The following is a 52,406-nucleotide window of genomic DNA, read 5'->3' on the forward strand; positions in this document are numbered from 1 at the left end:
CGGGCGCCTGTCGTGCCACGTACGGGCTGACCGCGAGACCACGTTCGTGGCCGCCGGGCCCGGCCCGGCGGCGGGCCTCCCGGATCCGAGCCTGCGCCGCCCCGGCGAGGCGGGGCAGAGGCTGCGGGCATCGCGGTGGGGGACCAACGGCCCTGTCGCCGCCCACCGGCGGGCGGCGATGCTGACCTCGACGCCCGCCGGATGCCACGGCACGACGGGACCGGCCCGGACATCGGACGGTGGCCGCAGAGCCACGAGACCCACCGTCGCCAAGACGGGACCGGCCGGGACCCGGGGCCGTGACACCGGCGGGCGCCGAACCGCCGAGTGACGACACGGCTCTGGAGGTCACCATGAAGGCGCACGTCGGCGACCGTCTGGTCCTGAAGGGAATCCACCTCGGCGACGCCCGCCGCGTCGGCGTCATCACCGGCCTGCGCCACGAGGACGGCACCCCGCCGTACGAGGTGCGCTGGCTGGACGACGGGCACGTGGCACTGGTCTTCCCCGGCCCGGAGGCGCACGTCGAACCGGCCACGGCGCCCGGGCGCGTGCAGCCGTGACGACCGCCCGCACCGCCCCGAGCCGGCCGGCCGGCCTGAGCTCGGCGGAGGCGGCGCGCCTGCTGCGGGAGCACGGGCCCAACGCCGTCGCGCCGCCGCGGCCCCGGCGGCTGCCCGCCCGCGTCCTGCACCAGCTCACCGACCCGCTCGTGGCGCTGCTGCTGGCCGCCGCCGTGGTGACCACCGTGCTGGGCGACCTGACCGACACCGCGGTCATCGCCCTCGTGGTCACCGTGAACACCGTCATCGGCGTGGTGCAGGAGGTCCGCGCCGACCGGGCCATCGCCGCCCTCGACCGGCTGGCCGCGCCGACGGCGCGGGTGGTGCGCGACGGCGCCGACCTCGTGCTGCCCGCCGCCGGGCTGGTGCCCGGCGACCTGGTGCGGGTGGAGGCCGGCGACGTCGTGCCGGCGGACCTGATCCTGTCCGACGCGTTCCGCGCCCGGTTCGACGAGGCCGCCCTGACCGGCGAGTCCGTGCCGGTGGACCACACCGCCGGCGACGAGGCCCGCGCCGGCACCGTGGTCGTGGTCGGGCGCGCCTCGGGCGTGGTGGTGCGCACGGGCGCGGCCAGCGCACTCGGCCGGATCGCCGCCCTGGTGGCCGGCACCCGGCCGGGCCCCACACCGTTGCAGCGCCGCCTGAGCGCGCTGGGCCGTGGCCTCGGCGTGACCGCCGTCGCCCTGTCGGCGCTGGTGTTCGCCGTCGGCCTGGCGGCCGGGCGCGGCATCGTGGAGATGGCCGTGACGGCCGTCAGCCTGGTGGTGGCGGCGGTGCCGGAGTCGCTGCCCGCGGTGGTCACGCTGGCGCTGGCCCTGGGGGCGCGCCGGATGGCCCAGGCGCGGGCCATTCCGCGCCGGCTGCACGCGGTCGAGACGCTCGGCTCGGTCACCGTCATCGCGTCCGACAAGACGGGCACCCTCACCGAGGGACGCATGTCGGTCCAGCGGGCGGTGACGGCCGACGGCACCCGTTACGACCTCGGCGGCGCCGGCTACGCGCCGGACGGCGAGGTGCGCCGCGACGGGCGGCCTGTGCCGGCCCCGGACGCGCTGCGCGAGCTGGCCCTCGCCGGGCTGCTGTGCAACGACGCCACCCTCACGCCGCCCGGCGAGGACCGCCCGGAGTGGACGCCGGTCGGCGACCCGCTGGAGGCGGCGCTGGTGGCGTTCGCCGGCCGCTGCGGGCTGTCCGCCGCCGCCGGCCGCGCGGCGCACCCCCGCCTCGCCGAGCACCCGTTCGACCAGGCGCACCGCCGCATGACCACGGTGCACGCCCACCCGGACGGCCACCTGGTGGTGTGCAAGGGCGCCCCGGAGAGCGTCCTCACCCCGGCCGTGACCGGGGACGACCCGGCGGCGCGGCGGCTGCGCGCGGCGGCCGCCGACCTCGCCGGGCAGGGCCTGCGCGTACTCGCGGTGGCCGCCGAAGTCGTCGCCGACCGGCCGGACCCGGCCGCGCCGGGCGGGCTGCGGCCCCTCGGGCTGGTCGGCATCGGCGACCCGCTGCGCGCCGGCGCCACGGACACGGCCGCGGGGTTCGCCGACGCCGGCATCCGGCTGCTGCTCATCACCGGCGACCACCCCGCCACGGCCGCCGCCATCGGCGACCGGCTCGGCATCCTCGGCCCGGACGGCGAGGTGGTCACCGGCGCCGGGGCCGCCGGCGAGCACGCCCGCGTCTTCGCCCGCATCCAGCCGGAGCAGAAGCTCGACATCGTCGCGGCCCTGCAGGCCCGCGGCCACGTCGTCGCCATGACCGGCGACGGCGTCAACGACGCGCCCGCGCTGCGCCGCGCCGACATCGGGGTCGCCATGGGCGGCGGGACCGAGGTCGCGCGGCAGGCCGCCGACCTGGTGCTGGTCGACGACAACCTGGCCACCGTCGGGCACGCCGTCCACGAGGGACGCCGGATCTACGACAACATCCGCCGGTTCCTGCGGTACGGGCTGTCAGGCGGCGCGGCCGAGATCCTCGTCATGCTGGCCGGGCCGTTCCTCGGGCTCACCGTGCCGCTGCTGCCCGCGCAGATCCTCTGGGTCAACCTGCTCACGCACGGGCTGCCGGGGGTCGCGCTGGGCGCCGAGCCGGCCGAGCCGGGCGTCATGCGCCGCCCGCCGCGCTCGCCGCAGGAGTCGGTGCTCGGCGACGGCCTGCTCCGGGCGGTCCTGACCGGCGGGCTGGTCATCGCGGCGACGGTGCTCGGCGCGGGCGTGCTGGCCGACCGGTTCGGCTGGCCCTGGCAGTCGGTGGTGTTCGTCGTCCTGGGCCTGGCGCAGCTCGGGGTGGCGCTGGCGGTGCGGGCCCGCCGCGCCCCGGGCACGCGCGGCAACCGCGCCCTGCTCGGCGCCGTCGCCCTGTCGGCGGTGCTGCAGGTCGCCGGGGTGCTGCTGCCGCCGCTGCGCGACCTGCTCGGCACCGACCCGCTGACCGCCGGTCAGCTGGCGGCCTGCGCCGCCGTCTCCGTCCTGCCGGGAGCCGGGCTCCTGCTGTCCCGCCGGTGGGCCGAGCGGCCCGGCCGGCCGCCCGCGCACGATCGTGGAGGTGTGTCATGACGACGACGAAGGGCCTGCCGATCCTGGTCGGCGCCGACGGATCCGAGTGCAGCCTGGAGGCGGTCCGGACGGCGGCCGCGGAGGCGGCGCTGTGGCGCCGCCCGCTGCGCATCGTGCACGCCTTCATCTGGCCGACGGTGCGGGTGGCCGTGCCGCCCGGCGCGATCCGGCCGTCCGTCACGGAGCTGCGGCACGCCGCCGAGTCGGTGCTCGCGGAGGCCGCGGACGAGGCGCACAAGGCGGCGCCGGAGGTGCCCGTCGAGACGGCGGTCGTCGACGGGTCCGCGGTGCCCGTGCTGCTGCACGACAGCTGGGACGCGGACCTGCTCGTGCTGGGCGATCGCGGGCTCGGCGGCTTCGGCAGCCTCGTCCTCGGCTCGGTCGCCGTGCACTGCGTGGCGCACGCGGCCTGCCCGGTGCTCGTCGTGCGCGGCGAGCGGCGCACCGAAGGCCCGGTGGTCGTGGGCGTCGACGGGTCCCCCGCGTCGGCGGCCGCGCTCGAGTGCGCCGCCGCCGAGGCGGAGCGCCGGGGCGCCGAGCTGGTGGTGCTGCACGCCTGGCTGCACCCCGTCTCCGCCGGCCCGGGCGACCCGCTCCCCCTGGTCTACGACCCCTCGATCATCGAGGACGCGGGGCGCGGCATCCTGGTCGAGGCGCTGGCCGGGCTGGCGGAGCGCCGCCCCCGCCTCGATGCCCGCCCGGAGCTCGCCCACGGCGCGCCCGGCCGCCTGCTGGTGGACCGCAGCCGCGCGGCGCAGCTGGTGGTGGTCGGCGCGCACGGCCGGGGCGCGTTCGCCGGGCTGCTCCTCGGCTCGGTCAGCCAGTACGTCATCCACCATGCCGCCTGCCCGGTGATGGTGGCCCGCGGCCCGGCCGGCGGGCGGTGAGCGGCATGGTCACCCCGGCGATCGACAGGGGAACGCGGCACCCGGTCACCCGCTCGGCGGCGCCGCATCCGACCGCTCCCAACGCGACGGCCGCCGCGGTGCTGCGGGCACTCCGCAACCGCGGCGACCGGCGCCTCGCGGCGTATCTCGCCGTCGACGGCGACCCGGACGACGCGCTGACAGGGCGGCCACGGCAGGGCGGGCTGATCGTGGTCGGCGCGCATCTTCCGCCCGGTGCGGACGGCGGCGCCGACCACGAGACGTGCCCGGTGCTCGTCTACGGCCCCGGCCGGCCGGACGGCCCGGGCACCGGGCCGGTGCTGCTCGCCCTGGACGACGACGCCAACGCCGCCGCACTGACGTGGTACGCCTCGGCGGAGGCCGCGCGGCGCGGGAGCGTGCTGCGGGTCGTGCACGTCTGGGCCGAAACCGGCTCCCCGCAGGGGCGCAGGCTGGGCCGGCACGACCGGATCTCCGACGCCGACCGGCTGCTCGCCGGCGTCCTGCACGAGAGCGGGCGCCCGGCCGGCCCGCCGCCGGAGCGGCAGATCGTCCACGACCGCCTGCCGGCGCACGCCCTGGACGAGCTGAGCCGCACGGCGGCCCTGCTGGTCGTCGGCGCGCGCAGCCGGTCGGCGGACCGCCACGGCGACCTCGGCGAGACGGCCGGCGCCCTGCTCGGCCGCACCCGATGCCCCCTGGCGATCCTGCCGGCGCGGGACGACCCCGGCTGACGGGCCCCCGGGTCTTTGTGCCCCCTGACGGGGGCCCGGTGTGCCCTGCCGCCCCGGCGCGATCCGGCGGAGGCTGAAGTCGGACACGAGTACGGGAGGCACCGATGACCACCAATGAGATCGTCGTCGCCACCGACGGCTCCGAGCCGGGCACCGCTGCCGTGGCCTGGGCCGCGCGGGAGGCGCACCGCACGAGCAGCGTGCTGCACGTCGTGCACGCCTACGAGTGGGACTGGCCCGGCGCCCGCTTCGACGGCGCCCGGGAGTTCCAGTCCATGGCCGACGCCGCGGCCGAGCAGGTCCTCGCCGACGCCCTGCTGACCGCCCACGCGGTCGACCCGGGCCTGCCCGTGCGCCACACGGCCGACATCGGCGCCCCGGTGCGGGTGATCCTCGACGCGTCCGCGCGGGCCCGCCTGCTCGTGGTGGGCAGCCGGGGCCGGGGCGGCTTCGCCAGTCTCCTGCTGGGCTCCGTCGGGCACCGCATCGCCGTCCACGCCACCTGCCCGGTCGTGGTCGTCCGCGGCCGCGCCGCGGACGAGGACGGCCCGGTCGTCGTCGGCGCCGACGGCTCGCAGGCCGGAGCCGACGCGGTGGAGCTGGCCTTCGCCGCGGCCGCCTCCCGCGGCGCCGAGCTCGTCGCCGTCCGCGCGTACACGCCGCCGGTCCCGCCCTGGGGCCCCGACATGCCGCCGCTGGTCTACGACCCGGCCGAGCGGGAGGCGGAGGAGCGGGCCGCGCTGGAGGACCAGCTCCGGCCGTGGCGTGGCAAGTACCCGCAGGTGCCCGTCGAGGCGCTGGTCACGAAGCACGACGCGGCGCGCGTGCTGGTCGGCGTCTCGCACACCGCCCGGCTCGTGGTCGTCGGGGACCGCGGTTTCGGCGTCGTCACCGGCACCGTGCTCGGGTCGGTGACCTCTCAGGTCCTGCACCACGCCGACTGCCCGGTGCTCGTCGCCCGCGGCTGACCACCGTGCGCGGGGCGCGCCCCCGCGGACGTGAGGAGGACACCATGACGATCACCGCCCGACGGACGATCGCCGGCTGCCGGGCGCCCGAGCCGGCGGAGGGGGCGGCAGCGCCATGACCGGCTACGACCCGAACCAGCTGCACCAGGCCGCGGCGGCGGGGATCCGCGCGCCGTCCCTGCACAACAGCCAGCCGTGGCTGTTCCGGCTGCACGCCGGGGCGATCGAGGTGCTGCTCGACCCGGCCCGGACCCTGCGGGCGACGGACCCGGACGGCTGGGCGGCACACATCGCCTGCGGCGCCGCCGTCCTCAACGCCCGGCTCGCGCTCGCGGCCGCCGGCGTCCCCGCGGAGACGACCCTGCGCCCGGACCGCACGGAGCCCGGCCTGATGGCCCGGCTGCGGCCCGGCCCGCCACGCCCGGCGACCTACGCCGAGGAGAGCCTCTACGCGGCCGTGCCCCGCCGGCACAGCAACCGGCGCCCGTTCTGGCCCACCCCGGTCCCGGCGGATGCCCGCGCCGCCCTGGCGGCGGCCGCCCGGGCCGAGGGCGCATGGGTGGAGCTGCTCGTCGGCATGACCGCGCTCAGCGGCGTGGTGCAGATCGTCGACGCCGCCGATCGGGTGCTCCGGCGCGACGCCCGCTACCAGGCCGAGCTGTCGGAGTGGGCCCGGACGGACGACGCGCCGGACGGCGTGCCGGTGCGAGCGGCGGGACCCGTCGCCGAACCGCACGACCTGCTCCCCCAGCGCGGATACGGCGGCCGGGTACGCGCGCCGGGCCGCGACTACGAGCCCGAACCCCTGGTGGCGGTCCTCGGCACGGCTGGCGACTCACCGGTCGATCGCCTGGTGGCGGGCCAGGCGCTGCAGCGGTTGCTGCTGACCGCCACCGCGAGCGGCCTGGCCACCTCGATGATCTCGCAGCCGATCGAGGTGCCGGCCACCCGCGAGAAGCTGCGCCTGGCGCTGCGCACCTACGGCGCCCCCCAGATGCTCGTGCGCATCGGCTACGGCCAGCCCGGCAGTCCGACGCCCCGCCGGCCCGTCGACGATGCGCTCGCCGCCCCACCCCGTCCGGAAGGAGAACAGTCATGACCACCAGCTACCTCGTCGTCGTCGGCATCGACGGATCCGACGGCGGCCGCCGCGCTCTCGAGTGGGCGGTGCGCGAGGCCGCCGCCCGTGACGGCGCCGTTCAGGCCGTCATCGCGTGGCACTGGGACGGCGTCGAGATCGGCCCCGTCCTCGCCGTCAGCGCCGCCGACGCCGAGGAGCACGCCCGCCGGGTGGCGCAGAACGACGTGGACGCGCTGCTCCGGCGCTCGGAGGGACTGCCGCCGGTGGCCGTCGAGGCGATCCGGGGCCGCCCGGCCGACGTCCTCAGCCGCGCCGCGCAGTCGGCGAGCCTGCTCGTGCTCGGCAGCCACGGGCACAGCCACCTGCGGCACACCGTGCTGGGCTCGGTCAGCGAGGAGTGCGTCCGCCGCGCCACCTGCCCGGTCGTCGTCATCCCGGTGCCGGCCCCGCAGCCCGTCGACCTGACGACGGAGGCACTGGCGCAGCGGTGACGGCGCGGAGGGGCCGGACCGGACGGGCCCGGCCCCCACGCCGGACGACAGGGAGGCCGTCGTGAACCATGACGAACCCGTGGACACCCGCACGACGGACGGGGCGGCCATCCGGCTGCGTCCGGCGGTCCCGGCGGACCTGCCCGCCGTCCGGCACCTGTACGACCGCGCCTCCACGGCGAACCTGCGGTCCCGTTTCCCGTCCCTGCCGAGCCGTCCCGAGATCGAGGCCGACGCCCGCCGGATCTGCCGCGCCCGTGCCCCCGGGCGGCACACGGTGGTGGCGGACCTGGCCGGCGAGCTGGTCGGTGTCGGGTCCTACGAGCGGTGCGGGTGGCGGCGCGCCGACTTCTCGGTGTTCGTGGACGAGCGCCACCACGGCCGCGGCATCGGGGCCCTGCTGCTCGAGCAGCTCGCCGCCGCCGCGCGCCGTGACGGCGTCGTCGAGCTGACCGGCGACGTGCTCGGCGGCAACAGCGCCATGCTGTCGATGGCCGGCCACCTGCCCCCGGGCGCCCGGACCTCGATCGAGTCGGGGATCGTGACGGTGGAGGTTCCCACCTCGGCGCCGGGGCGGCCGGAACCGTCGGCCGCTCCACCGGCCCGCGCCGTGCCGCGCCGGCGCGGCTGGGTCTCAGGCCGCTGACGACGCCGCTGACGATGCCGACGACGCCGTCGGCGCCGTCGACGCCGCGCCGGGGCGGGCGGGCGCCGGGTCACCCACCAGCAGCACCGGGCAGGCGGCCCGGACCACCAGCGCCTGCCCGAGGCTGCCGGCCCAGTGGTCCCGCTCCGCCCGCACGACGACCAGACCGGCGGTGTGGGTGGCCGCGGACACGACGACCGCGGCGTCGACCGACCGCCGCACCACCAGCTCCACCGGGACGGCCGGGTACCGCTCCGCCCAGCGCTCGACGAGCCGGCGCGGTTCGCCGTCCGGCCCGGCCCCGGCGGGCCCGGCGAACAGCGCCAGCAGCGGCTGATGCCGCCGCTCGGCGGCGCGGAACGCCGCCCGCACGGCGGGTTCGTGATCCCCCGCCCCGGCCAGCGCGACGATCACCCGCGCCGGCGCCGGCGCGGCGGCCGCGCGGCCGACCAGCACGGGCCCCGGGACGTGCGCCACCAGGTCGGCCACGATCCGGTGCGGCGCCCGGCGGCGGGTGTCCTGGCCGAGTACCACCAGGCCGGCGTCGGCGGCCCCGCGACGCAGAGCGGAGGCGGGGCCCAGGACGACACCGGCCTCGACCGGGCCCCCGGGGTGGCGGGCGGCGGCGCGCCGCAGCACGGTCGCCAGCCGCCGCCGGGCGCGCGCGGCCCTCGCCGGATCGGCGCAGCGGTGCACGATCCGGAGGCCGGCCCGGGCCCGGGACGCCTCCTCGATGGCCAGGTCGAGCTGCGGGCACCAGGCCGGTCGCTCGATCGCCACCAGCACGGGGGCAGGGCGCTGACTCATCCGGCACCTCCTCAGGCGCGCGTGGACGCCGCCGCGCCGTCAGGAGCGCGGCGAGGTCCGGGTGTGTCACGTCGTGGCGACGGTCTCCAGGTGGACGGCGCAGACGCCCGGCACCGTGCGTGCCAGCACCGCGATGACCCCGCGTTCCGTCTCGTCCAGGTAGCGGCCGGACACGGTCACGACCCCGGCGTCGACCGCGGCCGCCCAGCGGCGGGCGCCGTCGGCGTAGGCGTCGAGCCGGTGCTGCACCTCGTGGGTGAGCGTCTCGTCGTCGCGCACCATGGCCCGCAGGATGTCGCGCCGGCTGACGATGCCGATGACGTTGCGGTCCTGGATCACCGGGACGCTGCGGACGTCGTTCTCCAGCATGATCTCGGCCACCTCGGCGACGTCGGCCTCCGGCGTGGTCGTCAGGGGGTACGGCGACATCACGTCGGACACCATGCCGGGGCGGTCGCCGCCGTCGGCGTCGGGATGCCGGCGCATGTGGATCGTGGGGTCGGCCGGCACGCGATGCCACAACAGGTCGCTCTCGCCGACCATGCCGACGAGCAGGCCGTCGGCGTCGACCACCGGCAGGGCGGTCACCCGGTGCGCGGTGAGCAGCTCGGCGGCGCTCTCCACCGGGGCGTCCTGCCAGATGACGTGGACCGGACTGCTCATGATGTCCTTCGCCCGCATGACGCACCTCCGTTGCCGCTCGACTGTCTCCTATGGTCGGCGCGCACGGAGGCGCCGGGCAGGGCCGTTGGTCCCGCGTCGGCGGTCCCGCCGGCCCCCGGGGGCCGTCCGGCTCCGGCCCGGCCCCCGTTCGGCCCGGTCCCGCGTGACCGTCGGCCCTACAGCCGCCGGCCCGGCCGCTGGTACCCCGGAGTCAGAAGCGATTCCGCGACCTGGGAGGCCGGCCATGGGCAGGTACGTCTACGACTTCATCGAGGGCAACAAGGACCTCAAGGACCTGCTCGGCGGCAAGGGCGCCAACCTCGCCGAGATGACCCGGATCGGCCTGCCCGTACCGCCCGGCTTCACCATCACCACGGATGCGTGCCGCGCGTACCTGCGCACCGGGTCGGTCCCGGACGGCCTGTTCGCCGAGGTCGAGGAGCACCTGCAGATGGTCGAGGCCCGGATGGGCAAGCGGCTCGGCGACCGGCACGACCCCCTGCTGCTGTCGGTGCGCTCGGGCGGCAAGTACTCCATGCCCGGGATGATGGAGACGATCCTCGACATCGGCCTGACCGACGCGAGCGTCGCGGGGCTCGCCGCGCAGAGCGGCGACGACCGGTTCGCGTGGGACTCGTACCGGCGGCTGATCCAGATGTTCGGCCGCACCGTGTGCGACGTGCCCCCGCGTGACTTCGAGGCCGAGCTGGACGCCGCCAAGGCCGCGGCCGGGGTCATTGCCGACACCGGGCTGGCCGCGGAGCAGCTGCGCCACCTCGTCGAGGCCTACAAGAAGGTCTTCCATGCCCACACGGGCCGCGACTTCCCCCAGTCCCCGCACGAGCAGCTGTTCCTGGCGATCGCCGCGGTGTTCCGGTCGTGGAACTCCGAGCGGGCCCGCGTCTACCGCACCCAGGAGCGCATCCCGCACGAGCTGGGCACCGCCGTCAACGTGATGGCGATGGTGTTCGGCAACCGCGGCGCCGACTCGGGCACCGGGGTGGCGTTCACCCGCGACCCGGCGACGGGGCGGCGCGGGGTGTACGGCGACTACCTGCCCGACGCCCAGGGCGAGGACGTGGTGGCGGGCATCCGCGACACGATGGGCCTCGCCGAGCTGGCCACGCTCAACCGGCCCGCCTACACCCAGCTCATGGCGCACATGGAGAAGCTGGAACAGCACTACCGGGACCTGTGCGACATCGAGTTCACCATCGAGCGCGGCAAGCTGTGGATGCTGCAGACCCGCGTCGGCAAGCGCACCCCGGGCGCCGCGTTCGTCATCGCCGCCCAGCTCGCCGACGAGGGCGTGATCACCCTGGACGAGGCGCTGCGCCGGGTCTCCGGCGACCAGCTGGCGCACCTGATGTTCCCCGCGTTCGACACCGCCGCGGCGCCGCCGCCGCTGGCGTCGGGGCTCGCCGCGTCGCCGGGCGCCGCGGTGGGGCGCATCGTGCTCGACTCCGCCGCCGCGGCCGCCGCGACGGGACCGGTGATCCTGGTCCGCCGGGAGACGAACCCCGACGACCTGCCCGGCATGATCGCCGCCCGCGGGGTGCTGACCAGCCGGGGCGGCAAGACGTCGCACGCCGCCGTCGTCGCCCGCGGCATGGGCAAGCCGTGCGTCTGCGGCGCGTCCGACGTCGTCGTCGGCGAGGACCGGATCACCGTGGGCGACACCGTCCTGCGCGCCGGCGACGTGCTCTCCATCGACGGCACCACCGGCCGGATCTACCCCGGTGAGGTGCCGGTGCGCCCGTCCGAGGTGGTCCGGTACCTGGAGGGTGAGATCGGCGCGGACGACACCCCGGTCGTGGCCGCCGTGCACCGGCTGCTCGCTCACGCCGACGCGGCCCGGCGGCTCGGTGTGCACGCCAACGCGGACACCGGCGCCGACGCCGCCCGGGCCCGCCGGTTCGGCGCCACGGGCATCGGGCTGTGCCGCACCGAGCACATGTTCCTGGGCGACCGGCGCGCCCTGGTCGAGCGGCTGATCCTGGCCGACGGCGACGCCGAGCGCGACGCCGCCCTGGCCGCGCTGCAACCGCTGCAGCGGGCCGACTTCGAGGAGATCCTGGCCGCGATGGACGGTCTGCCGGTGACGATCCGGCTGATCGACCCGCCGCTGCACGAGTTCCTGCCCGCCCTGGAGGAGCTGACCGCCCGGGTGGCGACGGCCGAGGCGCGCGGCGACCAACCCGGCCGCGACGGTGTGCTGCTGGCCGCGGTGCGCCGCCTGCACGAGCAGAACCCGATGCTGGGCCTGCGCGGCGTCCGGCTGGGCCTGGTCGTGCCCGGGCTGTTCGCGATGCAGGTGCGGGCGATCGCCGAGGCGGCCGCCGCGCGGGTGCGCGCCGGCGGCGACCCGCGACCGGAGGTGATGGTGCCGCTGGTCGGCGCCGACGTGGAGCTGCGGACCGTCCGGACCGAGGCGGAGGCGGTGCTCGCCGGGGTCGAGGGCGCTCCCCCGATCCGGATCGGCACCATGATCGAGGTGCCGCGGGCGGCGCTGACGGCCGGCGAGATCGCCCGGGACGCGGAGTTCTTCTCGTTCGGCACCAACGACCTCACGCAGATGACGTGGGGATTCTCCCGCGACGACGTGGAGGCCGCGTTCTTCTCCCGGTACCTGGAGCTGGGCGTCTTCGCCCGGTCGCCGTTCGAGACGCTCGACGTGGACGGGGTCGGGCGCCTGGTGGCGCTGGCCGTCGAGGAGGGCCGGGCGGCCCGGCCGGGGCTGACCGTCGGCGTCTGCGGCGAGCACGGCGGCGACCCGGACTCGATCGGGTTCTTCCACGCCGCCGGGCTGGACTACGTGTCCTGCTCGCCGTTCCGGGTGCCGGTGGCCCGGCTCGAGGCCGGCCGGGCCGCCCTCGACGAGGGGGACGGCTCGGGCGACAGCCGCTGAACGTCCCGATCATCGCTGACCTGCGCCTCTGCCGGGCGGTGCCCGTCCGGCAGAGGCTGGGGCGGAGGACATCGAGGAAGGAGAGAGCCATGCGAGCAGCCGTGGTGCTGAGCTTCGGCCAGCCGCTCGAGATGCGGGAGGTGCACACGCCCCGGCCGCAGCCGGGCGAGGTGCTCGTGCGGATCGAGGCCAGCGGGCTGTGCCACACCGACATCCACGCCGCCCGCGGCGACTGGCCGGTCAAGCCGGTCCCGCCGTTCATCCCCGGCCACGAGGGCGTCGGCATCGTGGAGCAGGTCGGCGGGGGCGTCACCGAACACGCCGTCGGCGACCGGGTCGCCATCCCGTGGCTGGGCCACGCGTGCGGCACCTGCGAGTACTGCATCACCGGGTGGGAGACGCTGTGCGAGGCGCAGCGCAACACCGGCTACAGCGTCGACGGCGGCCACGCCGAGTTCGCCGTCGCCGACGCCCGGTACGTGGTGCGCGTGCCGGCCGGCATCGAACCCGGCGAGGCGGCGCCGCTGACCTGCGCGGGCGTCACCACGTACAAGGCCGTGAAGGTCGCGGGCGTCACGCCCGGCGACCGGGTCGCGATCTTCGGCATCGGCGGCCTGGGGCACCTGGCCCTGCAGTACGCGCAGATCTTCGGCGGCGAGACCGTCGCCGTGGACGTGACCAGGGACAAGCTCGCCCTGGCCGTCGAGCTGGGCGCCGCGCACGTCGTCAACGCGGCCGAGACCGACCCGGTCGCGGCGATCGAGGCGCTCGGCGGCGCGGACGTCGCCGTCGTGCTCGCCGCCGACCCGCGGGTGATCGAGCAGGCCCACGCGAGCCTGCGCCGCGGCGGCCGGCTGGTGCTCGTGTCCCTGCCCCGGGACAACGCGATGGCGCTGCCGATCTTCCAGACGGTGCTCAAGGGCATCTCGGTGATCGGGTCCATCGTGGGCACCCGCGCCGACCTGGCCGAGGTGTTCCGGCTGCACGCCGCCGGGCGCACCACCGTGCTCTACGAGGACCGCAAGCTCGACGACATCAACGACGCGATCGAGGACGTGCTGGCGAGCCGGGTCCCGGCCCGCCTGGTGCTGCGGCCCTGAGGAGGTCACCATGGGCACCCCGTACACCGTCGTCGCCGGAGTGGACGGCTCGGCGGGCGGCCGGCGCGCGCTGCGCTGGGCCGCCGCCGAGGCCCGCGCCCGCGGCGGCGTCGTCCGCGCCGTCATCGCCTGGCAGGCGGGCGGCTACGAGGACGGCAGCCTGCCGCCCACCCCGGCGCAGGCGAAGCGGGCGGCGATCGCCGCGCTCACCAGGGAGATCCGGAACCTGCGCGCCCGGATCGGACCCGCCCAGCCCATCACCGCGGAAGCCGTGCGCGGCCCGGCCGCCGAGGTGCTCACGATGAGCGCGTTCGAGGCGGACGAACTCGTCCTCGGCAGCCACGGCAACGGCGCGCTGCGGCACCCCCTGGCCGGCTCCACCGCCGCGGCGTGCATCCGCAGGGCGCGCTGCCCGGTGGTCGTGATCCCGGCCCGGGAGCTGGCGGCCGCCGGGTGATCGAGGTCCCGGCCGGTCGGGTCTTTGGACCCTGACCGGGCGGGCCGCCGCCCGGAAGGCTGGGGGTGGAACGATCGAGGAGGAGTCATGGCGCAGCACCACACCAGCACCGCCGTCCGGCCCGACCCGTGGCGGGGGTTCCGCGGCGGCGGCTGGCGCGACAGGATCGACGTCGCCGCCTTCGTGCACGACAACGTCCAGCCGTACGCGGGCGACGCCGCCTTCCTCACCGGCCCGACGACGCGCACGATGGACCTGTGGGCGCGGCTGCGCGGCATGTTCGCCGAGGAGCGCCGGCGCGGCGTGTACGACGTCGACGCGCGCACCCCGTCGACCATCACCGCGCACGCGCCGGGGTACATCGACCGGGACCGCGAGCTGATCGTCGGCCTGCAGACCGACGCGCCGCTGCGCCGGGCGATCATGCCCAACGGCGGGCTGCGCATGGTCGAGGCGGGCCTGACGGCGTACGGCTACGCGATGGACCCCGAGGTGCGGCGCATCTTCACGCTGTACCGCAAGACCCACAACGCCGGGGTGTTCGACGCCTATCCCGCCGACGTGCTCGCCGCCCGCCGCTCGCACGTCATCACCGGCCTGCCCGACGCCTACGGCCGCGGCCGCATCATCGGCGACTACCGCCGCGTCGCCCTGTACGGCGTGGACCGGCTGATCGCCGAGCGGCTGGCGATCAAGGCGGGCCTGGACGACGAGCCGTGCACCGACGACGTCATCCGCGACCGGGAGGAGCTGGCCGAGCAGATCCGCGCCCTCGGCGAGCTCAAGGAGATGGCCGCCGCGTACGGCCACGACATCTCCGGCCCGGCCGCCACCGGCCGCGAGGCGGTGCAGTGGCTGTACTTCGCCTACCTCGGCGCCACGAAGGAGCAGAACGGCGCCGCGATGTCGCTGGGCCGCACCTCCACCTTCCTCGACGTGTACCTGCAGCGCGACCTGGCCGAGGGCCGGCTCACCGAGATGGCCGCCCAGGAGCTGATCGACGACCTGGTCATCAAGCTGCGGATCATCCGGTTCCTGCGCACCCCGGAGTACGACGAGCTGTTCTCCGGCGACCCCACCTGGGTCACCGAGGCCATCGGCGGGATGGGCGCCGACGGCCGGCCGCTGGTCACCCGCACCAGCTTCCGGTACCTGCAGACCCTGTACAACCTGGGCCCGGCGCCCGAGCCGAACCTGACCGTGCTCTGGTCGCCGGCGCTGCCCGACGGGTTCAAGCGGTTCTGCGCGCAGGTGTCGCTGGACACCAGCGCCATCCAGTACGAGAACGACGACCTGATCCGCCCCGCCTACTCCGACGACACCGCCATCGCCTGCTGCGTGTCGGCCATGCGCGTCGGCAAGGACATGCAGTACTTCGGCGCCCGCGCCAACCTCGCCAAGGCGCTGCTGTACGCGATCAACGGCGGCCGCGACGAGGTCACCGGCGAGCAGGTCGCCCCGCCGACGGCGCCGATCACCGACGACGTGCTCGACTACGACACCGTCCGCGCCGCGTTCGGCACCACCCTCGACTGGCTGGCCCGCACGTACGTCCGGGCGCTCAACGTCATCCACTACATGCACGACAGGTACGCCTACGAGCGGCTGGAGATGGCGCTGCACGACCACCCGGTGCACCGCTTCCTGGCCACCGGGATCGCCGGGCTCTCGGTGGCCGTCGACAGCCTGTCCGCGATGAAGCACGCCCAGGTCAAGGTGCTGCGCGACGCCACCGGCCTGGCGGTCGACTACACCGTCGACGGCGACTACCCCGCCTTCGGCAACAACGACGACCGGGCCGACGCGATCGCCGTCGAGCTGGTGCGCGACTTCATGGACAGGGTGCGGACGCAGCCGACCTACCGCGGCGCCGAGCCCAGCCTGTCGGTCCTCACGATCACGTCGAACGTGGTCTACGGCAAGCACACCGGCAACACCCCCGACGGGCGGCGCGCCGGCGAGCCGTTCGCCCCGGGCGCCAACCCGATGAACGGCCGCGACACCCACGGACTCGTCGCCGCGGCGCTGTCGGTGGCGAAGCTGCCGTACGACAGCGCCCGCGACGGCATCTCGCTCACCACCACCGTCACCCCCGACGGCCTCGGCCACACCCGCGCCGAGCAGATCGCCGACCTGGCCGGAGTGCTCGACGGCTACACCGACGCCGGCGGCTTCCACCTCAACGTCAACGTGCTCGACCGGGCCACCCTCGAGGACGCCATGGCGCACCCCGAGAAGTACCCGCAGCTGACGATCCGGGTGTCCGGCTACGCGGTGAACTTCGTCCGGCTGACCCGCGAGCAGCAGCGCGACGTCATCAACCGCACCTTCCACGGGACGCTGTGATGGTCGCCGGCGCGGTGCACTCCTGGGACCTGTCCACCGGCGTGGACGGTCCCGGGACCCGGTTCGTGGCGTTCCTCGCCGGGTGCCCGCTGCGCTGCCGGTACTGCCACAGCCCCGACACCTGGTACCAGCGCAACGGCACGCCGACCACCGACGACGAGCTGCTGCTCCAGATCCGCCGGTACGAGCGCTTCATCAAGGTCGCCGGCGGCGGCGTCACCGTCAGCGGCGGCGAGCCGCTGCAGCAGCCCGCGTTCACCGCGGCGGTGCTGCGCGGCGCCAAGGACCTCGGCCTGCACACCGCCCTGGACACCAGCGGCTTCCTCGGCGACCGGGCCACCCCCGAACTGCTCGACGCCACCGACCTGGTGCTGCTCGACCTCAAGAGCTGGGACCCGGCCACGTACCGCCGGGTCACCCGCACCGGCGAGCTCGCCCCGACGCTGCGTTTCGCCCGCCGGCTGGCCGAGCGCGGCATGCCGATGTGGATCCGGTTCGTGCTGGTGCCCGGCCTGACCGACGACCCCGCCGAGGTGGACGGCATGGCGGATTTCCTCGCCGCGCTGCCCACGGTGCAGCGGGTGGAGGTGCTGCCGTTCCACCGCCTCGGCGCCCACAAGTACCGCGAGCTCGGCGTGCCGTTCCTGTGCGCCGACACCGATCCGCCGTCGGCGGACCTGCTGGCGCGGGTGCGGGGCCAGTTCGCCGGCCGGGGCCTCGTCACGACGTGACCGTGGGTCCGGTGGCCCGGGGCGGCGCAGGCCGGCCCCCGCGACAGGGCCGTCGGACCCGGCCCGGCGGCGGCGACATCGGGTCCGGCGGCCCTGCCGGCTGCCGCGCGGCGGCGGCAGGCTGGCAGGAGAGGAGCCCGCCATGTCCAGCACCCAGCGCCTCAGCCTCCGGCCGGCGGCACCGGACACCACCGTCCGGGCCCTGCTCGCCTGCGGCATCGTGTCGTCACTGCTGTACGCGGTGGCCAACGACGCGCTGGCCGTCGCCCGGTACCCGGGCTACGACCCCGTCTCGCAGGTGGTCAGCGAGCTGACCACGACCGGGACCCCGACCCGCGCGCCGCTGCTCGTCGTCGGCCTGGTCTGGGCCGTGCTGCTCGGCGCCTTCGGCGCCGGCGTGTGGCGCGCGGCCCGCGGCCGGCGCGGACTGCGCGTGACCGCCGGGCTCCTCATGGGCTACGCCGCCGTGCAGCCGCTGTGGATCCCGTTCCCCATGAGCCCCCGCGGCGAGATCCCCACCGCGGCCGGGCCGGCCGGCGCCGTGCACGTCGCCCTGGCCGCCGCGACCGTCGCGATCATGTTCACCGCCATGGGGTTCGGCGCCGCGGCGCTCGGCCGCCGGTTCCGGCGCTTCACGGCCGGCGCCGCCGTCGCCGCCCTGGTGTCCGGGGCGTACACCTTCGCGACCGTCCCGAGGTTCCAGGCCGGCGACCCGACGCCGTGGGCCGGCCTCGCCGAGCGGGTCACCATCGCCGCGTGGCTGCTGTGGATCGCCGTGCTCGGCGCCACGCTGCTGCGCGAGCGCACGACCGAGAGGGAGGAGACGGGCTCATGAGCGTGCGTGTGGACGTTCCGCCCGGCATGGTCCACGGTGACGTGGACGAGGGTTACGGGCCGGTGGCCGACGCGTTCCGCCGCAACTTCGCCGAGCGGGACGAGGTGGGCGCCGCCTGCGCGGTGTACCGGCACGGGCGCAAGGTCGTCGACCTGTGGGGCGGCTACCGCGACGGCGGGCGCGGCCTGCCGTGGGAGGCCGACACCGTGGTCGTCATGTACTCCACCACCAAAGGGGTCGCGTCACTGGCGGTCGCGCTCGCGCACGCCCGCGGCCTGTTCGGGTGGGACACCCCGGTCGCCGACTACTGGCCGGAGTTCGCCTGGCGCGGCAAGGAGCGGATCACCGTGCGGCAGCTGCTGGCGCACCAGGCCGGCCTGCCCGTGCTCGACGTCGGGCTGACGGTCGCCGACCTGGCCGACCCGGATCTGGTGGCGGCCGCGCTGGCGCTGCAGCGGCCGCTGTGGGAGCCGGGCACCCGGCACGGCTACCACGCGATCACCCTGGGCTGGTACGAGAGCGAGCTGCTGCGCCGCACCGACCCGCTGCGCCGGTCGCTCGGCCGGTTCTTCGCCGACGAGATCGCCCGGCCGCTGGGGCTGGACTTCTGCATCGGCGTGACGGACGACGAGGTGCTGCGCCGCCGGGCGACGATACACGGCGGGCGCACCGGCCTGCAGATGCTGCTGCACCTGCGCGACTTCGGCCCGCGAACGCTCGCCGCCATGCTCAAGCCGGGCAGCGCCACCCGGTTGTCGGTGAGCAACCCGCCGGAACTCACGTCGGACACCGCGCTCAACACGCCCGAGCTGTTGCGGGTCGAGATTCCCGCGGGCAACGGCATCGGCCGGCCGAGTGCGGTGGCGGCCGCCTACGACGCCGCCCTCACCGGCGCGCTGGGGCTGACCCCGGCGACGCTCGAGGCGCTGGTCCGGCCCGCCGAGGTCCCGGCCGGTGGCGACGAGGACGTGCTGCTGAAGGTTCCGGCCCGGTTCTCGCTCGGCTACCTCAAGCCGACACCCGCGGTGCCCTTCGGCAGCGCGTCGGACACCGCCTTCGGCACCCCGGGCAGCGGTGGCTCGTTCGGGCTGGCCGACCCCGACACCGGGATCGGGTACTGCTACGCGCCGAACCGGCTCGGGTTCGGGCTGCTCGACGAGCGCGAGATCGCCGTGCGGCAGGCGCTCTTCCACGACGTGCTGGGTGAGCGGCCGCAGGCGGCCCGCCACTGAGGCCCGCCGCCCGCGGCCGATCGGTCACCGGCCCGGGTGGCTCCCGTCGCCGTACAGCTCGGCGATGCGGCGGCGGGCGGCCTGGAGCCGGTCGACCATGACGGCCATGAACCGGCGATCCAGCTCGCGGGCCAGCTCGGCGTCGTCGTCGAGCAGCCGGCGCACCCCGGCGGCCTCGAACTCGATCGCATGGACAGGTTCGGCGGCGACGGCGCCGAAATGCCACCGGTACGGCGGGAACAGCCACGACCAGCCGAGCACGCCGCCGGCGCCGATCGACTCGATGACGATGTCGCCGCGGCCGGGCACGGTGATGTCGAGCGCGACGCGGCCGGACTGGAGCAGCCAGAACCGCTCCGCGGGACGGCCCTCGTGGAAGAACCGGTGCGTCGGCGGGCGGTACGCGGGGCGGCTGAACGACGACAGCCGCCCGAGCCAGGTGACCGGCAGGCCCGCGAGGAACGGGTGCTCGGTGAGCAGGTCGAGCGTGGTGGGGGGCATGGCACACCTCTCACGGGTGAGGCGGGACCCGGCCGCGGCCGGGTCCCGCTCGGACGGCTCGGTCGGCGGCCGCCGGGGCTGTCACGACGTGAGTCGCGCCGACCGGTGGGTGACCTGCTCGATGTCGCCCGCGGCCGCGTCGAGCAGCCGGTGGGCGAGGTCGGACAGGGCGCGGGCGGCGGCGATCTCGTCGCCGATCTCGGGCACCTCCGGATCGAACGGGTTGCGCCGGGCGGTGCCGGCACCCGTCAGCCGGGTGGGCGCATCGGTGTGCAGTCGGGCCTCGGCGCGGGTGAAGCGCTGGTCCTCGTGCTCGCCGATGAGGATCTCGACGGTCCAGGTACGGGTGTGGATCATGACGGCTCTCCTCCTCGGACGGTCGCGGACGCGGCGCGGCGGGCGGCGTCCGCGGCGGCGGTGGCCAGCGCGGCCCGCATGATGTGGCCGACGAACGGCCGGATGACCAGCCAGTAGCGGGAGATCGCCTGCCGGGACTGCGGGTCGGTGCCGGTGACGCGGCAGTCGAACGACAGCACGCTGCGCCCCGCGCCGTACGGCCGGACCGAGAAGTTGCACGCGATCTTGCCGTTGCCGGGTTCGGCGAACGTGGCGAAGGCGGCCGGGTCGACGTCGCGCCAGCGGATCTCACCGCGCCAGAAGACCCCGACGGCGCCGAAGGCGATCTCCCGGCCGGGCACCTGCCCCAGCAGCGACCAGCCGGGCAGGCCGGCCCCGGGGCCCCCGGTCAGCCGGATCTGCGCCGGCGCCGGCTCGAGCCGCCCGCGCAGCCGGGCGGGCAGGGTGCGGACGAAGAACGCCGCATCCAGCAGCGGGGTGTGCACGGCGGCGAAGTCGAGTTCGCGGGCGGCGTCGTAGGCCGACTCCGGGTCGGCGTCGACGATGCGGTGCTCGGCGATCGCGATGTCGCAGACCGGCATCACCTGTTCGATGATCATCGGCTCGTTGGTCATGGCTCTCTCCCCTCGGATCCATTGCAGCGCGGCAGGACCGGGACGGTCAGAGGCGATGGACCCCCACCTGCGGACCACCCGGCCGGGCCGCGGCTCACAGGGCGGTGTAGCCGCCGTCACTGAGCAGGTAGGACCCGGTCGTGTTCGAGGCCCGGTCGGAGGCCAGGAACGCCACCAGCTCCGCCACCTCGGCGGCCCGGCCGAGCCGGCCGATCGGGTGCAGCGCGCCGATGCCGGCCAGGATCTGCGGGTCCGCGGCGGCCAGCAGCGGGGTGTCGATGAACCCCGGGCCGACGCTGTTGACCCGGATGCCGCGCTGGGCGTACTCGACCGCCGCCGTCTTGGTCATGCCGACGACGCCGTGCTTCGCGGCGACGTACGCGACCGACTGGGCGAACCCGACCGTGCCGAGGATCGACGCCATGTTCACGATCGAGCCGCCGCCGGACTCCAGCATGGCCGGCAGCTCGGCGCGCATGCAGTAGAAGACGCCGCTGAGGTTGACCGCGATGACGCTCGCCCAGCCGTCCAGCGGGTAGTCGCCGGTCGGCTGCTGCGGCCCGCCGATACCGGCGTTGTTGACGGCCACGTCGAGCCGGCCGAACGCCTCCACGGCCGCCCGCACCATGGCCTCGCACGCCTGCGGGTCCGCCACGTCCACCTCGAAGGCCCGCGCCGCGCCGCCGATGTCACCCGCGACCCGCTCCGCGCCCCCGAGGTCGCGGTCGGCGACGAGCACGTGGGCGCCGCGCGCGGCCAGCAGGCGGGCGCACGCCTCCCCGATGCCGGAGCCGCCGCCGGTCACCACCGCGACCTTGCCCGAGAAGTCCTGATCCACGGCTCTCCCCTTCCTCACCGGTGCCTCACCTCAGCGTCGGCCCGGCCGCGACGCCGCGATACGGCCGGAGTCCCCCGGCGGACGAGCCGTTCGGCCCTGCGCCCGGGCGCGTCGCAGGCCGACGATGACGGATGGAGGTACCACGACGGGAGGGCCATGATGCCCGGGGTGCGCGACGTGCTGAACCGGTTCCGGCCGACCGGCGTCCCCGGCCCGGCGGCGGCGGCCGCGGTCCCCGCCGACCGGCGCGCCGCACTGGCCGCGGAGCTCGCGCCGGTCCTCGCCGAGCTGGCCGACACGAGGGCGGTGGCCGAACGCATCGTCGCCACGGCGCGCCAGGAGGCCGACCGGCTCCGCGCGGACGCCGCGGCCGCCGCCGCCCGGCTGGTCGCGGACGCCGACGCCGGCCGCCCGGCGGCACGTGCCGCCGCGTTCGCCGCCGCGCGCACCCGCGCCGAGCGGGCGGCCACCGACCGCCTGGCCGCGGGCCGCCGGGAGGCGCAACGCATCGACCGGCTCGCCGCCGACCGCGCTCCGGCGCTCACCGACCGGGCGGTCGCCGTCGCCGACGAGCTGCTGCGCGGCCCGGCCGCCGCGGCGGTGCGGTGATGGGCGCCAAGGAGGTGGCCGGGGCCGTGCGGGGCCGCGCACTCGCCCGGCGCCGGCTCGGCCCGGCGCTCGCCCGCCGCCTGGCCGGCCACGCCGGGCTGGACCCGGCGCTCGCCGATCTGGCGACCGGGCCCTACGGCCGGTACGCGCGGCCGGGACAGGACCTCGCCACCGCGGAACGGGCGATCGCCCGCACCCTGCTGTGGCACCTGCGTGTGCTCGCCGGCTGGCAGTCGCCGGCGGCCACCGAGCCGGTCCGGTTGCTGGGGGCGGCGTTCGAGCTGGCCAACCTCGGCGACCACGTGCGGCGGATCACCGGTGGCCCGGCCGTGGAGCCCTACGAGCTGGGCGCGTTCGCGTCCGCCTGGCGGCGGCTCGGCGCGGCCGCGACCACCGCCGAGGTGCGGGCCGTGCTGGCCGCGTCCGGCTGGGCGGACCCGGGCGCGGACACGCCGTGGGCGCTGACCGTCCTGCCGCGGCTCGGCTGGCTGCGCCGCGTCGCGGACCGGGTCCCGGACGCGCGGCCGTGGGCGGCCGGCGCCGCGCTGCTGCTGCTCGCCCGTGAGCACCTGGTCCGCGGCCGGCCGGTCGGGGACGCCGCCGCGGAGCAGCTGCGGCCCCTCGTCGGCGCGGGCTGCCTCGGCGCGGCCACCGTGCCGCGGCTGCGGGCCGCGGCGGCCCGCCCGGCCGGCTGGGTCCTCGACGGCATCGACGAACCCGACGCGCTGTGGCGTGCCGAGGTGGCCTGGTGGCGGCGGGTGGACTCCGACGGCGGGCGGCTGCTGCACGGCTCCGGCTTCGGCCGGCCGGTCGCCGTCGGCTGCGCGGCGGTGCTGGCCGCCGACGCGTGGCGGGTGCGGGCCGCGCTGGAGAGCGCCGCGCACGGGCACGGGACGGAGACCTTCGATGCGCTGGCGTGACGCGGTCGAGCCCGCCCGGATGACCCGGATCGCCGTGGTCGCGCCGGCCGACCGGTGCCGCGACGCACTCGTCGCGGTGGCGGAGCTCGGCTGTGTGCAGCCCGACGACCCGGTGGAGGGCCCGGCCGGCGGTCCGGCGGCCGACGCGCTGCGCGGCCTCGGCGGTGCCGCCGCCGCACCGCAGCTGGCCCGCGCGGCGGCGGACCCGGCCGCGCTGGCCCGGGCCGGCCGCACCGACCTGCTCGCCGGCGAGTCCGAGCTGGAGCGCTTCGCCGCCGCCGCCGTCCGCGACGCGGGCGTGGTGGCGTGGGTCGGCTGGTGCCCCGCCGACCGGCTGCCCGCCGTGGGCGACCGCCTGGCGGCGGTGGAGGCGGCGGCCGTCCCGCTGCCCCACCCGGACGGCGCGGAACCGCCGACGTTGCTGCGACCCGGCACCGCCGTGCGGCGCGCCTTCGCCCCGCTGGTGCAGACCTACGGGACCGTGCCCTACGCCGACGTCGACCCGACCGTGCCCGCCGGGGTGGCCTACGTGGTCATGTTCGGCGTGATGTTCGCGGACGCCGGCCACGGCCTGCTGCTGGCCGCGTTCGCCGCGCTGCTGGCGGCGGGCCGGCCCCGGCGGCTGTCCCGCCTGCACCGGATGTGGCCGTTCGTCGCCGGCGCCGGGCTGGCCAGCACCGCCGCCGGAATCCTGCTCGGCGAGTTCTTCGGGCCCACCGGGGTGCTGCCGGTGCGCTGGCTGTCCCCGCTGGAGGAACCGGTGCGGCTACTCGCGGCGGGCGTCGGGGTGGGCGCGGTGCTGCTCGCCGCCGCGTACGTCGCCGGCGCCGTCAACCGGTGGCGGGAGGGCGGCGCCCGGCTGGCCCTGTACGCCCCGTCCGGCATCGCGGGGGCGGCGCTGTTCGCCGGCCTGGCCTGCCTGGCGGGCGGGCTGTACCTGGGCCGCTGGGCACTCGCCGGGCCCGGCGCGGCCCTCGCGGCGGTCGCGCTGGTGCTCGCCGCGGCGGGTCTGTGGGCGGCGTCGGGCGGCGGTGCCGCCGGCGCGGTGCAGACCGGCGTCCAGCTGGTCGACCTGGCCGTGCGGGTGGCCGCCAACCTGGTGTCGTTCGCCCGGCTGGCGGCGTTCGGGCTCACCCACGCGGCGCTGGGCGCGCTCGTGTGGTCCGGCGTCACGGGCCTGTGGCAGCACGGCACCGCGGCCGCCATGGCCGGGGCGGTGGTGCTGTTCGCGGCCGGCAACGCCCTCACGTTCGCGCTGGAGGCGCTGGTCGCCGGCGTCCAGGCGCTGCGCCTGGAGTACTACGAGCTGTTCTCGCGGGTGTTCGACGGCGAAGGCCGCCCGTTCCGCCCGTGGCGGCTCTCTGTCGAGGAGGTGTCCCCATGACGGTGTGGATGGCCGCCCTGCCGGCGCTCGCGGCCGGCGTGGCCGGTGGGTGGCTGCTGGCGCGCGGACGGCGCCGGCTGCCGGTGCGGTTCGCGCTGATGGTCAACGCCGGGCTGCTGATCGCGGCCGCGGTGGTCGCGGCCCTCGCGGTCAGCGGCGGGGTCGCCCAGGCCGCGGCGCCCGCGGGGTCCGCCGAGGGCGGCGGCAACTGGGCGGCGCTGCTCGGCGCCGCGGTCGCGGTCGCGGGGTCGTCGATCGGCGCCGCGATCGCGGTGGCGTACACGGGAGCGGCCGCGCTGGCGGCGATGAGCGAACGGCCGGAGCTGTTCGGGCGGGCCATGGTGGTCGTCGGCCTGGCCGAGGGCATCGCGATCTACGGCCTGATCGTCGCCATCATCCTGATCGGGCGGGCCTGACCGTGGCACGCGTGGCGATCATCGGGGATCCGGTGCTGATCCGGGGCTGGGCGCTGGCGGGAGTGCTGCCACTGCCGGCGGCGGACGCCGCGGCCGCCCGGGCCGCGTGGGCGGCGCTGCCCGCGGACGTGGGCCTGGTGGTGCTCACGCCGCACGCCGCGGCGGCGCTGGAGCGGGGCCCCGACCGCCCCGCCGTGCTCCGGGCGGTGCTGCCGTGACCGCCCGCCCGGCGCCGGCGGCCGTCCGTGCGGCCCTCGGACCGGTGCGCGCGGCACTGGTGCGCCGCGCCAGGGCGGAGGCGGCGCGGCTGCGCGCGGCTGCGGCAGCCGAGGCGGCCGAACGGCTCGCCGCGGCGCGGGCGCGGGCCGCGGAGATCACGGCGGAGGCCGAGCGGGGCGGGCAGGCGGACGCGGAGACTCTCGGCGCGGCGACGGTCGCGGCGGCCGGGCGCGACGCGCGCCGGCTGGCGCTGGCCGCCCAGCGCCGGGCCTGGGACGGCCTGCGCGCCGCGGTGCGGCGGCAGCTGACCGTGCCGGGATCCCGGGAGGCGCTGGCCGCCCGCGTCGTCGCCGCGCTCGGACCGGCCGCGACGCTCACCGAGATCCCCGGCGGCGTCGCCGGGGAGGTGCCCGGGCGAAGGGTCGAGCTGACCCTCGACGCGCTCGCCGACGAGGCCGTCGGCCGGTTGGGCCCGGCGGTGGCGGAGCTCTGGCGGCCATGACCGCCTCGACCGTCACCCGCGTGGACGGCCCGCTGGTGGAGGTGACCCACGGCGGCCGGATGGCCATGTTCGACCTGGTCGAACTCGGCCCCGCCCGGCTGCCCGGCGAGGTGGTGGCGATCCGCGACGGGCTGGCCACCGTGCAGGCGTACGAGTACACCGGCGGGCTGCGCCCCGGCGACCCGGTCCGCGGGGAGGGCACGCCGCTCACCGCCCGCCTCGGCCCCGGCCTGCTCGGCGCGGTCTTCGACGGGCTGCTCCGCCCGCTCAGCGGCGGCCCGGTCTGGCTCGTGCCCGGGTCGTCGGCCGCCGGCGCGGACGGCCGGTCGTGGCCGTTCACCCCGGCCGTCCGGCCGGGGCAGGGCGTGGCCGCGGGTGACCTGCTCGGCACGGTGCCCGGCCCCGGCGCGGTGGACTACCGGATCCTGGTGCCGCCCGGCGCCGGCGGCCGGGTCGGCGCGGTCGCGCCCGCCGGGCCGCTGACCGGCACCGGCGTGGTCGCCACGGTCGGCGGGACGCCGGTGCCGCTGTGCGCCCGGTGGCCGGTGCGGCGCCCGCGGCCGTGCCGCCGCCGGGTGCCCGCCGGCACCCCGCTGCACACCGGCCAGCGCGTGCTCGACCTCCTCTTCCCCGTCCTCAAGGGCAGCACCGTGGCGGTGCCGGGCGGCTTCGGCACCGGCAAGACGATGCTGCTGCAGCAGATCGCGAAGTGGTGCGACGCGGACGTGATCGTCTACGCCGGGTGCGGGGAGCGCGGCAACGAGATGGCCGACGTCGTCGCCGACCTGTTCGCGCTGCCGGACCCCCGGACCGGCGGCCTGCTCGCCGACCGCACGGTCGCCATCGCGAACACGTCCAACATGCCGATGATGGCGCGCGAGGCGAGCGTGCACACCGCCGTCACGGTCGCCGAGTACTTCCGCGACATGGGCCGGGACGTGCTGGTCATCGCCGACTCGACGTCCCGGTGGGCGGAGGCGCTGCGCGAGTTCGCCGCCCGCAACGGCGCGCTGCCCGCCGAGGAGGGCTACCCCGCCGACCTCGCGTCGGCGCTGGCCGCCTTCTACGAACGGGCCGGGGCGGTGGACACCCTGGGCGGCCTGCGCGGCTCGGTGACCATCGTCGGTGCGGTCTCCCCGCCCGGCGGCGACCTGACGGAGCCGGTGACGGCGCACACCCAGCGGTTCACCCGCAACCTGTGGACGCTGGACCGGGAGCTGGCGTACGCCCGGCACTACCCGGCGGTGTCCTGGGCGGCGTCGTTCTCCCAGGACGCCGGCGCGGCCGCGGCCTGGCACGGGCGGAACAACGACGGCGCGTGGGTGGTGCGCCGGGCGCGCGCCCTGACCCTGCTCGCCGAGGCCGACCGCCTGGCCGCGCTGGCGGACCTGGTCGGCCTCGGGGGTCTCGCCCCGGCGGAGCGCGTCTCGGTGCACACCGCCCGGCTCCTGCGCGACGCGGTGCTGCGGCAGAGCGCCCTGTCGGCGAACGACGCCTCGTGCGGCCCGGCGAAGGGCGCGGCCCTGGTGGAGGCGGTGCTGACCGTGGGCGACGCCGCCCGGCGGCTGGTCGACCGCGGCGCCGACCCGGCCCGGATCGACGCCGTGGACACCGGGCCCCTGGTACGCGCCCGCGACGCGGCGGGCGCCGAGGACACGGCGGCCGTCGCGGCCGCCCGCGACGCGGTGCTGACCGCCCTGGAGGCGACGACGTGACCGGGTACGGGGCCGTGTCGTACACGGCGGTGCGGGAGCTGTACGGCCCGCTGGTGGTGCTGTCCGGGATCGGCGGGGTCGGCTGGGACGAGTCGGCCACCGTGCGGCTGGCTTCGGGCGAGGAGCGGCACGGCCTCGTGCTGGCCGTCGACCGGGACCTAGCCGTGGTGCAGGTGCTCGAGGGCACGGCGGGGATGGATCCGGAGGCGACCGCCGTCACCTTCGCGGGCGAGCCGCTGCACGTGCCGGTCGGGCCGGGCTGGCTGGGCCGCACCTGCAACGGCCGCGGCGACCCGATCGACGACGGCCCGCCCGTGCTCGGCGAGCGGCGGGCCTCGGTGGCGGGGGCACCGCTCAACCCGGTCTGGCGGGACCCCCGGCCGAGCCGGTGCTGACCGGCGTGTCCGCGGTGGACGCGCTGACCACCCTGGTCAGGGGGCAGAAGCTGCCGGTCTTCTCGCACGCGGGACTGCCGCACCTGAGGCTGGCGACCCAGATCGCCGCGCAGGCGACGGCCGGCGGTGCGCCGTTCGCGGTGATCTTCGCCGGGATGGGCCTCACCCACGCCGACGCCGACGCGGTTCGCGACACGCTCGACGCGCGGGCCGCCGCGGGCGAGCTCACCCTGCTGATCAACACCGCCGACGACCCCGTCATCGAACGGATCCTGACGCCGCGGCTGGCCCTGACGGTCGCCGAGGACCTGGCCTTCGCCGAGGGCCGGCACGTGCTCGTCGTGATGACCGACATGACCAGCTACGCGGAGGCGGTCCGCGAGGTGTCCGCCGCGCGCGGCGAGATGCCCGGCCGGCGCGCCTACCCCGGCTACCTGTACAGCGATCTCGCGTCGCTCTACGAGCGCTGCGGACGGGTCCGCGGCAGGCCCGGGTCGGTCACCGTGCTGCCGGTGCTCACCATGCCGGGCGGCGACATCACCCACCCCGTGCCCGACCTCACCGGCTACATCACGGAGGGGCAGATCGTCCTGTCGCCGGACCTGCACGCCCGCGGCGTCTACCCGCCGGTGGACGCGCTGTCGTCGCTGTCGCGGCTGATGCGCCACGGCGCCGGGCCGGGCCGGACCCGCGACGACCACCTGGATCTGGCGGCCCAGGTGCTGGCCGCGCTGGCCCGGGCCCGCCAGGCCGCGGAACTGGCCGATCTGGTGGGGCCCGCCGGGCTGAGCGACGTCGACCGCCGCTACCTCGACTTCGAACGGGCGTACCGGTCGGGGCTCGTCGCCCAGGAGGAGGGGGCACGGTCGCTGGCCGAGACGCTGCGGCTGGCCTGGGACGCCGTGCTGGTGCTGCCGCGCAGCGAGCTGGTGCTGCTGCCGGACCGGCTGCTCGACGCGTACGGACGGCCGTCGTGACCGCCCCCGTGCCCGGCGCCCCGCCCGGCCGGGCGGGGGTGCTGTGGCTGCGCCGCCGGCTGGCCGCGGCCGACGCGGGTGCCGGCCTGCTGACCCGCAAGCTGGTCATGCTGACCGCCGAGGCGCGGCGGCGCGACGCCGAGGCGCACGCCGCCGAGGACCGGTGGCGCGCCCTGGCCGCCGAAGCGGGCCGGCGGCTGGAGCGGGCCGGGATGATCGACGGCGACGCCGCCGTCACGGCGGCGGGCGGGCCGGCCACCGTGGACGTCCGCTGGGCCACCCTGCTCGGGGTGCGCTACCCGGCGACCGCGACCTGCGCCGCGCCGGCCCGGCCGCCCGGCGCGGCGCCGGCCGGCGGCAGCGCCGCGCTGCAGGCGGAGGCGGCCGTGCGCGCCGCGCTGCCCGCCGCTGCCCGGTGCGCGGCGGCGGCCCGGGCCGCCGCGGAGATCGACCGCGAGGTCACCCTCACCCGGCAGCGGCTGCGCGCTCTGCAGCGCCGCTGGATCCCCCGGCTCGCCGCCGCCCTGCGGAGCGTGCAGGCGCAGATCGAGGAGGCCGAGGCCGCCGACGCGGTGCGCCGCCGGTGGGCCGCCGGCGCGAGACGGTCCGGCGGATCGGGACCACCGGCCCTGTCGGCCGCCCGGCGGCCGGCGCAGCGTGAGGGGTGAAGGGAAGGAGGCCGCCATGACCACGCGGCTGACACTCGACCAGTGCGGGCTGAACACCGGGAAGAAGACCCGCCTGCACCGCATCCTCTACCGGCACGGACTGGGCAACGGCACGGCGCTGTTCCTGCCGTACGACCAGGGCCTGGAGCACGGGCCACGAGACTTCTTCGCCAATCCCGACGCGGCGAGCCCCCGCTACATCATCCGGCTGGCCCTGGAGGGCGGGTTCAACGGCATCGCGATCCAGATCGGCCTGGCGGAGAAGTTCTACTGGGACTACGCCGGCGAGGTGCCGCTGATCCTCAAGCTCAACGGCAAGACGGAGATCCCGTCCGACGCCGAAGCCCTGTCACCGCTGCACGCCACCGTCGCCGACGCCGTGCGGCTCGGCGCCGACGCCGTCGGCTACACCCTGTACGTCGGCACGCCGGCCCAGGAGCGCGACTTCGCCCAGCTGCAGGCGGTGCGCCGCGACGCGCAACGGCTCGGCATGCCGCTCATCGTGTGGGCGTACCCGCGCGGCGCCGCCATCGCCGCCAAGGGCGGCAAGGACTCGTTCTACGCCGTGCACTACGCCGCCCGCACCGCCGGCGAGCTGGGCGCGGACATGGTGAAGGTCAACTTCCCGCACCCGGAGAAGCGCACCGCCGTGCCGGCCCCGTACGACCGGGAGTACTCCACCGGCAACGCCGTCGAACAGGTCGTGCGCGCGGCCAACCGCACCTTGCTGCTGATCTCCGGCGGGGCCAAGGCGGGCGACGACGCCATGATCGAGAAGGCCTCCGAGTCGATGGCCGGCGGCGCCACCGGGCTGATCTTCGGTCGCAACGTCTGGCAGCGTCCGTGGCCGGAGTCACTGCGGTTCGTGACCCGCCTGCGCGACGTCCTGGCGAAGTACCCGACGGTGTGACGCGAACGCGAGAGGGGGCAGACCCATGCGGGTGCTGCTGGTGTACGAGTCGATGTTCGGCAACACGGCGCTGATCGCCCAGGCGGTCGCGGACGGGATGAGCGGACGCGTGCACGTGCGCGTCGCGGACGCGGCCACCATGCCGGAGGTGGCCGGGATGGACGCCGTCGTGGTGGGCGCGCCCACCCACGCGTTCGGCCTGAGCCGGCCGTCCACCCGGCTGGGCGCGGCCGAGCGGGGCGCGCCGGCGCCCCCGGACCGGCCCGGCACGAGGGAGTGGCTGGCCGCCCTGCCGCACGCCGCGCTGCCCGCGGCCGTCTTCGACACGGTGTTCGCCAAGCCGATCCTGCTCGGCTCGGCGGCCGGCAAGGCGGCACGGCTGCTGCGCCGGGCCGGGTACCGGTTGATCGTGCCGCCGGAGAGCTTCTGGGTCACCGACACGGCCGGGCCGCTGCGCGCCGGTGAGCTGGACCGGGCCCGCCGCTGGGGCGAGCAGATCGCGGCCGCCGTCGCCGCGCCGCAGCACACCGGCTGAGGCAGGCGCACGGGGAGGACGACGGGCCCGCCGGCCGCCGGTTTTAGGCGAAGCGTTCGTATTCGGACGGACTGGGCTTCCCAGCCGGCGAGGCGCCGCCTACGGTGAGCCGTCGACGTTGCCCGTCGCCGAGCACCGGGAGGCACGGTGGCCCTGCGATGCCTGCCCAGGCGTGATCTGACCAGCGGCGTCACCACGGTCCGGCTCACCGGTGACCTGGATGCCCGGACCGCCTCCGACGCCCGCGAGGCGATCGAGGGGCAGGCCGCCGAGTGCCCGGCGGCGGTGATCGTGGACGTCGGCGGGGTGCGGGCCGCCGACGCGGCGTCGTGCGACGCGCTGATCCGCGCCCGCGACACGGCCGCCGACCGGTGGGGCGTGCCGGTGCTGCTGTGTTCCGCCCCGCCGGACCTGGCCGGCCTGCTCGGCGCGGGGCGCCGGCGTGCGACCGTCTACCCCGACCAGCACCGTGCGGTCCGGGCGGTGGCGGCGACCGTGCCCCGCTGGCAGTACCTGCAGCTGCCGCCCGTGCCCGAGGCGGTGTCCGACGCCCGAGGGCTGGTGGGCGACGCGTGCCTGTCCTGGGGGCTGACGCGATTGCGCGACGCCGCGCGGCTGGTCGCCACGGAACTCGCGGCCAACGCCGTCCGGCACGCGCGCACGGAGTTCGCGGTGACGACGTCGCTCAGCGACGTCTACCTGCGGGTGGGGGTGCAGGACGGCAGCCCGGTCATACCGCCGGGCCCGACCGGGCGGGGGCTGATGATCGTTGCCCGCCTCGCCGAGCACTGGACGACGGTCCGGCTGCCTGCGGGCAAGCTCATCCTGGCTCTGTTGCGCCGCCGGGGTCCGGCCGGGACCCCCGGTCACGCGGCGACGTCGATGAAGATCCTCCCGGTCAGCTCCCCGACCCGGTAGCCCACGACGTCGTCGAGCCCGATGGCGACCGACACGTGCCCCTCGAAGTCGCCGGCCACCGCGTACCCCCGCATCATCGACAGGTCGAGCCGGCGGGCGCCGGACAGCGTGGCCGTCCCGTCGTCCTCGTGCGCCTGGGCCGGGCTCAGCACGACCAGCAGGAAGCGGCGGCCCGGGACCGCCACCGGGCGGTCGGACGGGTCGGTGCGGACCTCGTCGACGTAGCGGACCGTGTACCCGGGCAGGGCGCCGCGGATGTCGAACACGAGCCGGTCGAAGCCTTCCCGCGGGTGCGCGGCGGCGCGGATCCGCAGCACGACCGGCACGGGCGGCACGGCCGGCCGGTGCACCACCGTGGTCGGCCCGGAGGTCCACGGGGAGACGGTCCAGTGCGCCGCACCCGGGGCCGGGGTGCCGACCGGCGTGCTCGCTCCCGGCGTGGCGGGACGGGCCGACGGGGGCGACGACGGCGGCGACGGGCGCCCCGACGGGCCGGGTGACGGCGCCGAGCTCGACGTCCCCGGTGCGCCCGGCACCGGCCCGGGGGTGCCGGGGGTGCCGGCGTCGCCTCCGCAGCCGGCCGTGGCGGCGACCGTCACCGCGGCGACCACGATGCCGAGCCGGGACAGGTGCAGGTTCATGACGACTCCCTCCGGCGAGCCGGCCGGCCTCGGCACGGCCGGGCCTCACCTTTCACGCTGCGCCGCCCGCCGTCGCCGGGGCAGGGCCGGTCGGCCCGCGGCGGGCGCCGTCGGTCCCCGTCACGCGGCGCGGGACCTTCGGCCCTGTCGATCGGTCGCCGCGACGGGTCAGCCTGGCCGGGGAGGGAGGGGGCCATGCGAGGGTTCCGGCACGCCGGCAGCACGATGCGGACCGGCGGCACGGTCGACGCGACCGAGATCCTGGTGCGCGGCCCGGTCACCACCGACGACATCACCCGCGGTCCCGCGCTGATCGCCGCGATGGTCGCCGGCCGGCCGGTCACGGGGTTGCGGCTCAAGATGGCGGAGTACCGCGACGTACCCGCCGTGGCGCAGGTCAACGTCGAGCTGGCGGGCCGCCTGGTCCGCGGGCAGGCCACCGGCGCGTCGGTGCGCCAGGCCGTGCAGCGGGTCGCGGCGTCCCTGCCCGAGCGGCTGAGCCGGCTGGAGCAGCGCCTCGCGGCCGCCGGGCCGGGCCGGCCGTCGTACGCCGGCGAACGGTGGGAACGGCGTGCCTGCCGGGTCGTCAGCCCGGCGGTCCGGCCGCTGGGCGGCCGCCGGGCGGTCGTCCGGCACAAGTTGGTGCCGCCGGCCGTGCTGGAGCGCGACGCCGCGGCGTTCACCATGGACCTGCGGGACTACGACTTCCACCTGTTCGTCGACGCCGCGACCGGCTGCGACGGCGTGCTCTACCGCGCGGCGCCCGGCTACCGGCTGACGTTGCGGGGGCCGGCGGCGCCGCCGGTCCGCACGGCGGCGCCGATCGGCGTGGACGCGGAGCCGCCACCGGCGCTGACCCTGGCGGAGGCCGTCCGCCGGCTCGACCTGACCGGCCACCCGTTCGTGGTGTTCGCCGGCCTGGCCGGCGGCCGCACCGAGGTGCTGTACCGCCGTTACGACGGCCACCTCGGCATCGTGACCCCGCCGTCCTGAGCGGCCAGCCGGGCCATGGCGCGCCGGTAGTGCCCGGGCGTGACGGCGCCGTCGATCAGCCCGCGGGCCAGCCTCCCCTCGGTGGACTGCGGCGGCGCGATGATCGGGCCCAGGCACGGGTCGACGCGCGGAGTCCGGCCGGCCGGTCGTGCGGCGCGCCGGCGGGCCCACCGGTGGAACCAGGCCTGGGTGAGCACCAGGACGACGAACAGGATCACCCACCACATGCCCTCACCCCCTCGACCGCCATCGTCGCCCGGCGGCGCGGGGCCGGGCAGGGCCGGACGCCCTGTCCCGGCCGGGCCTGAGGCCGGGTCGTGCGGCGGGGCCCGGCCGGCCGGTCGCCCCTACCGCCGGATCGGCCGCGAGCGGCACCGTGGAGGGTGGGGAGGACACCATGGACGACGAGATCGTGGTGGGTGTCGACGGACGGTTCCGGACCCGGGCCGCGGTGTGCTGGGCCGCACGGGAGGCCGCGGCGCGGCAGCTGCCGGTGCGGCTGATCGCCGTGTACCCCGGCGGGCCACCGGCCGGGCTCACCGGCGCGTTCGACCGGGCGGCGCGTGCCCTCGCCGCGGCGGAGCTGCTCACCCGCGGCGAGGCGCCCGGGCCGGCCGTGCGCCGCACCGTCGCCCGCGGCGCCGCGGGCGACGTGCTGGTGGCGGCGTCGCGCGACGCGGCGCTGCTGGTCGTCGGCGGCCGCGGGCGGCCCGGCTCGGTCGGCCACCGCGTCGCCGCCCACGCCACCGTGCCCGTCGCCGTCGTGCGCGGCCGGGACGCCGGCGGTCCGGTGGTGGTGGGCGCCGACGGATCACCCGCCGGCGAGCGGGCGGTCGCGGCGGCGTTCGAGTTCGCGGGCCTGCACGGGTGCGGGCTGATCGCCGTCCGGTCGTGGGTGCCCGAGGCTCCGGCCCTCGACGACGACGGCCTGCCGCTGCTGTACGAGCCCGAGGAACGCCCCGCCGTCGAGCGCTGGGCGCTCGGCGAGACGATCGCCCGGTGGCGGGACAAGTTCCCGAACGTGCCGGTCGAGCCGGAGGTCTCCGGCCGGAACGCCGCGGACGCGCTGATCGCGCTGTCGGCCGCGGCCCGGCTGGTGGTGGTCGGCCACCGCACGGGCCCCGCCGCCGCCCGGACGCTGGGCTCGGTCAGCCTCCACGTGCTGCACCACGCCCGCTGCCCCGTGCTGATCACACACGGCTGACCTTCGGCGGCGCGGTACGCCGTCCGGCACGGACGAGGACGTGAGAGCGATGCGACAGACGATCCGGTTCGGCCGGGTGGCCGGCATTCCCATCGGCGTGCACTGGTCGGTGTTCGTCATCCTGGTCCTGCTCACGGAGGGGCTGGCCGCCGGCGTTCTGCCGGACGGCGCCCCGGGGCACGGCGCCGTGGCCTACTGGGTCACCGCCGCGTTCGTCGCCGCGGCGTTCCTGGCCGCGCTGCTGGGTCACGAGCTGGCGCACTCGCTCGCCGCGCGGCACTACCGGGTCGGTGTCCGACAGATCACGCTGTGGCTGCTCGGCGGAGTCTCCGAGCTGGACGGCGACCCGCCGCACCCCAGGGCGGCCCTGGTCATCGCCGGCGCCGGGCCCGCGGCCAGCCTGGTCGCCGCCGGCGTCTTCGCGGCCGGCGCCACCCTGGCGGCGGCGACGGGCGTGCCCGCGCTCGCCCGGGTGGCGCTCGCCTGGCTGGCCCTGGTCAACCTCGTGCTGGCGGCGTTCAACCTGCTGCCGGGCGCCCCGCTGGACGGCGGCCGGGTGCTGGCGGCCGTGGTGTGGTGGATCCGTGGTGACCGTGCCCAGGCGCTGCGGGCGGCGGGCACGGCCGGCACGGTGGTCGGCGGGGTGCTCGTGGCGGCCGGGTTCGCGGTGGTGCTGGTGGCCCGCAACCTCGCCGGGCTGTGGTGGATCCTGCTCGGCTGGTTCCTGATCGGCGCCGCGCGGACGGAGACGGCGCAGGCCGCCCTGGCCGGACCTCTCGCCCGGACGACGGTGGGGCAGGCGATGGGCTCCCCCGCGGTGTGCGGGTACACCTCCCAGAGCGTGTCCGCCTTCGTCGTCGGCGTGGTCCGGCACCAGCCGCACCGGGCGTACCCCGTGCTCGACCTCGACGGCCGGGTGGCCGGGACGGTGACGGTCTCCGCGCTGCTGCGCGTGCCCGCGGCCCGGCGCCCCGGCACGCTGCTGTCGGCGGTGCTGAACCCGTCGGCGTCGCGGCGGGCGCTGAACCCCGGCACCACGCTGCCGGACGCCGCGGACCAGCTGACCGCCGCCGGCGGCCTGATCCCGGTGCTGGCCGAGGGGCGGCTGTGCGGCGTCCTCACCGCGACGGATCTCCGGCATGCGACCGAGGTGGCGGCGCTCGGCGGCATCGTCGACCGGACCCGGGCCGACGGCATCCACCCGGCCGCACCCACCTGAGGACAGCGCGGGCCGGCGGCGGACGTCACCGCCGGCGGCGCGGCCCCGCGGCCGGCACCGTCGGCAGGGCTGCGACCTCGTCGTCGGTGATCCGCCGGAAGTCGTCGGAGTACCGGCCGACCGCGCCGAACGGCTCCGATGGCGCTGCGGCGGGACGTGTGACGGCCACGCCGTCCATCGGCTGACAGGTTGTTCGACGGCCCGCGGGCAGGGGCGGCGTGCCGCCACCCCTGCCCCTTGCGTTCAGCCCACCGGGCCGAGCTGCGTCTGCGGGTTGAGGAAGGGCTGCCACCGGGCGCCTCGAACAACCCGGTCCTTCAGCTGGAAGGTGTTGAGTCCCTCGGTGATGTTCGTTTCGAAGATGCGGCCGTTGTACCAGTAGCTGCCCCAGGCCCCGGCCAGCGTCAGGTTGGCGGGATCCTGCGGGCGTGGGTCCGACCAGGCGACCGTGCGCGGCCTTCGGGGATCGGTGAAGTCGACGACCCAGGTGCCGGCCTGATAGGCGCCGGTGACGAGGACGTCGCGCCGGGCGGTGGGCACGATGCCGTAGTTGTGGATGGTGCAGTTCTCGGTGGCAGCCTGCGGCCTGGGCAGCACCCAGGTGCCCAGCAGGCGACCGGTGGCGGTCTCGAAGAAGAAGATGCTCTTGTTGATCGCCGGGTCGGTCGCCTCGCACTCGGGCGCCACGCCGCCGCCCGGCTCCCAGCCCATGACGGTCACGCGGCCGTCGTAGCTGAACTGGCCGGAGTGCCACGAGCTGACACCGGGAACGGTGAAGCTCCGCAGGAACCGGGGCCTGGCGGGGTTGCTGATGTCGAAGACCACCGAGACGTCACCGGCGCACACGGCGAGCCGGCGGCCGCGGTTGATGAGCACGCCGATGTCGTGACAGTCGTTCGCCACGACCGCGCCTGCGGACCGGCCGAGCGGGACGTCCGCCACGACGCGCGCCCGGTGCGGCGCGCGCAGCGGCACCTCGACGATCTGGAACTTGCCGTGCTCGGCCGCGCAGCGGTTGCCGAACCGCGTCCTCGGGTACTCGGGTGCCGCGCCGCTGCTGGACACGTAGATCAGCACCCGGTCGTTGCGCGGGTCAGGAACCACGGTGTGGGTGTGCGAGCCGCAGTCCGTGCCGACGACCGTGACCAGGTCGCGGGCACTCGCTCGCCGGGTGTCTCGGACGCGGAAGATCTGGATGCCCTCGAAGCCGCCCGTCTGCGAGAGCACCGCGGGACTGTCGTTGTTGCAGGTCCCTTGCGCCGTCGTTGCGGTGACGGGGGCGTCGACCGAGCGGAAGACCAGGTTGCCCCACACGCCGACGTCGCCCTGGAACACCCCGCAGTCCACCTCCGACAGCACGCGCGGGGAGTGGGGCCGGGACACGTCGATGATCCGGAATCCGCCCCACCACACGCCCTGATAGGCGAGCTTCCCCCAGAACGCCACGTCGGTGAAGAAGGGCTGGAAGAAGTCGGTGGCCGGTCGATTGTCGGCGGTGTGTCCGGCCGGCTGCAGGTTACGGGTCCCCGGGTCGCCGTCGTGTCCGGCACTGCCGGGTGTCGCCGGTACCAGCAGGGCGAAGATCGCCAAGACCACAACCGCCAGACGTCTGCTCTGTACCATGCTCGCCTCCCCGAGCCGGGATCGCTTTCCTGTCACGTTCCTCCCGGTCGAGCACTGAGGACATCGGACGACAAGCGGCGTCGTGCAGCCGGAATTCGCTCAGTGCGTCAACCCGCCGCGCCGCCTGCCTGGGCAGCCGGCCGGAGGCCGTCGAGGGTGACGGCGACCAGGCGGCGCACGGCGGCCTCCGACGGCAGGTCCGCGGACGCTGAGAGCGCGTGGATGCAGTAGGCGGCGAGTTAGGCGGGCGGGATGTCGTCCCGCCCGTCGCCGGTGACGATGCCGTCGGCGAGCAGGTCTCGGATGAGGTGCTGCAGGTGCCGCGTGGCGTGCGCGACGTGATCGCCTCGATGGAGGGCTGCAGCCACGTCGGCCGAGCGCTGGCCGCGCCGGATGCCGGCGTACGCCGTCAGGACGGCAGCGATCCGCCTCCCCGGCCCGCGGTCAGTCCTTGGCCGGCGACGATGTCCGCAACGGCGTCGAGCGTCGTGTCGCGGACCGAACGGCGGTGCTCCTCAACCGTGTCCTTCCAGAGCCTCGGCAGTCATGACAGGGGAACCGCCTGACGGCATCGCGCCCGGCACCGCGAGCCCCCCGCCCACCGCGAGGTCGCGCCGCGGCGAATCGTGATGGCCGAGACACAGCACAGGGCCTTTACCGGTACCCCCAGGGGGTATAGTCTCGGATCGGAGGGAGCCACCATGCGACACAGCGACACCACCCATGACACGTCCGGCCACCACACCGAGCAGCATCACGGACATGGCGACGACCACGGGCGCTCCGCCGGTCCGGCGACCGCCGCGATGCCCGAGGACCACAACGCGCACGCGGGTCACGACATGGACGCGAGCGGCGGCCACGGAGCGCACGGCGGCCATGACAAGCACGCCGGCCATGACCCTGAGGCGTTCCGGCGCAAGTTCTGGCTGAGCCTGGTCCTGACCGTCCCGATCGTGGTGACGAGCCACATGGTGATGGACTGGTTCGGCTACAGCCTCGACTTCCCGGGGATGAGCTGGGTCGGCCCGGTTTTCGGCTCAGTCGTCTTCTTCTACGGCGGCTGGCCGTTCCTCGCCGGCGCCGTCAGCGAGATCCGCGACCGCGCCCCGGGCATGATGCTGCTGATCTCGATGGCCATCACGGTCGCCTACGCGGCCTCCCTCGCCACCAGCGTCGGCGCCTTCGACCTGGACTTCTGGTGGGAGCTCGCCGCCCTGGTCACCATCATGCTGCTCGGTCACTGGCAGGAGATGAAGGCCATCGGCCAGGCGCAGGGCGCGCTCGCCGCGCTGGCCGCGCTGCTTCCGGACGACGCGGAGCGCATCGCCGGCGACGGCACCGTCGAGCGGGTGCCGGTATCGGCGCTCCAGGTCGGCGACACGGTCCTGGTCCGCTCCGGCGGCCGGGTCCCCGCCGACGGGCGCATCGTCGACGGCGCCGCCGAACTCGACGAGTCCATGATCACCGGCGAGTCGCGGCCGGTCTCACGCAGCGTCCGCGACCGGGTCGTCGCCGGCACCGTCGCCACCGACTCGGCGATCCGCGTCCGCGTCGAGGCCATCGGCGAGAACACCGCCCTGGCCGGCATCGGCCGGCTCGTCGCCCAGGCCCAGGCGAGCAGCGGCCGCGCCCAGGTCCTCGCCGACCGGTTCGCCGCCATGCTGTTCTACATCGCCACCGCCGCCGCGCTGATCACCTTCGCGGTGTGGTGGGCGCTCGGCGACGTCGACCAGTCCGTGGTGCGGACCGTGACGGTGCTGGTCATCGCCTGCCCGCACGCGCTCGGCCTGGCCATCCCCCTGGTGATCGCCCTGTCCACCGCCGTGTCGGCCAAGGCCGGCATCCTGGTCAAGGACCGCCTCGCCCTGGAGCGCATGCGCACCGTCGACGCGGTGCTGTTCGACAAGACCGGCACGCTGACCAAGGGCGCGCACACCGTCACCGCCGTTGCCGCCACCGCCGGGCACGACCAGGGCGACGTGCTGCGCTTGGCCGGCGCGGTCGAGGCCGACAGCGAACACCCGCTCGCGCGGGCGCTGGTCGCCGTGGCGCACGACCGCGGGCTACACGCGACCGCACACGACTTCCGGTCCCTGACCGGCCGCGGCGTGCAGGCCGTTGTCGGCGCCGACACGTACGCAGTCGGTGGGCCGTCGCTGCTGCGGGAGCTGGGGGCCACCGTCCCGGACGACCTGGCGCAGACGGCGCAGGGCTGGTCGCCGCGCGGCGCCGCGGTGCTTCACCTGGTCCGGATGCAGGCGGGCCACGGTCCCGAGGTGCTCGGCGCCTTCGCCCTGGAGGACGAGGTCCGTCCCGAGGCGCGCCAGGCCATCGCCCAGCTGCGCGAGCAGGGCGTCAAGAAGATCGTCATGATCACCGGGGACGCCCGTCCGGTGGCCGAGGCGGTCGCCGCCGATCTGGGCTTCCGGCCCGGCGTCGACGAGGTCTTCGCCGAGGTCCTGCCCGCCGACAAGGACCGGGCGGTCGCCGAGCTGCAGGCCCGCGGACTGACCGTCGCCATGGTCGGCGACGGCGTCAACGACGCCCCCGCCCTGGCCCGCGCCGACGTCGGCCTGGCCATCGGCGCCGGAACGGACGTGGCGATCGAGTCCGCCGGCGTCGTGCTCGCCTCGTCCGACCCGCGCGGCGTCACCGGCGTGATCCGGCTGTCCAAGGCCTCGTACCGCAAGATGATCCAGAACCTCGCCTGGGCCGCCGGCTACAACGTGATCGCCATCCCGCTCGCGGCCGGCGTGCTCGCCTGGGCCGGCATCACCCTCAGCCCGGCCATCGGCGCCGTGCTGATGTCCGCCTCCACCATCGTGGTGGCGCTCAACGCCCAGCTCCTGCGCCGTGTCCGGCTGACGCCCGACCAGCGATGAGACGTCCGGGGCCCCGGTCCCTCCTGGGGCCCCAACGCACTGGCCGCTCCCAAACGCGCGATCAGACTCCGCTAGTCGTCGCCCGCAGCTCGGCGCCGCAGGTGATCGATATAGTCCGCACGGAGCACGCTGCGGCACCGAGGGCGCTTCCCCGCGTTGATGTCCTGGACATAGCCGGCCAGACGCACGGGGTTCTTGCCGGACCACCCGTGCGCGAGAGCCCAACCCTGCATCGCCTCACCGTTCAACCTGATGCCGGCGTCGTGAAGCGCCAGCAGGGTGCTGACGACGTTGTCCTTCTCGAAGCCGGCCGAGATGGTGTTGTTGTGATTCATCGTCCGCGTCAGGCTTTCCACCGCTTGGACGACCACCGGATCGATGTCGAGGGCGGAGTCGTCCCACGCCGATCCGTCACCGAGAACCGCTGGCCTTACGGCTGACACCCAGGGCCTGATCGCTTCATCGTTCCAGGTGATGACACACAGCGCCCGGATGCCGTGCCCGCCGTACTGGATCAGCTTCCCGATGTCTTCCATGTCCGCCCACGCCAGCAACACCGGACCCTTGCCACGTGTGAATCCGCCGCCCCTGCCGGTCACATGCTCAACGTCGGAGTGCTGCGCTACAAGGCGCTCCAGCGGGGCGCAATTCCGCAGGTTCGACTTCTGATAGGTCCAGACGGTCAGCGTGTCGCCGTTCTCCATGTGCTGGCAGCACCAGTCGATCGCCGCGTCTACTCCCTCGTCGTCGTAGCTGGCGATCGCCGTCGGGTAGTCCACGTGCCGATCAAACATCTCGCTCCCCTGCTCATCGGGCCTGGAAGGAGACTGTTAGCGCACCCACCGACAGCATCTGGCTACGTGGCGTTGCAGGGCGACACCTCATTCGCATGGTGGTTGGTCGTAGCGGCCGGCAGACGGCTGCGCCGCGCGGGCCCGGCTCACGACGCCCGCGCGGCGTACCCGACAAGGACTACTTGCTGGTGAGGAGCGCTTGCATCTCGGTGATCTCGGCCGCCTGATCCTTCTCGATGGTCGCGGCGAGGGCCTTGGCGTCGGCGTTCACTCCCTGCTGCTGCTCGGTCTTGGCCATCTCAATGGCACCCTTGTGGTGCTCGATCATCATCTCGAGGAACATCCGGTCGAACTCCGCGCCGCCGGCGGCGGCGAACTTCGCCATCTCCTCGGCCGTCATCATCCCCGGCATGGCGCCGCCGTCGTGACCACCGCCGTGGGTCTCCCCCGGCGGCATCGACGCGGCTGCGGCGCCCCAGTTCGCCAGCCACGCCGTCATCTGCTCGATCTCGGGCCCCTGGGCCTGCTTGATCTCCGCGGCGAGGGCCTTGATCTCGGGCCTGGATGCCTTGGTCTCGGCGGTGGTCGCCATCTCCAGGGCCTGCTGGTGGTGCGGGATCATGGACTGGGCGAAGGTGATGTCCGCCTGGCTGTGCTGAACGCCCGGCTGGGCGGACGCGCCGGCCGAGGGGGCGCCACCGGTGTTGTGGCCGCCGGTGGAGCTGCTGTGGTCGCCGCCGCCGCACCCGGTCGCGACGGCCAGGACTGCGACGGCGGTGACGGTGACGCCGGTCAGGCGGCGGCCGGACAGTGATCGCTTGCTCATGGTGAAAGGACTCCTCAGTTCATCAGCGGTGATGGACGCGCGCATGCCCGCACCGCGGGGCGCGCGGTGGGTGAGTGCGGGGTGAGGAGTCGGCCTAGATGCGCCAGACCGCGAGTGCGGCCCGGCCTGGCGGGCCGCAGCCGCTGCCGCCGCGGGCGTCCCGGTCGGCCGTCGCCGGGCTGTTCGCCGACGCCGCCGCCGGGATCGGCGGAAGCGCGACGAGCGGAGGCGGGGGCACCGCCGCGGCGGTGCCGGGCTTGGCCTGGCAGACCTGCCCGGGATGGCCGTGCGTGTCATCGGGGCAATCACCGGGGTGGTCACAGACCGGCTCGGTGGCCTGGTGCTGCGAGGCGGCGACGGCCACGTCAGCCGCGGCCGCGTGGTGAGCCGACGAGCCCACGGCTCCGGCGAACTGGTGCATGGTGACCAGCCCGACCAGGGTGGCCGAGAGCAGGAGCATCCGGGACCACCACGCCGGCCCGCGACCGCGGAAGCGGGCGGAAGGTTCGGAGCCGACGTGGGTCATCATCCGCAGTCTAGCCACGGGTCGCGCTCAGCCGAGGGACGCGAGCAGCTGCCCGCACGCCTCCCCGCAGACGCGGCGGTGCTCGGGCACTGTCGCGGCTCTCCGCCCCCGTCGTCGCCGGCACTGCAAACGGTCGGGCAGTCGCGTCGCAGCGCGCTGGCCTCTGTCGCCTGACCGACGAGTTCTGCGAACACTGCGGGACCACTGCCTCGGTGGCTGGTCGACCTGACCCCGCGTCGCAGACCACGAGGAGTGACTCCCGCCCCGTGCCGCCCGTCACGGCGACCCGCTCTTGATACCCCTGGGGGGTACGGGTAGAGTAACGTCAGCGGCGCCTCTCGAGCGCCCGCACGACCGCATCGAAGGGATGATCGTCATGGCGACGAAGACCTACACCGTGACTGGCATGACCTGCTCGCACTGCGTCAACTCGGTCGGTTCCGAGGTCAAGCAGATCCCCGGCGTCACCGATGTCCAGGTCGACCTGGGCAGCGGCGCCGTCACCGTCACCAGTGACCAGCCCCTCGACGATGCGGCCGTCGCCGCCGCCGTCGACGAGGCCGGTTACGAACTCGCGAGGTAGTCATGCGCACCCCCATCCGCCTCGGCGCCTTCGCGCTCGGGCTGGCGGCCGTGTTCGCGGCCTCGGTGGGGCTCGGCCGGCTGGCCGGGCCGACCCGGGCCGCGCCGGCCACTGACAGCCACAGCGGCGCCGCCGCCCACGGCGCCGGCTCCACGCCATCCGGCGACCCCGGCGCCACCCACCTGCCTGGCGGCCTTCAGGTCATCCAGGACGGCTACCGCCTCACCCCCGTGTCGGGCACCCTGGCAACCGGCGATCCGGAACCGTTCCGCTTCCAGATCCTCGGCCCGGACGGCGCCCCGGTCACCCGGTACACCACCACCCACGACAAGGACATGCACCTCATCGTGGTGCGCCGCGACCTGTCCGGCTTCCAGCACGTGCACCCCGCCCTCGACGCCGACGGCACCTGGTCGATCCCGTTCGCCGTCGGCGCGCCCGGGCAGTACCGCGTCTTCGCCGACTTCCAGCCCGCCGGCCACGCCGACGGCCTCACCCTCGGCGTCGACGTGCCCGCACCCGGCGACTACCAGCCGCAGCCCCTGCCCGCCGCCGCACGCACCGTCACGGTCGACGGCTACACCGTCACCCTCGACGGCGACCTGACGCCGGGCAGCTCGTCCACGCTCACCCTGTCGGTCAGCAAGGACGGGGCACCGGTCACGGACCTGCAGCCCTACCTCGGCGCCTACGGTCATCTCGTCGCGCTGCGCGACGGCGACCTGGCGTACCTGCACGTGCACCCCGACGGCACGCCGGGCGACGGGCAGACCGCCGCCGGTCCGCAGGTCACCTTCCACGCCGAGGTTCCCTCGGCCGGCACGTATCGGCTGTTCCTCGACTTCCAGCACGCCGGAACGGTGCGTACCGCGACCTTCACCGCGGTGGCGGGCACACCCGTTCCCGCCGCCGAGGCGCCCGCGCCGAGCCCGTCCGGGCACGGCGAGCCGGGCCACACCCACGGGTAAGGAGAGCTCCATGGCATCCGTCAAGCCGTTGCAGGCGGCACCGAACCTGATCGAGCTGTCGATCGGCGGCATGACGTGCGCCTCCTGCGCCGCGCGGATCGAGAAGAAGCTCAACCGCATGGACGGCGTCACCGCCACCGTCAACTACGCCACCGAGAAGGCCAGCGTCACCGTCGACGGCGACGTCACCGCCGACGACCTGATCGCCACCGTGGAGAAGACCGGCTACACCGCCGCCCTTCCCCCGCCACCGCAGCGCGCCGGCGACCCCGCCGAGCAGGCCCAACCCGCCGATGAGCTGCACAGCGTACGGACCCGGCTGTGGGTGTCGATCGCGCTGAGCGTCCCGGTGATCCTGCTGGCGATGGTGCCGGCCTGGCAGTTCACGTACTGGCAGTGGCTGTCGCTGACCCTCGCCGCGCCGGTCGTCGTCTACGGGGGGCTGCCGTTCCACAGGGCGGCGTGGACGAACCTGCGACACGGCGCCGCGACCATGGACACGCTGGTGTCGCTCGGCACGCTCGCGGCGTTCGGCTGGTCGCTGAGGGCGCTGTTCCTCGGCACCGCCGGCACGCCCGGCATGACGCACCCGTTCAGCCTCGACATCGGCCGCACCGACGGCGCCGCCAACATCTACCTCGAAGCAGCGGCCGGCGTCACCACGTTCATCCTGGCCGGCCGGTACTTCGAGGCCCGCTCCAAGCGCCGCGCCGGCGCCGCCCTGCGCGCCCTGCTCGAACTCGGCGCCAAGGACGTCACCGTGCTGCGCGACGGTACCGAGGTCCGAATCCCTGCCGACACGCTGGAGGTCGGTGACCGGTTCGTGGTGCGGCCGGGCGAGAAAGTCGCGACCGACGGCGTCGTCGAGGACGGCTCCTCGGCCGTCGACGCCAGCATGCTCACCGGGGAGTCCGTGCCGGTCGAGGTTGGCGTCGGAGACGCCGTGGTAGGCGCCACCGTCAACGCCGGCGGCCGGCTGATCGTGCGCGCCACCCGCGTCGGCTCCGACACCCAGCTGGCGCAGATGGCGAAGCTCGTCGAGCAGGCGCAGACCGGCAAGGCGCGGGTCCAGCGCCTGGCCGACCGCATCTCCGGCGTGTTCGTGCCCGTCGTCATCGCTCTGGCAGTGGGCACGCTCGGCTGGTGGGTCGGCAGCGGGGCGGGCTGGACGGCCGCGTTCACCGCCGCCGTCGCCGTCCTGATCATCGCCTGCCCGTGCGCCCTCGGCCTGGCCACCCCGACCGCGCTGCTCGTCGGCACCGGCCGCGGCGCCCAGCTCGGCATCCTCATCAAGGGGCCCGAGACCCTGGAATCGACCCGCACGGTCGACACCGTGGTGCTCGACAAGACCGGCACCGTCACCACCGGCCGGATGACCCTGGTCGACGTCACGCCCGCCGACGGCGAGGACGGCGAGGAGCTGCTGCGGACGGCCGGCGCGGTCGAGGCCGCCTCGGAGCACCCGATCGCGCAGGCCATCGCCCGCGCCGCGGCGGACCGCCACGGTTCACTGCCGGCGGTGGACGGCTTCGCCAACGCCGAAGGGCTCGGCGTACGCGGGACCGTCGCGGACCGCACGGTCGTCGTCGGCCGGCTTCCGCTGCTGCGCCAGGACGGGCTGACGATCCCGGCCGCCGTCGAACGGGCTCAGCAGGCCGCGGAGGCCGCCGGGCGGACCGCCGTGGTGGTCGGCTGGGACGGCCGGGCCCGCGGGGTGCTGGCCGTCGCCGACGTCGTCAAGCCGACCAGCCGGCAGGCCATCGCCGGCCTGCGCCGGCTCGGGCTCACCCCGGTGTTGCTCACCGGCGACAACGAGACCGTGGCCCGCGCGGTCGCCGCCGAGGTGGGCATCGACGAGGTCATCGCGGAGGTGCTGCCCGCCGACAAGGTGGACGCCGTCAAGCGGTTGCAGGCCGACGGCAAGGTCGTCGCCATGGTGGGCGACGGCGTCAACGACGCGGCCGCCCTCGCCCAGGCCGACCTCGGCCTTGCCATGGGCACCGGCACCGACGTGGCGATTGAAGCGTCCGACCTGACCCTGGTCCGCGGCGACCTCATGGCCGCCGTCGACGCGATCCGGCTGTCCCGACGCACGCTGCGGATCATCAAGAGCAACCTGTTCTGGGCGTTCGCGTACAACGTGGCCGCGCTGCCGCTCGCCGCGGCCGGGATGCTCAACCCCATGATTGCGGGCGCCGCGATGGCGTTCTCGTCGGTGTTCGTCGTCGCGAACAGCCTACGGCTGCGCCGCTTCACCACCGTGCAGTGACGGACCTGCGCCGCCGCCCCGCCCTGGGGGCGGCGGCGCGCCGGTTGTCAGGAGCGCACGAGACGCGCGATGGCCGTCGTCGCTTCCTTGATCTTCGCGTCCGGGTTGCCCTCGGCCGCCGCCTGCACCACGCAGTGCCGCAGGTGATCCTCCAGCAGCCCGACGGCCACGGCCTGCAGCGCCTTCGTCGCCGCCGAGATCTGCGTCAGGACGTCGATGCAGTACGTGTCCTCGTCCACCATCCGCTGCAGCCCGCGGATCTGGCCCTCGATGCGCTTCAGCCGCGCCAGCAGGGCCTGCTTCTCCGCGGAGTACCCGTGTGGACCCGCAGACGCCTCGTCACCCATGCCTCCGATGGTACCCCATACCGGTATCGGCTCAGTGCCGCCGAGGTCATCCGAGCTGTCCCCGCTCGGCGTACGATCAGGTCGAGGAGGCGCAGTCGCGAGCAACCGTTGGCCGCCGGGAGATCCGTCGACGGCGATCGCGCACGAGGTGACGCTCGCGAACGAAGGTGAAGCTACGGACGCGAACCCGCGCGGCAGCGGCTGCGGTGCTGACCCTGCTGGGCGCTGGATGCACCGGACAGGACGACGCTGCCCACAAGTCGGGCAGCGGAGGACGGGCGGCCAGCGCTCCGGCCGCCCCGTCGGCAGAAGTCGACCGGTACGCGTCGGTGCGCCGACCATGGGCGGTCGCACCACTGGCCGCCCGCGAACGCTGCCCGGTGACCCGCCACCGCGCACAACCAGATCCACGGCTCGCCGGCCTGTGGGGTGACGGACCCGCCCGGCCGGCCGGCCTCGGCCCGGGCGCGGTCCTCGAGTACATGGCCGCAGCCGCCTGGAAGGACGCGACCTGGGGCGGGGCGAAGGTCCTCTGGGCCGTCGACCCGGCGGTGACCGGGCTGGTGCTGATCCGCGGCAAGCGCCTCGACGCACCGGGCCAGGTGGCCTTCGAGGATCCGCCGACACCGGAGTTGGGCATCGACGTGGACCGGTATCAGGGGTTGTCCGGCGGCTGGAAGGACTACCCCAGCTACACGCGGCTCCGGGCACCCGGGTGCTACCTGTACCAGGTGGACACCGCGCAGGGCACGTCGACCGTCGTCTTCACCGCCCGCGGTCCGCAGATCTGACCTGCGTCGAGCCGAACATCGAACGCCCTGCTCGCCCGCGGTACCGACCGCGACGCCGCGCGGCGTGCGACTTCCATGCGCGAGGGCGTCCTCGCTGTCGCAGCGCCGGTCCCGACGGCGGCCTCTCCCCCACAGGCCTCGTGAGTCCACCGCATCAGTGCTGCGGCAGGGCGCGGCCGCGGCTGCGGAGCTCGGCGATGACGCCGGGCCGCTCCGGCCGCCACCCGCCGAGTCCGGGCCGGCCGGGCGCACCGACCTTGCGCACCACCGCCAGGGCCGAAGGTGGCACCCGCGGGCGCCGTCCCGGACGACGGGCCGGCGTCAGGCGGTGCCGAACCGGGTGCCACGACGCAGCGGATCCGTGTCGGAGAACTCGTACCCGACACGGTCGACGACGTCCGTCACGCCCGCGACCGTCGCCGCGAGCTGCACCACCGCCTCGGCGGTCGTGCGCCGCTCGACCCGCCCGTCCAGGGTGACGACACCGTCGGTGACCGTCACGTCGAGTGCGCCCGGTTCGGGCACGACGTGCCGCACCAGCTCCGCCACGTCCGCGCGGATGTCGGCATCGCCCCGCAGGTGGATCTTCAGCAGGTCGCTGCGGGAGACGATTCCCGCGAGCCGGCCGGTGTCGTCCAGCACGGGGAGCCGCTTGACCCTCCGCCGGTCGAGCAGCCGTGCCGCCGCGGAGATCGGCGTCCCGGTCGTGACGGTCACCGCGGGGCGGGTCATCAGCTCGCCGGCCGTGCGAGCGGCCGCCCGGGTCCGCCCGGCGCGCCGGTGCCGGCTCTCGAACAGCCGGGGGCGCTCCCCGCGGCCCGCCAGCTCCACCCGGTGCAGCAGGTCCGCCTCGGAGACGACGCCGACGACCCGGCCGGCCGCGTCCACGACCGGGGCCGCGCTGATGCCCCCGCCGGTCAGCACGTCGACCACCTCGCGGTACCGCATGTCCGAGGGGACGGTGCACACGTCCCCGGTCATGACGTCGGCCACGGTCCACTCCTTCATGACGGACCTCCTCTGGCGTGTCCTTCGTCAACCGTGCGCCGGGACGCCGGCGGCTCGCACCGGCCACCCGTCACGACGTGCGGGACCTCCGGTCCCCGGCCGGCGCCGCCGGAACGGGCCGTTGGGCCCTGGGCAGGGAGCTGCCCGATGCGTTCCGATGGGGATGACCCGTCCGCCGACGACTGGAGACGGCGATGAGCAGCCCGTGGAAGCCCGTCCTCAAGACTCCCGCGGAGCGGGCCCGGGCCAACCTGAGCCTGTACGCGTGGGCCCGGCACGACTTCACCTGGGAGCACGCCCGGCGCGACTGGCTGCACGGCCTGCCCGGCGGCGGCCTGAACATCGGCTACGAGACGGTGGACCGGCACCTGGGCACCGAGCACCGGTACAAGACCGCGCTGCGCTGCCTCGACCGGCGCGGGGTGACCACCGAACTGACCTACGCCGAGCTGGGCCGCAGCACCGGCCGCTTCGCCAACCTGCTCGGCCGGCTCGGGGTGCGTCGCGGCGACCGGGTCTTCCTGCTGCTGCCCCGCGGGCCCGACCTGTACGTCGCGGCGCTGGGGACGCTGCGCTTCGGCGCGGTGCTGTCCCCGCTGTTCCCCGCCTTCGGCCCGGAGCCGGTGCGCGAGCGGATCGATCGCGGCGACGGCGTCGTCCTGGTCACCACGCCCGAGCTGTACGCCGCCAAGGTGGCGCCGGTGCGCGACCGGCTGCCGGGGCTGCGGCACGTCCTGGTCACCGGCGACGACCGGCCGCCGGCCGGCACCCTCAGCCTCGGCGCCATGCTCGCCGGCGCCGACGAGCGGTGGGTCGTCGGCGCCACCGACCCGGGTGAGATGGCGCTGCTGCACTTCACCAGCGGCACGACCGGCCGGCCGAAAGGCGCGGTGCACGTCCACGAGGCGGTGGTCGCCCACTACGCGACCGCCCTGTACGCACTCGACCTGCACCCCGACGACGTGTTCTGGTGCACCGCGGACCCGGGGTGGGTCACCGGCACCTCGTACAGCATCGTCGCGCCGCTGGCCCACGGCCTCACGGTGGTCGTCGACGCCGGCGAGTTCGACGCGCAGCGCTGGTACCGCACACTGGAGCAGGAGCGGGTCACCGTCTGGTACACGGCGCCGACCGCCCTGCGGATGCTGATGCGCCACGGCACCACGCTCGCCCGCGGGCACGACCTGTCGGCGCTGCGGTTCGTCGCCTCCGTCGGCGAGCCGCTCAACCCGGAGGTCGTGGTCTGGGGACAGCAGGCGCTCGGCCGCCCCGTGCACGACAACTGGTGGCAGACCGAGACCGGCGCCATCATGATCAGCAACTTCGCGGGCCTGGAGATCCGGCCCGGCTCGATGGGCCGGCCACTGCCCGGCGTCGAGGTGGCGCTGCTCGATCGCGGCGAGGACGGCCGGGCCCGGCTCACGGACGGCCACGTCGGCGTCATCGCGGAACCCGGCGCCGTCGGCGAGCTGGCGCTGCGGCCGGGCTGGCCGTCGATGTTCCGCGGCTACCTGCACGAGCCCGAGCGGTATGCCCGGTGCTTCGCCGACGGCTGGTACCTCTCGGGCGACCTGGCCCGGCAGGACGCCGACGGCTACTTCTGGTTCGTCGGCCGGGGCGACGACGTCATCAAGTCGGCCGGGCACCTGATCGGGCCGTTCGAGGTGGAGAACGTCCTGATGGAGCACCCCACCGTGGCGGAGGCCGGGGTGATCGGCCGGCCCGACCCGGTGGCGGGTGAGGTGGTCAAGGCGTTCGTCACGCTGCGGCCGGGCGTCGAGCGCTCCGACGACCTGCGCCTGGAGCTGCTCGGCTTCGCCCGGCGCCGGCTCGGCGGGCTGGCGCCGAAGGAGATCGTCTTCGACGACCACCTGCCGCACACCCGCAGCGGCAAGGTGATGCGCCGGCTGCTGCGGGCGCGCGAGCTGGGGCTGCCGGAAGGTGACCTGTCCACACTGGAGAGCACACGATGACCCGGACCCCCACCGTCGCGGCCCGCACCGCCGGGCCCGGACAGCGACTGACCCTGCTGCGCCGCATGCTGCTCATCCGGCGGTTCGAGGAGCGCTGCGTCGAGCTGTACAGCGCGGCGCGCATCCGCGGCTTCATGCATCTCTACATCGGCGAGGAGGCTGTCGCCACGGGGGTGATGGCGGCGCTGACGCCCGACGACGCCGTCGTGTCCACGTACCGGGAGCACGGGCACGCGCTGGCGCGCGGCGTGTCGGCCGACGCGGTGATGGCCGAGATGTTCGGCCGCGTCGACGGTTGCAGCCGCGGTCGCGGGGGTTCCATGCACCTGTTCGACGCCGGCGCCCGGTTCTACGGCGGCAACGCGATCGTGGGCGGCGGACTGCCGATCGCCGTCGGGCTGGCGCTGGCGGACGCACTGACCGGCCGCCACGCCGTGACCGCGTGCTTCTTCGGCGACGGCGCGGTCGCCGAGGGCGAGTTCCACGAGTGCCTGAACCTGGCCGCGCTGTGGCGGCTGCCGGTCCTGTTCTGCTGTGAGAACAACCAGTACGCCATGGGCACCGCGCTCGACCGGGCGCAGGCCGTCACCGACCTCGCCCACCGCGCCGGCTCGTACGGCATGACCGCCCGGGCGGTCGACGGCATGGACGTCGAGGCCGTCGTGCAGGCGGCGCGCCAGGCGGTGCGGGCCGTCCGCGGCGGCCACGGCCCCCGCTTCCTGGAGCTGCAGACCTACCGCTTCCGCGCTCACTCGATGTACGACTCGGACCGCTACCGGGACAAGGCCGAGATCGCCCGCTGGAAGCTCCGTGACCCGATCGAGCTGCTCTGCGCCCGGATGCGTGGCGACGGCCAGCTCGAGGCGGCCGACCTCGCCGGACTCGACGCGGCCGTCACGGCCGACGTGGACGCCGCCGTCGCCTTCGCCGAACGGTCGCCGGCCGAGCCGGTCACCGACCTGACCCGGTTCGTCCACAGCGAGCGGCGGGGAACGCGATGACCACCATGACGTACCGCGAGGCGATGCGCGAGGCGATCCGGCAGGCGATGCGCGCGGACGACCGTGTCTTCCTGATGGGCGAGGACGTGGGCCGCTACGGCGGGTGCTTCGGCGTCAGCCTCGGCCTGCTGGAGGAGTTCGGCCCCGACCGCATCCGGGACACCCCGCTGTCGGAGTCGGCGTTCGTCGGTGCGGGCATCGGCGCCGCCCTCGGCGGCCTGCGGCCCATCGTCGAGATCATGACCGTCAACTTCAGCCTGCTCGCCCTCGACCAGATCCTCAACAACGCGGCGACGCTGCGGCACATGTCCGGCGGCCAGTTCGGGGTGCCGCTGGTGATCCGCATGACCACCGGCGGCGGCCGGCAGCTCGCCGCGCAGCACTCGCACAGCCTGGAGGTCTGGTACGCGCACATCCCCGGCCTGCGGGTCGTGGCGCCGGCCACCGTGGCGGACGCCCGGGGGATGCTCGCCACCGCCCTGGCCGACCCCGACCCGGTGATCGTCTTCGAGCACGGCGGGCTGTACAACGTCTCCGGTGAGGTGCCGGACCCCTCCCCCGCCGACCTCGACCGGGCGGCGGTCCGGCGGCCGGGCCGCGACGTCACCCTCATCGGCTACGGCGGCACCGTCCCCACCGCCCTCGCCGCGGCCGACCTGCTCGCCGCCGACGGCGTGGACGCGGAGGTCATCGACCTGCGCACCCTGCGCCCGCTCGACGACGCCACGCTCGTCGCCTCGGTGAGCCGCACCCACCACGCCGTCGTCGTGGACGAGGGCTGGCGCACCGGCAGCCTCGCCGGGGAGATCTCGGCCCGCATCACGGAGCAGGCGTTCTACGAGCTGGACGCACCGGTGGGCCGGGTCTGCTCCGCAGAGGTGCCGATGCCCTACGCCGCGCAGCTGGAACAGGCGGCGCTGCCGCAGCCGGCCGCCGTGCGCGCCGCGGCCCGGCAGCTGGTGGGCGTCGATGGTTGAGTTCCGGATGCCGTCGCTGGGCGCCGACATGACCGACGGTGTCCTGCTGGAATGGCTGGTCGAGCCGGGTGCGGCCGTCCGCAGGGGCGACGTCGTCGCCGTGGTGGACACCGACAAGGCGGCCATCGAGGTCGAGTGCTTCGACGCGGGCACCGTCGGGGAACTGCTCGTGGCTCCGGGCACCCGCGTGCCGGTCGGCACAGCACTGGCGACCATCGTCACGGACGGCGAGCCCCCCGCCCCCGCCGCCGCCCCGCCGCCCGCGGCACCCGCGGCACCCGCGGCACCCGCGGCAC

The 52,406-nt window shown here is 75.8% G+C and carries 57 protein-coding genes; 41 read left to right on the forward strand and 16 right to left on the reverse strand.

The features are described 5' to 3' along the window. Positions 1 to 353 precede the first annotated feature (353 nt). The 8 genes from Sya03_RS30035 to Sya03_RS30070 all read left to right on the forward strand — a co-directional run bounded on the left by Sya03_RS30035 (position 354) and on the right by Sya03_RS30070 (position 7,925). Positions 354 to 563, forward strand: coding sequence for a DUF1918 domain-containing protein (locus tag Sya03_RS30035; RefSeq protein ID WP_203941832.1), 210 nt, complete (start codon positions 354 to 356; stop codon positions 561 to 563). Continuing rightward, on the forward strand, positions 560 to 3,118 hold the full coding sequence (locus Sya03_RS30040; protein ID WP_203941833.1) for a cation-translocating P-type ATPase: 2,559 nt from the start codon (positions 560 to 562) through the stop codon (positions 3,116 to 3,118). Before Sya03_RS30035 ends, Sya03_RS30040 begins: the two co-directional genes overlap by 4 nt. Next, positions 3,115 to 4,005 (forward strand): universal stress protein, encoded by an 891-nt coding sequence (locus tag Sya03_RS30045; RefSeq protein ID WP_203941834.1) that lies wholly within the window; start codon positions 3,115 to 3,117, stop codon positions 4,003 to 4,005. The genes Sya03_RS30040 and Sya03_RS30045 overlap by 4 nt, the downstream gene beginning before the upstream one ends. A gap of 5 nt (positions 4,006 to 4,010) precedes the next feature. Further along, on the forward strand, positions 4,011 to 4,739 hold the full coding sequence (locus Sya03_RS30050) for a universal stress protein (protein WP_203941835.1): 729 nt from the start codon (positions 4,011 to 4,013) through the stop codon (positions 4,737 to 4,739). A 104-nt stretch (positions 4,740 to 4,843) separates the two neighbouring features. Then, positions 4,844 to 5,707 (forward strand): universal stress protein, encoded by an 864-nt coding sequence (locus Sya03_RS30055; protein WP_203941836.1) that lies wholly within the window; start codon positions 4,844 to 4,846, stop codon positions 5,705 to 5,707. A 115-nt stretch (positions 5,708 to 5,822) separates the two neighbouring features. Beyond that, a complete protein-coding gene (locus Sya03_RS30060; RefSeq protein WP_203941837.1) occupies positions 5,823 to 6,806 on the forward strand; it encodes an Acg family FMN-binding oxidoreductase in 984 nt (327 codons plus the stop codon). After that, a complete protein-coding gene (locus tag Sya03_RS30065; RefSeq protein WP_203941838.1) occupies positions 6,803 to 7,279 on the forward strand; it encodes a universal stress protein in 477 nt (158 codons plus the stop codon). The genes Sya03_RS30060 and Sya03_RS30065 overlap by 4 nt, the downstream gene beginning before the upstream one ends. A 61-nt stretch (positions 7,280 to 7,340) precedes the next feature. Then, positions 7,341 to 7,925 (forward strand): GNAT family N-acetyltransferase, encoded by a 585-nt coding sequence (locus Sya03_RS30070; RefSeq protein ID WP_203941839.1) that lies wholly within the window; start codon positions 7,341 to 7,343, stop codon positions 7,923 to 7,925. Here Sya03_RS30070 and Sya03_RS30075 read toward each other — a convergent pair. Further along, positions 7,914 to 8,732: a hypothetical protein gene (locus Sya03_RS30075; protein ID WP_203941840.1), complete on the reverse strand. Its 819-nt coding sequence runs from the start codon at positions 8,730 to 8,732 to the stop codon at positions 7,914 to 7,916. The genes Sya03_RS30070 and Sya03_RS30075 overlap by 12 nt on opposite strands. A 66-nt stretch (positions 8,733 to 8,798) precedes the next feature. Further along, positions 8,799 to 9,395, reverse strand: coding sequence for a CBS domain-containing protein (locus tag Sya03_RS30080; protein WP_239107962.1), 597 nt, complete (start codon positions 9,393 to 9,395; stop codon positions 8,799 to 8,801). Positions 9,396 to 9,639: 244 nt separating this feature from the next. Between Sya03_RS30080 and ppdK the strand changes: the two genes are divergently transcribed. The 7 genes from ppdK to Sya03_RS30115 all read left to right on the forward strand — a co-directional run bounded on the left by ppdK (position 9,640) and on the right by Sya03_RS30115 (position 19,004). Beyond that, positions 9,640 to 12,303 carry a pyruvate, phosphate dikinase gene (gene ppdK, locus Sya03_RS30085; RefSeq protein ID WP_203941842.1) on the forward strand — a complete coding sequence of 888 codons (2,664 nt, stop codon included), beginning with the start codon at positions 9,640 to 9,642 and terminating at the stop codon, positions 12,301 to 12,303. An 89-nt stretch (positions 12,304 to 12,392) separates the two neighbouring features. Next, complete coding sequence (gene adhP, locus Sya03_RS30090; protein WP_203941843.1) at positions 12,393 to 13,403, forward strand: alcohol dehydrogenase AdhP; 1,011 nt, start codon at positions 12,393 to 12,395, stop codon at positions 13,401 to 13,403. A 10-nt stretch (positions 13,404 to 13,413) separates the two neighbouring features. Further along, on the forward strand, positions 13,414 to 13,860 hold the full coding sequence (locus Sya03_RS30095; RefSeq protein ID WP_203941844.1) for a universal stress protein: 447 nt from the start codon (positions 13,414 to 13,416) through the stop codon (positions 13,858 to 13,860). Positions 13,861 to 13,947: 87 nt separating this feature from the next. Then, positions 13,948 to 16,206: a formate C-acetyltransferase gene (gene pflB / locus Sya03_RS30100; RefSeq protein ID WP_203941845.1), complete on the forward strand. Its 2,259-nt coding sequence runs from the start codon at positions 13,948 to 13,950 to the stop codon at positions 16,204 to 16,206. Then, positions 16,206 to 16,937 carry a pyruvate formate-lyase-activating protein gene (gene pflA / locus Sya03_RS30105; protein ID WP_203941846.1) on the forward strand — a complete coding sequence of 244 codons (732 nt, stop codon included), beginning with the start codon at positions 16,206 to 16,208 and terminating at the stop codon, positions 16,935 to 16,937. The genes pflB and pflA overlap by 1 nt, the downstream gene beginning before the upstream one ends. Positions 16,938 to 17,079: 142 nt before the next feature. Further along, a complete protein-coding gene (locus Sya03_RS30110; protein WP_203941847.1) occupies positions 17,080 to 17,772 on the forward strand; it encodes a DUF998 domain-containing protein in 693 nt (230 codons plus the stop codon). Further along, entirely contained in the window at positions 17,769 to 19,004 is a 1,236-nt protein-coding gene (locus Sya03_RS30115; RefSeq protein WP_203941848.1) for a serine hydrolase domain-containing protein, read from the forward strand. Before Sya03_RS30110 ends, Sya03_RS30115 begins: the two co-directional genes overlap by 4 nt. A gap of 24 nt (positions 19,005 to 19,028) precedes the next feature. Here the strand turns inward: Sya03_RS30115 and Sya03_RS30120 are convergent, their stop codons facing one another. From Sya03_RS30120 to Sya03_RS30135, 4 genes are all read right to left on the reverse strand, one after another. Then, the gene (locus Sya03_RS30120) at positions 19,029 to 19,505 is read right to left on the reverse strand and encodes a Crp/Fnr family transcriptional regulator (RefSeq protein WP_203941849.1); all 477 of its coding nucleotides are present in this window, start codon (positions 19,503 to 19,505) and stop codon (positions 19,029 to 19,031) included. Between the two features lie 81 nt (positions 19,506 to 19,586). Next, on the reverse strand, positions 19,587 to 19,862 hold the full coding sequence (locus Sya03_RS30125; RefSeq protein WP_203941850.1) for a DUF1876 domain-containing protein: 276 nt from the start codon (positions 19,860 to 19,862) through the stop codon (positions 19,587 to 19,589). Further along, positions 19,859 to 20,476: a hypothetical protein gene (locus Sya03_RS30130; protein ID WP_203941851.1), complete on the reverse strand. Its 618-nt coding sequence runs from the start codon at positions 20,474 to 20,476 to the stop codon at positions 19,859 to 19,861. Before Sya03_RS30130 ends, Sya03_RS30125 begins: the two co-directional genes overlap by 4 nt. Positions 20,477 to 20,570: 94 nt before the next feature. Then, positions 20,571 to 21,314 carry an SDR family NAD(P)-dependent oxidoreductase gene (locus tag Sya03_RS30135; RefSeq protein WP_203941852.1) on the reverse strand — a complete coding sequence of 248 codons (744 nt, stop codon included), beginning with the start codon at positions 21,312 to 21,314 and terminating at the stop codon, positions 20,571 to 20,573. 168 nt (positions 21,315 to 21,482) lie between these two features. Between Sya03_RS30135 and Sya03_RS30140 the strand changes: the two genes are divergently transcribed. From Sya03_RS30140 to Sya03_RS30195, 13 genes are all read left to right on the forward strand, one after another. Then, on the forward strand, positions 21,483 to 21,923 hold the full coding sequence (locus tag Sya03_RS30140; protein WP_203941853.1) for a hypothetical protein: 441 nt from the start codon (positions 21,483 to 21,485) through the stop codon (positions 21,921 to 21,923). After that, the gene (locus tag Sya03_RS30145) at positions 21,923 to 22,843 is read left to right on the forward strand and encodes a hypothetical protein (protein ID WP_203941854.1); all 921 of its coding nucleotides are present in this window, start codon (positions 21,923 to 21,925) and stop codon (positions 22,841 to 22,843) included. Before Sya03_RS30140 ends, Sya03_RS30145 begins: the two co-directional genes overlap by 1 nt. Next, a complete protein-coding gene (locus tag Sya03_RS30150; protein WP_203941855.1) occupies positions 22,830 to 24,227 on the forward strand; it encodes a V-type ATPase 116kDa subunit family protein in 1,398 nt (465 codons plus the stop codon). Before Sya03_RS30145 ends, Sya03_RS30150 begins: the two co-directional genes overlap by 14 nt. Continuing rightward, on the forward strand, positions 24,224 to 24,643 hold the full coding sequence (locus Sya03_RS30155) for an ATP synthase subunit C (RefSeq protein ID WP_203941856.1): 420 nt from the start codon (positions 24,224 to 24,226) through the stop codon (positions 24,641 to 24,643). The genes Sya03_RS30150 and Sya03_RS30155 overlap by 4 nt, the downstream gene beginning before the upstream one ends. Positions 24,644 to 24,654: 11 nt before the next feature. After that, positions 24,655 to 24,861, forward strand: a complete 207-nt coding sequence (locus Sya03_RS30160) for a hypothetical protein (protein ID WP_203941857.1) — start codon at positions 24,655 to 24,657, stop codon at positions 24,859 to 24,861. Next, positions 24,858 to 25,364 carry a hypothetical protein gene (locus Sya03_RS30165; RefSeq protein ID WP_203941858.1) on the forward strand — a complete coding sequence of 169 codons (507 nt, stop codon included), beginning with the start codon at positions 24,858 to 24,860 and terminating at the stop codon, positions 25,362 to 25,364. The genes Sya03_RS30160 and Sya03_RS30165 overlap by 4 nt, the downstream gene beginning before the upstream one ends. Further along, positions 25,361 to 27,079, forward strand: a complete 1,719-nt coding sequence (locus Sya03_RS30170) for a V-type ATP synthase subunit A (RefSeq protein ID WP_203941859.1) — start codon at positions 25,361 to 25,363, stop codon at positions 27,077 to 27,079. Before Sya03_RS30165 ends, Sya03_RS30170 begins: the two co-directional genes overlap by 4 nt. Next, a complete protein-coding gene (locus Sya03_RS31435; protein WP_239107963.1) occupies positions 27,076 to 27,474 on the forward strand; it encodes a hypothetical protein in 399 nt (132 codons plus the stop codon). Before Sya03_RS30170 ends, Sya03_RS31435 begins: the two co-directional genes overlap by 4 nt. A 5-nt stretch (positions 27,475 to 27,479) precedes the next feature. Then, entirely contained in the window at positions 27,480 to 28,451 is a 972-nt protein-coding gene (locus Sya03_RS30175; RefSeq protein WP_239107964.1) for a V-type ATP synthase subunit B, read from the forward strand. Next, positions 28,448 to 29,119, forward strand: coding sequence for a V-type ATP synthase subunit D (locus Sya03_RS30180; RefSeq protein WP_203941860.1), 672 nt, complete (start codon positions 28,448 to 28,450; stop codon positions 29,117 to 29,119). The genes Sya03_RS30175 and Sya03_RS30180 overlap by 4 nt, the downstream gene beginning before the upstream one ends. Before the next feature lie 16 nt (positions 29,120 to 29,135). Beyond that, a complete protein-coding gene (locus tag Sya03_RS30185; protein ID WP_203941861.1) occupies positions 29,136 to 30,029 on the forward strand; it encodes a class I fructose-bisphosphate aldolase in 894 nt (297 codons plus the stop codon). Positions 30,030 to 30,054: 25 nt separating this feature from the next. Further along, positions 30,055 to 30,564, forward strand: a complete 510-nt coding sequence (locus Sya03_RS30190) for a flavodoxin domain-containing protein (protein WP_203941862.1) — start codon at positions 30,055 to 30,057, stop codon at positions 30,562 to 30,564. Positions 30,565 to 30,711: 147 nt separating this feature from the next. Continuing rightward, positions 30,712 to 31,482, forward strand: coding sequence for an STAS domain-containing protein (locus tag Sya03_RS30195; protein ID WP_203941863.1), 771 nt, complete (start codon positions 30,712 to 30,714; stop codon positions 31,480 to 31,482). On the opposite strand, the gene Sya03_RS30200 is transcribed toward Sya03_RS30195, so the two are convergent. Beyond that, entirely contained in the window at positions 31,431 to 32,123 is a 693-nt protein-coding gene (locus Sya03_RS30200) for an AMIN-like domain-containing (lipo)protein (RefSeq protein ID WP_203941864.1), read from the reverse strand. The two genes, Sya03_RS30195 and Sya03_RS30200, sit on opposite strands and share 52 nt — an antisense overlap. Positions 32,124 to 32,318: 195 nt before the next feature. Here Sya03_RS30200 and Sya03_RS30205 point away from each other — a divergent pair, with 195 nt between their 5' ends. Beyond that, a complete protein-coding gene (locus tag Sya03_RS30205) occupies positions 32,319 to 33,116 on the forward strand; it encodes a sigma 54 modulation/S30EA ribosomal C-terminal domain-containing protein (RefSeq protein ID WP_203941865.1) in 798 nt (265 codons plus the stop codon). Here Sya03_RS30205 and Sya03_RS30210 read toward each other — a convergent pair. After that, complete coding sequence (locus tag Sya03_RS30210; RefSeq protein WP_203941866.1) at positions 33,077 to 33,343, reverse strand: hypothetical protein; 267 nt, start codon at positions 33,341 to 33,343, stop codon at positions 33,077 to 33,079. The two genes, Sya03_RS30205 and Sya03_RS30210, sit on opposite strands and share 40 nt — an antisense overlap. A 170-nt stretch (positions 33,344 to 33,513) precedes the next feature. On the opposite strand from Sya03_RS30210, the gene Sya03_RS30215 reads away from it, so the two are divergent. Together Sya03_RS30215 and Sya03_RS30220 are read left to right on the forward strand one after the other, a co-directional pair. Further along, positions 33,514 to 34,320, forward strand: a complete 807-nt coding sequence (locus Sya03_RS30215; RefSeq protein ID WP_203941867.1) for a universal stress protein — start codon at positions 33,514 to 33,516, stop codon at positions 34,318 to 34,320. A gap of 49 nt (positions 34,321 to 34,369) precedes the next feature. Continuing rightward, on the forward strand, positions 34,370 to 35,539 hold the full coding sequence (locus Sya03_RS30220) for a site-2 protease family protein (RefSeq protein WP_203941868.1): 1,170 nt from the start codon (positions 34,370 to 34,372) through the stop codon (positions 35,537 to 35,539). Between the two features lie 25 nt (positions 35,540 to 35,564). On the opposite strand, the gene Sya03_RS30225 is transcribed toward Sya03_RS30220, so the two are convergent. Both Sya03_RS30225 and Sya03_RS30230 read right to left on the reverse strand, forming a co-directional pair. Then, positions 35,565 to 35,708: a hypothetical protein gene (locus tag Sya03_RS30225; protein WP_203941869.1), complete on the reverse strand. Its 144-nt coding sequence runs from the start codon at positions 35,706 to 35,708 to the stop codon at positions 35,565 to 35,567. Between the two features lie 74 nt (positions 35,709 to 35,782). Continuing rightward, the gene (locus tag Sya03_RS30230) at positions 35,783 to 37,129 is read right to left on the reverse strand and encodes an LVIVD repeat-containing protein (RefSeq protein WP_203941870.1); all 1,347 of its coding nucleotides are present in this window, start codon (positions 37,127 to 37,129) and stop codon (positions 35,783 to 35,785) included. Positions 37,130 to 37,380: 251 nt separating this feature from the next. On the opposite strand from Sya03_RS30230, the gene Sya03_RS30235 reads away from it, so the two are divergent. Next, on the forward strand, positions 37,381 to 37,728 hold the full coding sequence (locus Sya03_RS30235) for a hypothetical protein (protein WP_203941871.1): 348 nt from the start codon (positions 37,381 to 37,383) through the stop codon (positions 37,726 to 37,728). A gap of 240 nt (positions 37,729 to 37,968) precedes the next feature. Continuing rightward, on the forward strand, positions 37,969 to 40,047 hold the full coding sequence (locus Sya03_RS30240; RefSeq protein ID WP_203941882.1) for a heavy metal translocating P-type ATPase: 2,079 nt from the start codon (positions 37,969 to 37,971) through the stop codon (positions 40,045 to 40,047). Positions 40,048 to 40,118: 71 nt separating this feature from the next. Here the strand turns inward: Sya03_RS30240 and Sya03_RS30245 are convergent, their stop codons facing one another. The 3 genes from Sya03_RS30245 to Sya03_RS30255 form a co-directional block, all read right to left on the reverse strand. After that, positions 40,119 to 40,826, reverse strand: coding sequence for a DUF1889 family protein (locus Sya03_RS30245; RefSeq protein WP_203941872.1), 708 nt, complete (start codon positions 40,824 to 40,826; stop codon positions 40,119 to 40,121). A gap of 193 nt (positions 40,827 to 41,019) precedes the next feature. Beyond that, positions 41,020 to 41,712, reverse strand: a complete 693-nt coding sequence (locus tag Sya03_RS30250) for a DUF305 domain-containing protein (protein WP_239107965.1) — start codon at positions 41,710 to 41,712, stop codon at positions 41,020 to 41,022. Positions 41,713 to 41,761: 49 nt separating this feature from the next. Beyond that, the gene (locus Sya03_RS30255; protein WP_203941873.1) at positions 41,762 to 42,127 is read right to left on the reverse strand and encodes a DUF6153 family protein; all 366 of its coding nucleotides are present in this window, start codon (positions 42,125 to 42,127) and stop codon (positions 41,762 to 41,764) included. Between the two features lie 442 nt (positions 42,128 to 42,569). Between Sya03_RS30255 and Sya03_RS30260 the strand changes: the two genes are divergently transcribed. From Sya03_RS30260 to Sya03_RS30270, 3 genes are read left to right on the forward strand one after another with little or no spacing between them, the layout of a single operon-like run. Next, the gene (locus tag Sya03_RS30260; RefSeq protein ID WP_203941874.1) at positions 42,570 to 42,776 is read left to right on the forward strand and encodes a heavy-metal-associated domain-containing protein; all 207 of its coding nucleotides are present in this window, start codon (positions 42,570 to 42,572) and stop codon (positions 42,774 to 42,776) included. Positions 42,777 to 42,778: 2 nt separating this feature from the next. Beyond that, entirely contained in the window at positions 42,779 to 43,744 is a 966-nt protein-coding gene (locus tag Sya03_RS30265; RefSeq protein ID WP_203941875.1) for a DUF8832 domain-containing protein, read from the forward strand. A gap of 10 nt (positions 43,745 to 43,754) precedes the next feature. Then, the gene (locus Sya03_RS30270; RefSeq protein ID WP_203941876.1) at positions 43,755 to 46,013 is read left to right on the forward strand and encodes a heavy metal translocating P-type ATPase; all 2,259 of its coding nucleotides are present in this window, start codon (positions 43,755 to 43,757) and stop codon (positions 46,011 to 46,013) included. Between the two features lie 47 nt (positions 46,014 to 46,060). Here the strand turns inward: Sya03_RS30270 and Sya03_RS30275 are convergent, their stop codons facing one another. Further along, positions 46,061 to 46,360, reverse strand: a complete 300-nt coding sequence (locus tag Sya03_RS30275) for a metal-sensitive transcriptional regulator (RefSeq protein WP_203941877.1) — start codon at positions 46,358 to 46,360, stop codon at positions 46,061 to 46,063. A 206-nt stretch (positions 46,361 to 46,566) separates the two neighbouring features. Here Sya03_RS30275 and Sya03_RS30280 point away from each other — a divergent pair, with 206 nt between their 5' ends. Then, positions 46,567 to 47,151 (forward strand): hypothetical protein, encoded by a 585-nt coding sequence (locus tag Sya03_RS30280; protein ID WP_203941878.1) that lies wholly within the window; start codon positions 46,567 to 46,569, stop codon positions 47,149 to 47,151. A 154-nt stretch (positions 47,152 to 47,305) separates the two neighbouring features. Here Sya03_RS30280 and Sya03_RS31695 read toward each other — a convergent pair whose 3' ends face one another. Further along, positions 47,306 to 47,440: a hypothetical protein gene (locus tag Sya03_RS31695; protein ID WP_275411494.1), complete on the reverse strand. Its 135-nt coding sequence runs from the start codon at positions 47,438 to 47,440 to the stop codon at positions 47,306 to 47,308. 32 nt (positions 47,441 to 47,472) lie between these two features. Next, positions 47,473 to 48,159: a CBS domain-containing protein gene (locus tag Sya03_RS30285; RefSeq protein ID WP_203941879.1), complete on the reverse strand. Its 687-nt coding sequence runs from the start codon at positions 48,157 to 48,159 to the stop codon at positions 47,473 to 47,475. A gap of 194 nt (positions 48,160 to 48,353) precedes the next feature. Here Sya03_RS30285 and acsA point away from each other — a divergent pair, with 194 nt between their 5' ends. From acsA to Sya03_RS30305, 4 genes are all read left to right on the forward strand, one after another. Then, positions 48,354 to 50,132: an acetate--CoA ligase gene (gene acsA / locus Sya03_RS30290; RefSeq protein ID WP_203941880.1), complete on the forward strand. Its 1,779-nt coding sequence runs from the start codon at positions 48,354 to 48,356 to the stop codon at positions 50,130 to 50,132. Next, positions 50,129 to 51,133: a pyruvate dehydrogenase (acetyl-transferring) E1 component subunit alpha gene (gene pdhA / locus Sya03_RS30295; protein WP_203941881.1), complete on the forward strand. Its 1,005-nt coding sequence runs from the start codon at positions 50,129 to 50,131 to the stop codon at positions 51,131 to 51,133. Before acsA ends, pdhA begins: the two co-directional genes overlap by 4 nt. Further along, positions 51,130 to 52,110: an alpha-ketoacid dehydrogenase subunit beta gene (locus tag Sya03_RS30300; protein ID WP_239107966.1), complete on the forward strand. Its 981-nt coding sequence runs from the start codon at positions 51,130 to 51,132 to the stop codon at positions 52,108 to 52,110. Before pdhA ends, Sya03_RS30300 begins: the two co-directional genes overlap by 4 nt. Then, the coding region (locus Sya03_RS30305; protein WP_308442171.1) for a biotin/lipoyl-containing protein at positions 52,103 to 52,406 on the forward strand (304 nt) is incomplete at its 3' end. The genes Sya03_RS30300 and Sya03_RS30305, both read left to right, overlap by 8 nt.

Origin of the sequence: Spirilliplanes yamanashiensis (genome assembly GCF_016863475.1) — a bacterium.
In the GTDB taxonomy this organism is placed as follows: Bacteria; Actinomycetota; Actinomycetes; order Mycobacteriales; family Micromonosporaceae; genus Spirilliplanes; species Spirilliplanes yamanashiensis.

Bases quoted from the DNA above. Each gene is read 5' to 3' on its own strand.
- Sya03_RS30035 (WP_203941832.1), top strand. From the start codon at position 354: ATGAAGGCGCACGTCGGCGACCGTCTGGTCCTGAAGGGAATCCACCTC.
- Sya03_RS30045 (WP_203941834.1), top strand. From the start codon at position 3,115: ATGACGACGACGAAGGGCCTGCCGATCCTGGTCGGCGCCGACGGATCC.
- Sya03_RS30050 (WP_203941835.1), top strand. From the start codon at position 4,011: ATGGTCACCCCGGCGATCGACAGGGGAACGCGGCACCCGGTCACCCGC.
- Sya03_RS30055 (WP_203941836.1), top strand. From the start codon at position 4,844: ATGACCACCAATGAGATCGTCGTCGCCACCGACGGCTCCGAGCCGGGC.
- Sya03_RS30060 (WP_203941837.1), top strand. From the start codon at position 5,823: ATGACCGGCTACGACCCGAACCAGCTGCACCAGGCCGCGGCGGCGGGG.
- Sya03_RS30065 (WP_203941838.1), top strand. From the start codon at position 6,803: ATGACCACCAGCTACCTCGTCGTCGTCGGCATCGACGGATCCGACGGC.
- Sya03_RS30075 (WP_203941840.1), bottom strand. From the start codon at position 8,732: ATGAGTCAGCGCCCTGCCCCCGTGCTGGTGGCGATCGAGCGACCGGCC.
- Sya03_RS30080 (WP_239107962.1), bottom strand. From the start codon at position 9,395: ATGAGCAGTCCGGTCCACGTCATCTGGCAGGACGCCCCGGTGGAGAGC.
- ppdK (WP_203941842.1), top strand. From the start codon at position 9,640: ATGGGCAGGTACGTCTACGACTTCATCGAGGGCAACAAGGACCTCAAG.
- adhP (WP_203941843.1), top strand. From the start codon at position 12,393: ATGCGAGCAGCCGTGGTGCTGAGCTTCGGCCAGCCGCTCGAGATGCGG.
- Sya03_RS30095 (WP_203941844.1), top strand. From the start codon at position 13,414: ATGGGCACCCCGTACACCGTCGTCGCCGGAGTGGACGGCTCGGCGGGC.
- pflB (WP_203941845.1), top strand. From the start codon at position 13,948: ATGGCGCAGCACCACACCAGCACCGCCGTCCGGCCCGACCCGTGGCGG.
- pflA (WP_203941846.1), top strand. From the start codon at position 16,206: ATGGTCGCCGGCGCGGTGCACTCCTGGGACCTGTCCACCGGCGTGGAC.
- Sya03_RS30110 (WP_203941847.1), top strand. From the start codon at position 17,080: ATGTCCAGCACCCAGCGCCTCAGCCTCCGGCCGGCGGCACCGGACACC.
- Sya03_RS30115 (WP_203941848.1), top strand. From the start codon at position 17,769: ATGAGCGTGCGTGTGGACGTTCCGCCCGGCATGGTCCACGGTGACGTG.
- Sya03_RS30120 (WP_203941849.1), bottom strand. From the start codon at position 19,505: ATGCCCCCCACCACGCTCGACCTGCTCACCGAGCACCCGTTCCTCGCG.
- Sya03_RS30125 (WP_203941850.1), bottom strand. From the start codon at position 19,862: ATGATCCACACCCGTACCTGGACCGTCGAGATCCTCATCGGCGAGCAC.
- Sya03_RS30130 (WP_203941851.1), bottom strand. From the start codon at position 20,476: ATGACCAACGAGCCGATGATCATCGAACAGGTGATGCCGGTCTGCGAC.
- Sya03_RS30145 (WP_203941854.1), top strand. From the start codon at position 21,923: ATGGGCGCCAAGGAGGTGGCCGGGGCCGTGCGGGGCCGCGCACTCGCC.
- Sya03_RS30150 (WP_203941855.1), top strand. From the start codon at position 22,830: ATGCGCTGGCGTGACGCGGTCGAGCCCGCCCGGATGACCCGGATCGCC.
- Sya03_RS30155 (WP_203941856.1), top strand. From the start codon at position 24,224: ATGACGGTGTGGATGGCCGCCCTGCCGGCGCTCGCGGCCGGCGTGGCC.
- Sya03_RS30170 (WP_203941859.1), top strand. From the start codon at position 25,361: ATGACCGCCTCGACCGTCACCCGCGTGGACGGCCCGCTGGTGGAGGTG.
- Sya03_RS30185 (WP_203941861.1), top strand. From the start codon at position 29,136: ATGACCACGCGGCTGACACTCGACCAGTGCGGGCTGAACACCGGGAAG.
- Sya03_RS30190 (WP_203941862.1), top strand. From the start codon at position 30,055: ATGCGGGTGCTGCTGGTGTACGAGTCGATGTTCGGCAACACGGCGCTG.
- Sya03_RS30200 (WP_203941864.1), bottom strand. From the start codon at position 32,123: ATGAACCTGCACCTGTCCCGGCTCGGCATCGTGGTCGCCGCGGTGACG.
- Sya03_RS30205 (WP_203941865.1), top strand. From the start codon at position 32,319: ATGCGAGGGTTCCGGCACGCCGGCAGCACGATGCGGACCGGCGGCACG.
- Sya03_RS30210 (WP_203941866.1), bottom strand. From the start codon at position 33,343: ATGTGGTGGGTGATCCTGTTCGTCGTCCTGGTGCTCACCCAGGCCTGG.
- Sya03_RS30215 (WP_203941867.1), top strand. From the start codon at position 33,514: ATGGACGACGAGATCGTGGTGGGTGTCGACGGACGGTTCCGGACCCGG.
- Sya03_RS30220 (WP_203941868.1), top strand. From the start codon at position 34,370: ATGCGACAGACGATCCGGTTCGGCCGGGTGGCCGGCATTCCCATCGGC.
- Sya03_RS30240 (WP_203941882.1), top strand. From the start codon at position 37,969: ATGCCCGAGGACCACAACGCGCACGCGGGTCACGACATGGACGCGAGC.
- Sya03_RS30250 (WP_239107965.1), bottom strand. From the start codon at position 41,712: ATGCGCGCGTCCATCACCGCTGATGAACTGAGGAGTCCTTTCACCATG.
- Sya03_RS30255 (WP_203941873.1), bottom strand. From the start codon at position 42,127: ATGCTCCTGCTCTCGGCCACCCTGGTCGGGCTGGTCACCATGCACCAG.
- Sya03_RS30260 (WP_203941874.1), top strand. From the start codon at position 42,570: ATGGCGACGAAGACCTACACCGTGACTGGCATGACCTGCTCGCACTGC.
- Sya03_RS30265 (WP_203941875.1), top strand. From the start codon at position 42,779: ATGCGCACCCCCATCCGCCTCGGCGCCTTCGCGCTCGGGCTGGCGGCC.
- Sya03_RS30270 (WP_203941876.1), top strand. From the start codon at position 43,755: ATGGCATCCGTCAAGCCGTTGCAGGCGGCACCGAACCTGATCGAGCTG.
- Sya03_RS30275 (WP_203941877.1), bottom strand. From the start codon at position 46,360: ATGGGTGACGAGGCGTCTGCGGGTCCACACGGGTACTCCGCGGAGAAG.
- Sya03_RS30285 (WP_203941879.1), bottom strand. From the start codon at position 48,159: ATGAAGGAGTGGACCGTGGCCGACGTCATGACCGGGGACGTGTGCACC.
- acsA (WP_203941880.1), top strand. From the start codon at position 48,354: ATGAGCAGCCCGTGGAAGCCCGTCCTCAAGACTCCCGCGGAGCGGGCC.
- pdhA (WP_203941881.1), top strand. From the start codon at position 50,129: ATGACCCGGACCCCCACCGTCGCGGCCCGCACCGCCGGGCCCGGACAG.
- Sya03_RS30300 (WP_239107966.1), top strand. From the start codon at position 51,130: ATGACCACCATGACGTACCGCGAGGCGATGCGCGAGGCGATCCGGCAG.